This window comes from Bacillus sp. 5RYD7K, from assembly GCF_059831465.1.
In genome coordinates this window covers 1755931-1812509 of record NZ_CP191200.1, presented here as the reverse complement: position 1 = coordinate 1812509, position 56579 = coordinate 1755931, and the positions used below count along the sequence as shown (strand labels likewise).

Here is a 56579-nt window from a genome sequence, read left to right as displayed (position 1 = left end):
TTATTTTCATCATCAAGCTTGTATGAAATAATTCCGCTGTCTTTGCTGTATACCTCGTTCAGCCACGGGGTTGAGACTTTATCGCCCGGTTTGTGGTCTTTATGCGCGACATAGGTTTTATTTTTAGATGTGATAAACACGAAGCCTTTTTCCCCGATTTTGATTCCCTGCATCTGTTTCAGCAGCTGGTCGATCGTAATATCCATGGCTACTACGCCTGTTCCGTCCTGCATCTGCTTTGCCACGGTGACAACCATGCTGCCGTCGCTTGCCGCGGTGTAAGGATCGGTGACAACGAGCGTGCCGCCGGCCTTTACAGCGTCTTTATACCATGTGCGTGTTCTCGGATCGTAATCAGCCGGAGTATTTTCCTTCGGCGCCTGTGTGTAGCTGCCGTCTTCCGTTCCTCCGTAAATGCGGGCTACGTCCTTATGAATAGATGTGTATTGCCCGAACTTTTCTTCAAGAGCAGACATGTTTTTCTTTGAGAATGATGACCCTTTTAACGTTTCACTGAAAAATTCAATCGCCTTTGCTTTTGCGCCGATATCATTTGTAATGGTTGTGTTAAAAGATTCGATGTTGTTTTTCGCGTTGCCTGAAATCTGATCATCCAGCGAATTGCTCGCCGTATGGTATGAACTGAATTCTAACACGAGAATCGGTATGATTAAGATCACGATAAATGAAATGATTAATTTACGTGAAATCGATGCCTTTGTGCACCAATTAATGAATTTTTTCATATTAAGCTGCTCCCTCATGTGTGATACCTTATATATCGGCTCAGTCTCCACATTTTGTTAACCTTTCCTCCTTTTTTATGACTTGATTTTCATTTCCCAAGCTTCCTGCATATCTTATAAAAAAAAGATAGGGGGCGCGCAGATGATTATCATTTCCGGCCAAGTGCTTCGGCCCCAGGACATTGCGAACTGGCAGACGGAAGAAAGCCTTGTTCCGTATCTAAATGAACTGACCCATTCTCCCGTACAATTTGATTACGGATCGATTGCTGAACTGATGTTTGAAGCACGGCTGCGGCGCCATATTGTGGAAGCCGCAAGAGAACTGAACGGATCAGGCGCAAAATTTGCAACGTTCGCCAAAACATACGGAAATACGGCTTATTGGAGACTGACGCCGGAAGGAGCCTTGGAGCTGAAGTACAGAATTCCCGCTTCAAAAGCGATTCGGGATATTGTTGAAAACGGGGCGTTTTATGCATTTGAATGCGCGACGGCCATTGTCGTGATTTATTATCTGGCCGTTTTAAAGACAATCGGTGAAGAGCGGTTTGACCGCCGTTTCCCGGATATTACTTTGTATGACTGGCACTATGAGCATCTGCCGATCTACACGGAAACCGGCAGCCACTTTTTAAGGGGAGATTGTTTATATTTTAAAAACCCTGATTTTAATCCTGCAAAGGCCCAGTGGCGGGGAGAAAATGTCATTGTGATGGGGAATGACCAATTTTTCGCCCACGGTCTCGGGATTCTGACCGCTGAACAGATTATCCAGAAATTGAATTCTTTAAGAAAAAGAGATGCCGTGAAGTCGGCTTATCTGCTTTCTCAGGCGACAAGGCTTGATGCGCCTGCGCTATATCGGATGATGCATTAAAACAATCCCATCGTCTGTCAATGTGACGATGGGATGTGAAATGCTTTTCTTTTTCGGTAAAAAGCCGTCGTGCCGAGCGCTTGGTTTGCCGCCCATTCAAACTTCTCTAAATCATGGCGGGTGACGGCTCTGTCCCGTCTGCTCCATTTAATGGCCCGGACAAAGTAATACCCTTTAATCGGCGCCATGGTGACTTTGGAATGCGGAAAATCTTCAAAGACAAACTCAATATTTCCTCTTTTTTTATAGGACATTTGAAGAATCTTCATCTTCCATCACCTCACAGCATCTTGATTATGATCGGCACAAGCGGTCCAAAACAGCTTTCACATCTGTCGGCCCTTCAAGTTTCGGGGCGGACTGGCCCGCCCATAAAGACATATACTCCGCATCTCCCGATTGAGCTGCATGCCCGCGCATCGGCTTTGTGAGCGTATTATGCAGCGGATAAGGCAGCGTTTTTCCCTCGTCAGCTTCATATGTTTTCATGAACTGATTCACGATTCCGCGCGCCTGTTTTCCCGAAAACAAGGTGGTCAGCCGTGTGTCGGCTCCTTTTGATTCGGCAATGGCTTTTTGATATGCCGGTGAAGCGCTGCTTTCTTCACAAAGGAGAAACGGCGTGCCGACTTGAACGCCGTCCGCACCTAAACATCGGGCCGCCTGCACCCCGCGGCGGTCAAAAATGCCGCCTGCCGCAATGACCGGGATATTCAGCGCGTCTTTTGCCTGCGGAATGAGCGCCATAAGACCGAGAGCCGGTTCTCCTTTAACCGGCAGAAACGATCCGCGATGTCCCCCGGCTTCTATTCCTTGAAGGATTACGGCGTCCATTCCCCGCTCTTCAAAAGCCTTCGCCTCCTCCGGCGTTGTCGCCGTGCCGAACAGGAAGCATCCGTTTTTCTTCAGCTTTTCCGCCGTTTCTTCCGGCGGCAGGCCGAAGGTGAATGAGCACGCTTTGACCCCGTAACGGATCAGAAGCTCCGCTTTTTCTTCAAAATCGTTCCACTCTTCTTTCAGATTGGAGAACGGCTTGGCGTCTTTTGCCCTCGGGATGCGCGCTTTCCATTGTTCAACCAGTTCCTCCTCAGGCATCTGCCTTTCTTCCGGGACGAACAGATTCACTTGAAAGGAGCGCTCGGTCAGGTCTTTCATCTCGATAAGCTGTTTTTCAAGCGCCGGCGGGCTGACGTATCCTGAAGCGAGGCTTCCGAGCGCCCCTTCATTTGATACCGCCGCAGCCAGGCGCGGCGTGACAAGCCCTCCGGCCATCGGCGCCTGAATGACTGGCTTTGTTAATGATAAGGCGTCCATCCACTCACTCATTTGCGGATGCCTCCGTTTCAGCGTGGATTTTGATATAACATGTTCTGTTTCTCGGACCGTCAAATTCGCAAAAATAAATGCCCTGCCACGTTCCGAGGATCAGGCGCCCGCCTTCTATGATGACATGCTGGGATGCGCCCGTTGTACTCGCCTTCATATGTGCCGCCGTATTTCCCTCCATATGCCGGTCCAGTTCGTGCTCCCACGGATACACTTCGTCAAACCTGCGGAGCATATCCCTTTTTACATCCGGGTCGGCATTTTCATTGATGGTAATGCCGGCGGTAGTATGGGGACAGTATATGAGCGCCAAACCGTTTTTCACGCCGGTTTCGCGGAGAAACGCTTCCGCTTCATGTGTGATGTCGATCATTTCATCCCGTCTGTTTGTTTGAATCTGCAATTGTTTCAGCATATGAATGCCTCCTCTCTTTTTTTCTTCTTTCCCATATTCGTTTCTGTATTTGTCTTTTCCTGTCGGATCGCGATGATAAACGCAGATCATAAAAAACTTCAGCCCCAAAACTGAAGTTTTTCACCATATATATACGCGGGCCTCATAAGGCTTTAAAAGGAAGGATGTCACATGCCGATGCGGCGGTGTTTCCATGTTTGCGAGCACGAGCGTATCGGCGTCAAGCGGATAACCGGGGTGCCTGTATAATGCGGGAGTTTTAGACAGATTGGTGATGATCAGGGCGGTTTCCGTTCCGTTTTTTCTTAGGTAGGCATAAATCTGCCGGTCTTTTGGAAGCAGCAATTCATAAGTTCCGCTGATCAATACGTCATGTTCTTTCCTGAGGGCGATCAGCCGTTTGTAGAAATGGTATACGGATGTTTCATCCTTCATTTGCGATGCAGCATTCAGCCATGTGTGATTCGAATTCACCCCGAGCCACGGAGAAACATCAGAAAACCCGCCGTTCGCCGTCCCGCTCCATTGCATCGGTGTCCGTGAATGATCCCGGCCCTTCTTCCAGATCGTCTTCATCACTTTTTCATGCGGAACGCCGCGGGACGTCTCTTTTTCATACAGCTGTTTGATTATGACGTCGTCGTAATCTTCAATGGATGGGAACGAAACATTGGTCATGCCGAGCTCCTGTCCCTGGTAAATAAACGGCGTGCCTTTCATCAGCATATACATCGCGGCAAGTGCCTTAGCGCTTTCTGTCAAAAACCGTTCGTCACCCCATACCGAAACGGATCGGGGCTGGTCGTGATTTTCCATAAATAACGCATTCCAGCCTTTTCCCTCAAGGCTGTTCTGCCAGTCGGACAAAACGCGCTTAAGCGCCGGGATGCAAATGCTTTGATCATCATCCGTATCCCAAAGGCCGAGGTGTTCAAATTGAAAAATCATATGGAAGACGCCGGTTTCTTCACCGGCCCAATCAGCCGCCTCCCAAGCCGCCACTCCGTTCGCCTCGCCGACCGTCATGATCGGATAATGTGAAAATGTTTCCCGCTTCAGCTCTTTTAAGAGATCCACGATGCCTTCTGTATTCATATGATACGGGAAGGACGGGACATACGGGAGACCGTCCGGATTCGGCATGTCAGGGAGCCCTTCTTTTTTCTTGATGTGAGAAATGGCATCCACCCGGAAGCCGTCAATGCCTTTATCAAGCCACCAGCGGATCATCTCATAAACGGACTGCCTCATCGTTTCGTTTTCCCAATTTAAATCAGGCTGTTTTTTATCAAACAGGTGAAGGTAATACTGGTTTGTCTTTTGATCATATTCCCACGCCGATCCGCCGAAAATGCTTTCCCAATTGTTCGGCTCTTTGCCGTTTTTTCCGTCTCTCCAGATGTACCAGTCCCGTTTTTCGGAATCTTTCGCTGAGCGCGATTCGATAAACCAAGGATGTTCATCACTCGTATGGTTGACGACGAGGTCTATAATCAGCTTCATGCCGAGTGCATGGATATCCGCGAGGAGCCGGTCAAAATCCTCCATCGTCCCGAATTCTTCAGCAATTTGTTTGTAATTTCGAATATCGTAGCCGTTGTCGGCGCCCGGCGAGTCAAAAACGGGGCAAAGCCAGATCACATCAGCCCCCAACTCTTTTATGTAATGAAGCTTTGCTCTGATGCCGTTTATGTCGCCGATTCCGTCCCCGTTCGAATCCATAAAGCTGCGGGGATAAATTTGATAGACGGACGCCGTTTTCCACCAATCCGTTTTCATACCGTCCACTCCTTTCTCTACAGCATATGAAGGAGCGGGATGAAGAAGCATTTTTTTCGCAAAAAAAGCCTCATTGCAAAAGCAGGAGGCTCAGAAATCGGTTTTTTTAATTTCAACAAAGCGGATATGGTGGTCTTCTGCTTCAAGCACCTTGAATTCGCACCCTTCAGCATGAAACACATCACCGTTTTTCAGCTCCATTTTTTGTGTGAGGAGCCAGCCCGCAATCGTGTCTATGTCTTCATTTTCGATCGCGATATCAAGAAGATCATTCACCTCTTCTATCAGCGCTTTTCCGTCCATCACATAATGATGCTCGCCTTTTTTGACGATGTGGGGCATTTCGTCCTGGTCATATTCATCCCGGATTTCGCCGACGATTTCCTCCAATATGTCTTCGACGGTCACAAGTCCCGCCGTACCGCCGTATTCGTCAACAAGAATCGCCATATGAATCCGCTCCTTCTGCATGCGGATCAACAGCTCCTGGACAGGGATGCTTTCAATGACTCTGATGACCGGACGCATCATTTCTTTTAACTCGATGGAACGGCCGAGAAAATATGCTTTAAATAAATCCTTGTTGTTAATAATGCCGAGAATGTGGTCTTTATCTTCCTTAATGACCGGATATCGCGTATACCGCTCGTTGATGATCAGATGAATGGCTTCATCAACTGACTGCTCGAGCGAGATGGCGGCGATTTCGGTGCGCGGCACCATGATTTCTCTGGCGACACGGTTATCGAATTCAAATATTTTGTTGACGTAACGGAATTCGGATTGATTGATTTGACCTTTTTTATAGCTTTCAGACAAAATCAGCCGCAATTCCTCTTCACTGACCACGACTTCATGTTCTTTCACCGAATGAAATCCGAACAGCTTGACCAAAAATCCGGCTGAGCCGTTTAACAGCTTGATAAACGGATACATCACTTTATAAAAGAGAATGAGCGGTTTCGCCGTCCACAGACTGACGGCTTCAGCTTTTTGAATGGATATCGTTTTCGGCGCAAGCTCGCCGATGACGACGTGCAGATACGTAACAGCGATAAACGCCGCAATAAACGTGACGACGTGCGTAATGGATGACGGCATTCCGATCAGACTGAAAACAGGATGAAGAAGCCGCTGAATCGTCGGTTCGCCCAGCCAGCCGAGTCCGAGCGCCGTAATCGTAATGCCGAGCTGGCACGCTGATAAATACTCGTCGAGATTTGTAATCACCCTGTGCGCCGCAAGCGCCCGGCTGTCTCCGGTTTCAACCAGCTCCGCAATTTTTGAACCGCGGATTTTGACAATCGCAAATTCCGCAGCGACAAAGATGGCCGTTAATCCGATTAACAGCAAAATGAGAATCAGTTTTAATATAAGCAAAAAAACCCCTACCGCAAACGGTAAGGGGCCACCTCCTTCGTGTTAATTCTCATCACGACCATTTAAGAAAATCATCACAAAACGAAGCAGCTCGAATAAGGAAACGAGCGCCGCAGCCACATACGTCAGCGCAGCGGCGTTCAGCACTTTATTCACGCCGTGTTCTTCACTGTTGCGAATGAATCCTTCCGACACGATAATCCGCTTCGCCCTCGCGCTGGCATTAAACTCGACAGGCAGTGTGACAAGCTGGAAAAAAACAGCGGCAGAAAACAAAATAATGCCGAGCCCGATTAAATTCAAGCTGCCAAGGAGCATTCCGCCCAAGAAAAGCAGAGGGGCGACTCCGGAGGCAAAATTGACGACCGGAAAAATTTTGTGCCTCAGTACAAGCGCGCCGTATGATTCCTGGTGCTGCAAAGCATGTCCGACTTCATGGGAAGCGACGGAAATGGCGGAAATGGAGCGGCCGTAATATACCGGCTCAGATAAACGCACCACCCGCTCCGTCGGGTCGTAATGGTCTGTTAAAGTGCCTCTTACCGGTTCTACCGGCACATCATATAAACCGTTTATATCAAGAATCCGTCTTGCCGTTTCCGCCCCGGTCCGCTGACTGGAAGCTTCCACGTCTGAGTATTTCTGAAAATTACTTTTCACTTTAAATTGTGCCCAAAACGACAATCCCAATGCAGCAATTGTTAAAAAGACAAACAGCATATTATCCTCTTCCTTTTTCTCTTATATCGTACGATCTGCTTATATATTATTTTAATGATTGTCCGCTTTCCTGTACAGAAATCCGCTTCTTTTTTCTGACAGGAATCAATCCTCCGAGCAAAATCAGAACACATCCGGCCATTGCGGTATAAAACGGAAACGTGCCGACAGTCCCTTTTGCGAAAGCGAGCCATGAAAAGCTGCCGGACATATGGTCATATCCATTTAAATCGAAAATAAGCAATACGGCCGCTGAAGCGAGCAGCTGCCCTCCGGCCAGCGCCGCCAGCAGTTTTTGAATGACTGTCATCTGACTCACCCTTTTTCGGTCCGCTTTCTTTATCATATGAAAAAATGAAGGTGAATATGTTTTCGCTGATTTTTGAAAGACATCAAACGAACTGGGACATACTGTATAAAAAAGGTACAGGTGTGATCCATCATGAAAGTGACAAATGGCGAAAAAGAACAGCTGAGCAATGCGATAGACAGAATGAATGAGGGGCTTGACGCCTTCATCCAGCTCTATAATGAATCGGAAAACGACGAGCCTCTCATTCAGTTTGAGGATGAGACGGCCGATTTAATCAGACAGGCGCGTGACTCATACGGGCAGGAACAGCTGAATGAAAAATTAAACACCATTATTAAGCAGATTTTGTCCATCTCTTTCTCGAAAGAGGAGCCGGCCGAATGAAATCAAACCGTATCTTTATTTCCTGGCTGAGATGGCCGTTATATATCCGGATCGGACTGATCATTATCGCCTTGATCTTATTGTTCGGCCAATTGATTTACATGCTTGAACCGAAGCAATTCACGTCTGTGTTTGAAGGGGTTTGGTGGGCGGTTATTACGGTAGCCACGGTCGGTTACGGCGATTATGTTCCGCAGACGCCGCTCGGGCAGATTGCCGGCATGGTGCTTGTATTAAGCGGAGCGAGTTTTGTGACCGCCTATTTCGCCACGCTTTCTTCAGCCGTGTTCAGCAAACAGCACCGTTATATCGAAGGGAAGGTCGCCTTTAAAGGCAAGGGGCACGTCATTCTTATCGGGTGGAATGAGAAGTCGTATATGCTGCTGAAAGAACTGCAGCACATCGCACCGTCAAAAACTGTCGTCCTGATTGATGATTCATTAAGAGAAGGGCCGCTTATTGAAAATGTCCATTTCATCCGCGGACATGCCGCTGATGACAGCACACTCAATAAAGCGAATATTACGGAAGCCGATACCGTCATTCTGACAGCAGACCAGCAGAAAAATGAATCCGAAGCTGATATGCTGTCGGTATTAACGCTTCTCGCCATCAAAGGGCTGCATCCGTCCGTTTATTGTATCGTGGAAATTTTAACAGAACGGTATGTCAAAAACGCCGAACGCGCAGGAGCCAATAAGATCCTGTGCACATCACGCCTGTCGAGCCGGGTGATGTTTGAGCATTACCGGGTCAAGATGCAGCTTGCCAAGCCGCAGACGCTGTCCGATTTGACGCTGGAGAAAAAGGTTCGCATCATTCCCGTCCCCGAGGAATTACAGGGCTCCTCTTATCATGATTGTGCGCGCTATTATCTCAAACGGAATACAACGATTATCGGCATACAAAAAGAAGAGGGGCCGATGCTGACCCCTCCCCTGTCATACCAGGTGCTCAGTACTGATCTTTTTTTGGCGCTTTAATGCAGCAGGACATCTTCCAGCTCTTTCACGAGCGAGATGCCGATATCTATATATGAGCGGTCAATTGCCGCATCCCGGCGTTTCGGCTCGGAGAATTGGTTGAATAATGATTCAAAAACTCCGCCGCCTGCTGCATCATCCGTTTCCTGCTGATAGACGTGCCTCAGCAAAAAGGGTGTGCCGATTGTAACGGCCGTTCCCCGTTCATCAAGGCGTCCTTTATTTGCTTCAACAGGGATACGGAGAAACAAATAGCCGTCCTGATCGGAAATTTTGTAATCAAAGAATCCCCGGTCATATTCCCAGCCGCCTCCGATGGTATAACCGATCGGTTTCAGCACCTGTTCCAATTCGCGGAGTAAAAAAGACTGTCCTTCAAGTGAAGATGGTATGCTGATCATGTACATACGCTCCTTTTAGTCTTTAGCGTCCCCGGTCTGCGATATCTTCATACGGCTTCCGCAAAGAATCAGGAGCAGCAGACAGACGCTGAAAAGAGGTAACGGCGCATTCAATCAGAACATACGTCACAATTGCGGAGAGAGCGGCATCCGGTGAAATGAGGAAAACGGCTGCATACAGACAGCACTTCGTAATGAGCGAATACATCCGGCCCATCTTCAGTTTCAGCCGGACCATATCCGTAAACAAGCCGAGGGGAAGAGCGAAAAAAATGATCGTTTGTAAGAGGGAAGCAGAGGACGGGTTCAGCGCAAAAAAGACAATAGCAGCGGAACAGAAGGAAATGACGGTATGCTTACATAAGAGCCGTGTCAATTCATCATCACACCTTTCATGGTTTAAAAAAGGCTGACCCGTCATGCGGGCCAGCCATTCTTTTTATTTCTCAAGGCGTTTTTCAAGCTCTGCTTTTTTCTCTTCAAAGCCCGGTTTGCCGAGAAGCGCGAACATGTTCACCTTGTAGGCTTCAACACCCGGCTGATCAAACGGGTTGACTCCGAGCAGATAACCGCTCATTGCCACCGCTTTTTCAAAGAAATAGACGAGATATCCAAATGTATATGCGTTAAGCTCCGGAATGTTGACGATTAAGTTCGGCACTTTTCCGTCTGTATGGGCCAGCATCGTACCTTGGAACGCTTTTTTATTGACGAAATCGACCGTTTTGCCGGCTAAGTAGTTTAAGCCGTCGAGATCATTTTCCGCTTCTTCAATTGTCAGCTCATGCTTCGGTTTTTCTACGTTTAATACAGTTTCAAACAGATCCCGTCTGCCTTCCTGCACGTATTGGCCGAGAGAGTGAAGGTCTGTTGAGAAGTTAGCGGAGGAAGGATAAATTCCTTTCTCGTCTTTTCCTTCACTTTCACCGAAGAGCTGCTTCCACCATTCTGCAAAGTACTGCAGGGCTGGCTCGTAGTTAATGAGCATTTCAATGGTTCTGCCTTTATTGTACAGAACGTTGCGGACGACGGCGTATTGGTAAGCCGCATTCTCTTCTAATTCCGAGCTGGAAAAGTCTTTGCTTGCATCAAGCGCGCCCTTCATCATTTCGTCGATATCAGCCCCGCTTACCGCAATCGGCAGAAGACCCACAGCAGTCAGAACGGAGAAACGTCCGCCGACATCATCAGGAATAACGAATGATTCGAATCCTTCTTCGTTAGAAAGCGTTTTTAGAGCGCCGCGCTCTTTGTCAGTCGTCGCGTAAATCCGCGCTTTCGCTTCTTCTTTTCCGTATTTCTCTTCAAGAAGTTTGCGGAAAATCCGGAAAGCGATGGCAGGTTCCGTCGTCGTTCCTGACTTAGAAATGACATTGATAGAGAAATCAGCGTCTTCCAAAAGATCCATAACGTCTTTCATATAAGTTGAGCTGATATTGTTGCCGATAAAGATGACTTGAGGGTTTTTGCGTTTATCTTTCGGCAGAACATTATAGAAAGAATGGTTGAGCGCTTCAATCGCCGCGCGGGCGCCTAAGTATGAACCGCCGATTCCGACGACGAGAAGCACGTCTGAATCTGATTTGATTTTTTCAGCGCTTTTTTTAATGCGCGCAAATTCTTCTTTATCGTAGTTTTCAGGGAGGTCCACCCAGCCTAAAAAGTCGCTTCCGGCGCCTGTTTTTTCGTGGATATTATGGTGTGCCGTTTTTACGAAATCACGTGCGTATGTAAGTTCATGTTCATTGAAAAAAGGTAACGCTCTTGAGTAATCAAAGCGTACATGCGTCATTTGCTTGTCCCTCCATCACGGTGAATTGTTTTCTCTTCCACTTTATATGAACTCCACCTCTAAATCAAGTCATGAAGAAGGCTTGGCGGATACGGGATTTGCGTTAAAAATGCATTCATTTTTTCTTACAATATCTCGGTTTTGAGATAGGTATTGTACAGAACGTTATATTTGTATGTATGGTGAGAAGGATCACTAATCAAATGACGAAAAATGCAGTAAAGGTGAATGCACGCACGATAAATCAAATATTTCCATTTTTAAAAATAGTGTCTATATTTGGGGTATCATGTTAAGATGAAAATAATTTTAAACTGGGAGGTGATTTTATGACTAAAACCATTGGTCTTATTTGTGGAAGTTTACGAAAAAACTCGTATAATCGAGCAATTGCTCAATCCTTGATTGACTTGGATCATTCAGCGCAATTTCGTTGGATTGAAATAGACGGTCTTCCTTTTTTTAACGAAGATTTAGAAATGGCCGGAGCGCCAGAATCCGTAACCTCCTTTAGAGCAGATATACAAGACGTTGACGGCGTCATCATTGTAAGTCCAGAGTACAATTCCGGAATGCCAGGGGTATTAAAAAATGCATTGGACTGGGCATCGAGACCGCGGACCTCTTCTGTGTTCAACAGAAAACCGGTTGGCCTAATCGGAGCAACCCCCGGAGGGTTCGGTACCGCCTTTGCCCAAATGCAAATGAGAGAAGTACTTGAAGCTATGCAAGTCAATGTGCTGCCCTTTCAAAAAATGCTGATTTCGCAAGTCCATGAGAAAATGGAATCCACTCAAAACATACTTACGGATGAACAAACAAACCGTTATCTTCAACGCTATTTACAACAGTTCATCCATTGGATTGATTATGCTCCGGTTCCCATTCCAGATGAATAAAAGGATCATAACCCTCACTAAAAGTCACCTCAGAAGCTTTCTATCTATACAACATATTCTTAAATTGTTTACAAAAAATACAAGAGCTGGATTTACCTTTGACAAACTTACTTGACTCATTTAAGGAGGATAATAAAATGTCTGATCTTTATTCCCGTCTTTCAAAAGATGATGCTGCTGTTCTTTTGGTAGATCATCAAACCGGCCTTATTTCCGGTCTGGTACGTGACTATGGTGTTGATGAATTTAAGAACAATGTATTGGCTCTTGGCGATACGGCTAAATTCTTTGATTTACCGGTTATTTTAACAACGAGTTTCGAAAACGGACCTAATGGCCCACTCATGCAGGAATTGACGGATCTCTTTCCTGATGCACCAAAAATAGCCCGTCCCGGACAAATTAATGCATGGGATAACGAAGACTTTGTGAAAGCCATTGAAGCAACTGGGAAAAAACAGCTTATTATCGCAGGTGTAGTTACAGATGTCTGCGTTGCGTTTCCTGCACTTTCCGCAATCAAGGCAGGTTACGAAGTGTTTGTTGTGACAGATGCTTCGGGAACATTCAGTAAGCAAGTAGCAGATGCATCATTAACCCGTATGGCTCATGGGGGCGCACAGCTTATGAACTGGTTTAGTGTAGCATGCGAGTTGCAACGTGATTGGCGCAACGATGTTGAAGGGTTTGGCGCATTAATTTCCAGTCATCTTCCCGGCTACCAAAACTTAATGGGGAGCTATATGGGGGCGCAGCGAGATCTTAGTACACAAAATGCATAAAAAAGAGCGCTGATTAAATCAGCGCTCTTTTTTATTCTTACTTTTCTTCATATTCATGATTCCATGCGCCGACTCGCTCTTTCAACATACAAAAAAAATAAGGGAGTCAAATCCGCATCATATTCAATACGATACGGATGAAACGGTTTTCCATAGTTGTTTCACTTGCTCCTGATTCACTACGGTTAGATCTGCAGGATGTGATCTTACAGAGACGCCTTCAGGATGGCCAGCACGTCATCTTTGTTCAGTTTTTGGAAATTGCCGAATCCGCCGTGTTCCATTTCTTTTGCAGCGATATCTGCGATCAGCTCAAGCTTGTCTTCGCCGATGTCATAATCCGCAAGACGGGACGGCGCGCCGAGGCTTGACCAGAACGCTGATAACTTATCGATTCCTTCTAAAGCAATTTCTTTATCTGTTTTGCCTTCGGTATCAATGTCAAACATGTTGAGCATGAGGTTTTTAAAACGGTCTACATTTGTATCAAGCGTGTATCTCATCCAGTTCGGGAACAGAATCGCAAGTCCTCCCGCGTGAGGGATGTCATAAACCGCTGATACGGCGTGCTCCATCGTATGGGAAGCCCAATCGCCGAAATAGCCCATTTGCAGCGTACCGTTTAATGCGATCGTACCCGCATATAAAATCGTTTCACGGTGCTTATAGTTCTCAAGGTCTTCCAAAAGTTTCGGCGCTGTCTCAATCACCGTCTGAAGCACCGCAAAACACATTCTGTCCTGAAGCGGCGTGTTTTCAACATTGTGGAAGTATTGTTCAAATACGTGGCTCATCATATCCACCATGCCGTATACGGTTTGATTTTCCGGAACGCTGAATGTATTCTCAGGGTCTAAAATAGAGAAACGCGGATGAGTGACATTGCTGCCCCATACGTATTTTTCATTCGTTTCCCAATTGGTAATAACGGAATCAGGGTTCATTTCAGAGCCTGTCGCCGCAAGCGTCAGCACCGTGCCGAACGGAAGCGCGTCCTGTGCCGTTACTTTTTTGCTGTAAATGTCCCATGCGTCTCCGTCATACTTCGCTCCGGCCGCAATCGCTTTTGTACAGTCGATGACACTTCCGCCGCCGACTGCGAGAAGAAAATCAATTTCATGCTGTCTGCACAGCTCAATTCCTTTTTTCACCGTTGCCAGACGCGGGTTCGGTTCAACGCCCGCAAGCTCATGAACGGCTGCGCCTTCTTCTTTTAAGATGCCTGTTACTTGGTCATACAGGCCGTTTCGCTTAATGCTGCCGCCTCCGTATACAAGCAGCACGTTTTTCCCGTATTGCTTCAGCTCTTTTTTCAATTGGTCGATTTGACCTTTTCCGAAAATCAGTTTCGTCGGATTGTAGTACGTAAAGTTCTCCATTTATCATAACCTCCAAAAAAATCGTAAGGGAATTACTATAACACAGAAAAAAAGGAGCTGCCAATTCGGCCGCCCCCTTTATTCTATTACAATGATGCCTTCAGTATCGCAAGCACATCTTCTTTCTGCAGTGATTTGAACTGTCCGAATGCGCCGTTTGCCATCGCTTTGTCTGCAATCGTATCCAGCTTTTCATCTGAAATATCATAATCAGCGAGTCTGTTCGGAGCGCCGAGGCTCGTCCAGAAAGCAGACAGTTTGCTGATCCCTTCAAGCGCGATCTCTTCATCTGATCTGCCTGCCTCGTCAATGTCAAAAACACGGACGGCAAGCTGCTTAAAGCGGGCCGGATTTTCTTTGAGCACATGTCTCATCCAGTTCGGGAACAGAATCGCCAAACCTCCAGCGTGCGGGATATCGTACACCGCTGACACCGCATGCTCGATGTTGTGTGTAGCCCAATCCCCTCTTGCGCCCATTGACAGCATTCCGTTTAATGCGATGGTGCCTGTATATAAAATTGTCTCACGAAGCTCATAGTTCTCCAGATCATTGATCAGCTTCGGCGCTGTTTCAATCACCGTGCGCAGAAGTGATTCACACATCCGGTCCTGATACGGCGTGTTTGACGTGTGGTGGAAATATTGTTCAAACACATGACTCATCATATCGACCATGCCGTAAATGGTGTGGTCTTTCGGAACGGTAAATGTGTTTACCGGATCAAGAATAGAGAACTTAGGATAAACGAGCGGGCTTCCCCATCCGTATTTCTCCTGTGTTTCCCAGTTTGTGATCACTGATCCGGCGTTCATTTCTGAACCGGTCGCCGCAAGTGTCAGCACTGTTCCGAACGGCAGCGCTTCTTTCGGCTGGTGTTTTTTCGTGACGATATCCCACGCATCACCATCATATTTAGCGCCCGCCGCGATGGCTTTCGTGCAATCAATGACACTTCCGCCGCCGACGGCCAATAAGAAATCGATGCTGTGTTCTTTACAGAGCGCAACACCTTTGTTCACTGTTGAGACACGCGGATTCGGCTCTACGCCTGCCAATTCATGCACCGTAACTCCGGCTTTTTTCAGCAGCCCGGTTACTTGATCGTAAAGACCGCTGCGCTTAATGCTGCCGCCTCCGTATACGAGCAGCACGTTTTTTCCGTACGGCTTGATTTCTTCTGGAAGCTTTTCAACCTCTCCCTTTCCGAAAATCAATTTTGTCGGATTCCAATATGTAAAGTTTTGCATGACATCTCCTCCTTTGGATTTATATTATGCAGAAAGTTGACGTTCAATGTAAAGCAATCCGCTTTTTTGACGGCACATCACACGGTTTCAAGACAGCGGGGTCCCGGGAAAGTCACTGGTACAGCATGAGACAGTGTGTGTTTTTACATGGCGGAGAATGAAACATGCATAGTTTCTTTGCTTTGTCACAATCTATAACTGTTTCACGAATTCATAGAGGAGGTTGTTTACATGAGTGTTATTCAGCGTATCTGTCTCGTTTTAACAATTATCGGCGCGATTAACTGGGGACTGATCGGATTTTTCCAATTTGATTTAGTAGCAGCCATCTTCGGCGGCCAAGGATCAGCTCTGTCGCGGATTATTTACGGCCTTGTCGGCATCGCCGGTCTCATCAATCTCGGCCTGCTGTTTAAGCCGAACGAAGAAACATCCCGCGAGGAAGCGGCAAATCCAGAAGTCAGATAAACATAAAAAAAGCACCGAACATACATATCCGGTGCTTTTTTTGATGCTTATTTTTTGATAAGGTCTTTGCGGTTGGACTGTTCGATCCACTCTTCAAGCTTATCTTTCAGTGTGTTGAAACCTTGCGGAGCAGATGCTTCTTCAGAAACTTGAGCCGCTTTCGGTTTTCTTGGCTTGCTTTCTTTTCTTTCAGGCGCTGCTTGAGTCGCACGGATAGAAAGGCTGATTTTGCCTTTTTCTTCGTCAACTGCAAGAACTTTTACTTGTACTTCGTCACCGATAGAAAGGTGCTCGTTAATGTCTTTTACGAAACCGTGAGTGACTTCAGAAATGTGAACAAGTCCTTGAGTTTCTTCATCTAATGCAACAAACGCACCATACGCTTGTAATCCTGTTACTTTACCAGTGTAAACACTGCCCACTTCAAATTTTGCTGCCATTCATAACAACTCCTAAGTTAAATTAAATACAGTTTATACGCAATTTAAAATTATATCATACAAGTTTGTTTTTCGCAAAGGGAACTTTTTTGTATGATAATGTTTAAGCACAGAAAAAGGTGGGTATACTATGATTACGAAGGCTTTCTAGTATTCCCCCCCTTTTATTTGGATGCGAACCGGGTTCGTATCTTTTTTTATGCCCTTTTTTCAACAAACCGTTTGATTCTGACGAGCGCTTCCTGAATCTGCTCAATAGATGTTGCATAGGAACATCTGATATACCCTTCGCCGCTCGGGCCGAATACATTCCCCGGAACGACGGCTACTTTTTCTTCAAGAAGCAGCTGTTCCGCGAATTCTTCTGAACTCATGCCTGTCGATTGAATGGAAGGAAAAGCGTAAAACGCTCCGCCCGGATGGTGGCAGCCGAGTCCGATTTCGTTCAATGTTTCCACAATCAGATTTCGGCGTCTCCGGTAGCTTTTTTTCATTCGTTCGACGTCTTCCTGACCGTTTTTCAGACCTTCAAGCGCGGCGTACTGCGCCATAGAAGGCGCGCACATCATTGCGTGCTGATGAATTTTGAGCATGGCATCCCTGATTACGGGAGGCGCCGCCGTAAATCCGAGTCTCCATCCCGTCATGGCAAATGCTTTGGAGAACCCTGAAATCAGAATCGTCCGCTCCTTCATGCCGCCGATGGCCCCCATGCTCGTGAATGGCTCATCATACGTCAGCTCGGCATAAATTTCATCGGCAAGCACGATCAAGTCATGTTTTTCAGCGAAGGCAGCGATCGATTCAAGTTCTTCTTTCGAATAGACGGAACCGGTCGGATTTGACGGCGAGCAAAGAAGCAGCGCTTTCGTTTTGTCCGTCAGGGCCGCTTCAAAATCGGCCGGGGATGCTTTGAAACCTTTTGCAGCGACAGTCTGAATCGGCACCGGCTTCGCCCCCGTCAGCGTCACGAGTGATTCATATGCGACAAAACACGGTTCGGGAATTAACATTTCCTCTCCGGGATTCATAATGGCACGGACAGCGAGATCAAGCGCCTGGCTTGCCCCTACCGTAACAATCAGTTCACTGTCAGGCGAATAATTCAGGCCGAACCGCTGATCTAAATAGCGGCTGATCTCTTCTCTCAATTCATAAAGACCCGCATTTGCGGTATAAGCCGTGTAGCCCTGTTCTAAAGAAAGAATACTCGCTTCCCTCACGTTCCATGCCGTCACAAAGTCAGGCTCCCCCACTCCCAGTGAAATGACGCCTTCCATCGTAGCGGCCAGATCAAAGAATTTGCGGATGCCTGACGGTTTAATCTGCTGCACATAATCCGATAAATAAGAAGTCTTCGTTTCCATTTACGGAGACACCACGATTCTTTTGTCATCGTCTCCGCTTTCAAAGACTTTGCCGTCATGCTTATATTTTTTCAGGATGAAGTGCGTTGTCGTGGAAACGACAGACTCAAGGGTGGACAGTTTTTCAGAAACGAAGCTCGCCACGTCTGACATCGTATTGCCGCGGATGACGACAGATAAGTCATACACCCCTGACATCAGGTACACTGATTCAACTTCCTGGAATCTGTATATCCGTTCAGCGACTTCATCAAAGCCGACATTTCGTTTCGGAGTGACTTTTACGTCAATCATCGCCGTGACGCCTTCCAGCCCGTCGACTTTGCGCCAGTCGATCATCGCCGCATAATCAATGATGACTTTTTCCTTTTCAAGCTTTTCAATGATGCTTTTGACTTCTTCGGCGGGAATGTTCGCCATTTTCGCGATCGTTTCCGCATCAACGCGGCTGTTTTCGTCTAAAATTTCTAATATTTCTGTTTCTTTTTCGGTCAGCTTCATACGTTTCACACCTTTTCATTATCAAAAATCTTCATGACATTATATCACGATTTTCGACAAATGCTAAGAAAAACCCGCAAGAAACCAAAGCTAAAATCTGACAATTAAAAAGCCATTACATTACAACACAGAAAGGATGGAGAAGACGATCATGGAAGCTGTTTCACCGATTAAACGGGCCGCGATACACGGAGTTGAGCTGTATTACGAGCATTATGAGAACCCCGGCAGACAGACGCTCGTCTGCGTACACGGTTTTTTATCTTCGGCATTCAGCTTCAGAAAACTGATTCCGCTGCTCAGAAACCATTATGATATTATCGCCGTTGACCTGCCTCCTTTCGGACAATCGGAAAAGTCACGGACGTTCGTATACACTTATGCAAACCTCGCCAAGCTTCTGATCGGACTTCTGGAAAAACTCAATATCAGCCGGGCCGCGCTCGTCGGTCATTCGATGGGCGGCCAGATTTCCTTATCCGCGTCTCTGCTTAAACCCGAGCTTTTTACTAAAATCGTCCTGCTGTGCAGCTCGGGGTATTTAAAACGCTCGCATCCGTCGATTATAGTCGGAACGCATATCCCTTGTTTTGACCTGTATCTTAAGTATTGGCTTTCAAAAGACGGCGTGCTGAAAAACCTGTTAAATGTCGTGCACGACCGGACGCTTATCGACCAGGAAATGATTGACGGTTATGAAAAACCATTTACAGACCGCCAGATTTTCAAAGCGATGACAAGGTTCATCAGACACAGGGAGGGCGATTTGGACTCCGAGGATTTGAAGAAAATACAAAACCCCGCTCTTTTAATATGGGGGGAGGAAGACCGGGTCGTGCCGGTTTCAGTCGGAAAACGGCTTCATCACGACCTGCCGGATTCTATTTTATATTCGCTTAAAGATACGGGGCACCTCGTCCCCGAAGAGCGTCCTGAGTTTGTTTCAGAGCGGATTTTTGAATTTGTCCAATAAAAAAACCGGCGTTTCCGCCGGTTTTAAGGGGTGCAGGAGCTGCTTTCTTTTATGAGCAGAAGCTGCCCGGCGGCCTTTTGGCAGTCTTCGATCGGAAGCTTTTGTTCAAATGAAACTTCAAAGATGTCCTGTATGGCTTCTGCCAGCTTGCCGGCGCGGTCTTCACGATATACGGCCTGAACGATATCGACGGCTTCTGTCTCATAAAATTCTTCTCCATATTTAAACGGGTCCCACTTGGCAATGATTTTCATCATTTCCATGGCCGCTTGGCTTTCTTCCATTTTCATCACCGCTTATAATAAAGTTTGCAAATCTATTTTATCATAGATACGATGTGAAAAATAATGATACAACAGGAGTGACATACATGAACTTTGACCTTCGAGAAAACCGCTTTGGCACTCAATCGGTGAAATGGGACAAGGCGGAAGCGCTATTCGGCGTATCGGACGCACTTCCGATGTGGGTGGCCGATATGGATTTTCGCGCTCCCGAAGCAGTCACAGACGCATTAAAAGCCCGTCTTGACCATGGCATATTCGGTTATACGTCTCCTGATGAGAACACAAAAAAAGCCGTCGCTTCATGGCTTGATACACGGCACGGCTACCGGCCCGATCCCGCAAGCATCACGTTCAGCCCCGGAGTTGTGACGGCGCTCAGCATGGCCGTTCAGGCCTTTACCGAGCCGGGAGATCAGGTGTTGATCCAGTCACCGGTATATACGCCTTTTTATCAGATGATCAAAGAAAACAAACGGCAGGTTTTACATAATCCTTTACGGGAAGAAAACGGAATCTACCGCATGGATTTTGAGGACCTTGAGAAAAAGCTGAGCGATTCCGGGGTTAAGCTGATGATTCTCTGTAATCCGCACAATCCGTCCGGCAGAGCATGGAGCCGGGATGAGCTTTTGAAGCTCGGATCGCTGTGCGCCGCCCATAACGTCACCGTCGTTTCTGACGAGATTCACTCCGACTTGATGCTGTACGGAAAACCGCATACGCCTTTTGCTTCTCTGTCTGAGGATTTTGCGCGGATTTCTGTTACTTGTGTCGCGCCGAGCAAGACGTTTAATATTGCCGGCATTCAGGCATCAGCCATTATCATTCCCGATCGGTATAAGCGGGCGAAATTCTCCGCGGCATTGCATCGGAACGGGATCTCCAATCTCAACACATTTGCGGTTGCTGCAATCGAAGCGGCTTATACAAAGGGAGGCCCTTGGCTTGACGCGCTGATTCCTTACATAGAGGGGAATATGAAATTAGCTGAGGACTTTTTTAAAAAAGAATTGCCGAAAGTCCGCATGATGAAGCCTGATGCTTCCTATTTGATCTGGATGGATTTCAGCGAATACGGATTTTCAGACGCCGAGCTCAAAGAAAGAATGCTCAAAAAAGGGAAAATCATTTTAGAGCCGGGAACGAAATACGGACCTGGCGGCGAAGGATTTATGAGACTCAATGTCGGCTGTTCAGCCGCAGCTGTAAAAGAAGGGCTTGAGAGAATCAAAGCAGCGCTTGCTTCATAATGTAAAGAACGCCTTTATCAGAAGAGATAAGGGCGTTCTCTTTAGAGAAATATATACTTTTTTTGGCGGTAAAGATGTTATAATAGGTTCATATTTACATAAGAAAGGATTTCGCATAAATGGAGATTGTAAAGGATTATCTGCTTCACTTCTCTTTTCTTTTATTTCCTATTTTTCTCTATCAAGTCTTCTGGCTCAGCAAGTCCGATTTGCTTGTGCCGAGAGCGAACCGCCTGCTGGTCGCCGTATTTGCAGCGGCATCTTCATTATTATGTACGGCTTTTCCCATCCAGGAGCTTCATTCCGTCCGTTACGGATTGCAGCTGATTCCCATTATCGTCTGCCTGCTTTATTCCGGAACTGCCGCGGGACTTGCCGCAGGAGCAGCGTCTGTTTTGTTTCAGCTCATATGGTTTGAACCTTCCGCTCTTTTTTTCTTATCCTTAATTCCTTTTTTATTCATCATCTCTATCCAGCTCCAAACGAAATGGCCCTTTTTTTCAAAGCGGAAGAAACTGATTTTCGCTCTTCTCATCGGCTGTACTGAAGCCGCCTTATTAACCGCAACTGTCTTCATCTATTCCGTGACCAATATTTTCAACTTTCAAAATCTATCTTCCGTTTATTTTGAGGCGGGAGTATCCGTTTTTTTTCAGGTCAGCGCTCTTTTGCTGTGCATTTATTTGATTGAAATCATTGATGAGAATGCGTCCATGCGGGCAAGGCTGATTCATTCAGAAAAAATGGCTGTCGTCAGCGAGCTTGCGGCAAGCGTCGCACACGAAGTCCGCAATCCGCTCACGGTCGTCAGAGGTTTCGTGCAGCTGCTGTTCAGCGGCGATCAGCTTCAGGATAAATCACACGCCGGGTATCAGAAGCTTGTGCTGTCCGAACTTGACCGGGCTCAGACGATCATAACGAATTATCTCGATATGGCGAAGCAGGATGACTATGAAAAAGAAAGGTTTGATATTTCTCTGCTTGTGAAGGAAACAGGTTCCTTAATGGAGTCATACGCCAATTTTAAATCGGTGACCGTTACTGTTCGAAGCGAGCCGGATTTATATGTGTTCGGGGATGTAAAAAAACTGAAACAAGCCTTCATTAATCTGATTAAAAACAGTATTGAAGCCGTGCCTTCTGAAAACGGCCGAATCGAGGTCTCCGTCCAAAAACAGGAACAGATGATTCTCATTCAGATTACGGATAATGGGATCGGCATGTCCGACGAAGAACTTCAAAAACTCGGCAAGCCGTATTATACGCTGAAGACTAACGGCACTGGGCTCGGGCTTACTGTGACATTCTCCATTATTCAGCATCATGAAGGCTCCGTCTATTTCACCAGCGGAGAGCACTCGGGCACCACGGCCTCTGTCAGGCTTCCGGCAGCTGTTCTCTAGCCAATCGCGTTGATCTTATATAGAATAAACAGAGAGGTGAACGCAATGAATTCATTTGAAATCGGCACAATCGTAAAAGGGTTTTATAAAACAGGAGTATACATAGGGGAAGTGACAGACGTCAGACCCAATCACTATTTAGTAAAAATTAAAGCCGTTCTGACGCATCCCGCTCAAGGAGATCTTCATCATCCGAAGCAGGCGGATGTTCCGTTTTTTCATGAAAGAAGAGCGCTCGCATTCGGAGAACAGACAAACATACCGCATCATATGGTCAAACCGTTTGAAGGCGAAGTTCCTGATTATACGGCTTCCTTACAAGCGGCGGCTGCCAGGCTGAAAGATCAGCTCACAGCGGACGGATCAGAATGGGCGGAACGTTCGCTCGCCAACTTGGCCGCGTTAGAGCGCGACTATTTTAAAAGACGATGACCCAGTCGGCATGATTGGGTTTTTTTATGTGGCCCGGCGAAACAGTTCAGTCAGATCGACGCGATCGCCGATCGTCGGAGGTTTCGGTTTTTCAAGGTATTGTTTATCCCGTTCGACAAGCTTGAATAATTTATAAGTCGTCTGCGCATCATCAAGCGCTTTATGATGTGTGCCCGTCCCTTTATCGCCATACTCTTCAGCCGCTTTCCAAAGCCCGGTCAGTGTTCTGTCCCCGAAAAAGTTTTTATATTCAAGGGACAAATCCCGGAGTTCTCCTTTAAATGGAAAGGGGATGTGGTTAAACATGCAATTTTGCTTTAACACTTTCATATCCATATTGCCCCAGGTGACGATCGTGCAGTTTTTATCAGGGTCAAGCTCATTTAATTTGCGGATGAATTCATTAAACGTGATTCCGCCGTCCACGTCTTTTTGGGTGATGTTCAGAAAGGTTTTGCATCGTTTTGTCAGCTTCGGGAATTTTTTCGGTTTGATATAACTCGAAAACGTTTCAGTCACTTCATCATTCACTGTCTTGACAATCCCCGCTTCAATAATTTCGGGAAAGAAATTTTGCGGGCTGTATTTTCCGTCAGGCATCGTAAATTCAAAATCAATAATGAGCAGACTGCGCTGATCCACTTTTTTTACACCTGCCTTTCCTCCGATCAAAAATGATATTTTATGATAGTATATCAGTTTCCCCTCTGAAACTTTCTTCATTTTCTAAAAATAATGAATTTTCCTATATCCGCATCGAAAATACAAATACCGGATTCATTCCTATATACTTATAATTAGACACACGAAAAGTAAAGAAGGTGATGTTATTTCTGTCCGTAAGAAGAACTTCGTCGTCATTTGGATTACAAATTTCTTTATTTCCGCCAGCATGACTATGATTGTTCCGTTTCTTTCGTTATATATCGAAACGATCAGCCCCCATTCGGGCGGGTATGTGCAGAGATGGAGCGGTTATGTGTTCGGCGTCACGTTTTTAATGGCGTTTGTGATTTCCCCGTTTTGGGGGAGATTCGGCGATAAGCGCGGCTACAAAAAAATTCTCTTGATTACAGGAACCGGCATTGCCGTCAGCATTTTATTGATGGGGTTTGTGACATCGGTTTATCAGCTGTTTGTCCTCCGGCTGCTTATGGGCCTTGTCACGGGCTTTGTTCCGACATCACTGGCGATGATTTCGGCGCAGACACCGAAAGAGACTGCCGGGAAAACACTCGGCACGCTGCAGATGGGTCAGGTGTCAGGCACTTTATTCGGACCGATGCTGGGCGGGCTGCTGGCTGACAGCTTCGGGTTTACGTATACGTTTTTTATTACGTCTTTTGTCATTTTCGCATCTGTGCTTCTCGTTTTATTTCAGGTTAATGAGCAGCCGCTCGGCGAGAAACAAAGCAAGCGGAAAACCTACTCCAGAAAACAGGTGCTCTCTTATATTTTTCACCAGCCCGCGCTTTGGGCGATGATGGTGCTTACTATGATCGTGCAGACCGGCAATTTCAGTATTCAGCCGCTGCTCGCTTTATATGTCAATGAGCTGCACGGGCCTGTTAATTTAGCTTTTTTCTCCGGAATGGCGTTTTCAGCGACCGGACTCGGAAGCTTACTGCTTGCCCGGAAATGGGGAGACCTCGGCGACCGCTTCGGCCACAGCCGGATCTTAATCGTGCTTTTGATTGCCTCAGCGGTGTTTTTTATTCCGCAGGCGCTCGCCTCCTCCCTTTCCATCCTTTTAGTCTTCAGATTTCTGTTCGGGATGGTCATGGGCGGGACGCTGCCTTGTATTACGGCAGCGATCCGCGTCAGGGCGCCGGGCAGCATTCAGGGGGAGGTGCTCGGCTATAACGTCAGCTTTCGTTTTCTCGGAAACGTCATCGGCCCTCTGCTCGGCGGTGCGGTTTCGAGCGGTTTTTCCATTTCGGCCGCTTTCTACGTCACCGCTTTTCTCTTTTTGGCAGGCGCGGGGCTTTTATGGCTGGCCGGACATTTGGAAAAAGATACAGCGTCTGATGCGGGCTGACCGATCAGCAATTACGATTTCTTCTAAATTTAACCTTCTCGTATTCTTAAAAGAATGATACGATATGGCTAGAAATCAGGAGAAAAGAGAGTGACCATGGTACGTAAAATAATCGGATGGATTTTGCTGCTCGGCATTATCCCGTTGTTTGCATTTACAGTTATTGCTTCCGGCAAAGAGGTAAAACAAATCAAGCCTTTTGATCAGGTGCTCGATAAACATATTGATTTAAAAGCGATCAACCTGGTTCAAAACAGTTACATGTATGACAGGGACGGAAGCCTTGTTTCTGAGATTGTCAGCGATCATGAGAATCGCGTGATCGTGCCCTTTAATAAAATACCGAATGAGGTAAAACAGCTGTTTTTAACCTCTGAAGACCGTCATTTTTATGAGCATAAAGGGTTTGACTTTATGGGGATGGTCAGAGCGGCCGCCTCCAATTTCAAAGATCATAAAATTGACCAGGGCGCCAGCACCATTACCCAGCAGCTGGCGAGAAATGTGTATTTAAGCCATGAACGCACCTTCAGCCGAAAACTGACGGAGCTGGCCTATTCCTATCAGCTTGAGAAAAAATACAGCAAAGATGAGATTTTGGAAGGCTACTTAAATACGATTTATTTCAATAACGGTGTATACGGTGTCGGTTCGGCGGCACAATTTTATTTCAGCAAGCCGCTGAAATCTCTCACCTTAGGAGAAATGGCCTTTATCTGCGCCATCCCTAATAACCCTACATTATATGATCCTCTCAAGCATTTTGACTATACGAAAAAACGACAAGTCAGATTGCTTAACGGATTAAAAAAAGCGGGTGTCATATCCGGAAAACAGCTGAAAAAAGCCGAAAAGGAAAAGATCAAGCTTGATATAAACGAAAAAACAAACAAATATCCTGACTATGTTTCCTATGTAAATGATGAATTCACACAGCTTGTTTCATCATCTGAAGGCTATGACAAACGCCTTGAAAAAGCTTCCGGTAAGGCGAAACAAAAAATACAGAGTGAGCTTTCCGATAGAGTCGGCACATTGTTAAAAGACGGTGTGAAGATTTATACGGCGCTGAATCCGTATATGCAAAATCAGGTCGTCGCCCAAGTGAATCAAAATCTGCCGTATGCAGGCGTTCAGGGCGGAGCGGCCGTGATTAATCATCAGACGCATCAGATTATCGCGCTTTCAGGCGGGAAAGATTATCATAAATATGATTTCAACCGCGCCTATCAGGCATACAGACAGCCAGGTTCATCAATTAAGCCGCTGCTTGATTACGGGCCTTACATTGAAAAGACCGGCGCAACGCCGCACAGCAAGATTGACGCGAGCAAATTCTGCAGTTCGGATTACTGTCCGCAGAACTATAATAACCGCACGTACGGCACGGTTACGCTGGAAACGGCGTTTAAATACTCGTACAATACACCGGCCATCAGAATCATGGACCGCGTGGGCGTCAATAAGGCGTTCAGCTACCTTGAACCGTTTCATTTCGCGAAGCTGGTCAGCGCGGATTACCGTCTGCCTGCGGCGCTTGGCGGTTTTACAAACGGCATGACGCCGCTTGAAATGACCAATGCGTACACCACGTTCGGAAACAACGGCGTTTATACGCCGAGTCACGCGATTACGAAAGTGACTGATTTAAAAGGAAAAACGATATTAAAATGGAAAGATGAGCCGACGCAGGTATTCAGCGTGCGGACCAACATGCAGATCAAAGAAATGATGAAAGCCGTCGTGAAAAGCGGAACAGGGAAAAAAGCGAACTTTAAAGCTCCGTACGTCGGCGGAAAATCAGGGACGTCAAATGACTATCACGATATGTGGTTTGTCGGCCTGACGGATGCTTATACGATGGGGGTATGGGTCGGCAAGGATACACCGTCAAGCGTCGAATATCTGCATGACGCAAGCCCTCAGCTTTCGATCTGGAAAAACACGCTGCAGGCAGCTTATTAAAGATAATGGAGGGGATCCGACTTGAAACCAGCTCAGCTTCCGGACCGCGTGCTTTTGTTTGACGGTGTCTGCAACTTATGCAGCGGCGCCGTTCAATTCATCATTAAACGTGATCCGGCCGGCCTGATCTCATTTGCATCATTGCAATCAGATACCGCCCGGGAGCTTTTGGCATCAGAAGGACTTCCGACAGAACAATTTGACAGCATGATTTTTATCGAAAACGGGCGGATCTACAAAAAATCCGCAGCCGTATTAAAGGCTGCCCGGCATCTCTCCGGGGCCTGGCGGCTGTCAGCGGTTTTTTTCGCAGTGCCCCGCCCTCTCAGGGACAGAGCTTATTCTTTCATCGCCCGGCGCCGTTATAAATGGTTCGGAAAAAAGGAAGCATGCATGCTCCCCTCCCCTGAGATCAAAAACCGATTTCTATCCTAATAAAAATGGCTAGCTTACACAGGTAAGCTAGCCATTATGCTATTATAAAGCTTGATAAAGATGTACAAAATACCGATAACAAAAGTAAACCAAAACAGAATCTCAAGCAATATGAAACCGATCAGCGAAACGACCGAGAGCGTTGAATAGATTCTGTACACCATGAAGATCAAATAAACGAGCGTGACAACGGCAAAAAACGCCGCAATCCAGAAACCGTTCTGCACAAGCGCAAAGGAAAGAATTCCGCCGCCTACATAAATTAAAGAGCCTAATCTGATTTTTTTCAGGTTTTCCCCTTCAGGGTCATTTGTGAAAAACAATAGAGACAGCTCTGTCACTGTGTTTGCAATCAGCTTCAAAGCCGAAAAAAGCATAAAATACACAAGGGCGAACGCTGCAAAAAGCGCCAGTCTGATCCCTTTCTCAGAGAAATAATCCAGCATTCCCTGATACATGCCGAGCGTCTGAAGCATCTTCATGACATAAAGCGAGGTAGAAATGGATAATGACGAACTAAAAAGCAGAATCGCAACGAGCGGAAAATAACCCGTCCAATAAGTATTTTTCATATAAAAAGTCCCTTTCTGTAATCTACTTCACTTATTATGGAGGACTTAAAACACATTGACAAGATAAAAAATTCCATTTTTCCTCACTTTTACGAAATAAGAGCCCGATCTTCACAAACCGGCTTTTTCGGAGTAAAGTAGAACGCGGGAATGATAAACGTAAGGAAGGCTGTCATGAAAAAAACTTTAAAATTGCAAACCCGATTAACGATATTCGTCTGTATTGTCGTTCTTATCGCACTTTGTATCACCTTTTTCACCATCAGCGTCCAGACCGCAGACCGCGTGAAAGAAGAAGAACGGACAACCGCCCTGCGCACCGCAAAGCTGGTCGCGGAAACACCGAGTGTCGCGCAGGCACTGCAAACAAGAAAAGGGCTGAAAGAGCTCCGGCACTATACACTGGATGTCCAGCATACGACAGGAACCGAATTTGTCGTGGTGATGGATATGAACAGCATCCGTCTCACCCATCCCGACGCAAATAAAATCGGTAAGAAATTCACCGGCGGAGACGAGCAGCCGGCGATGCACGGCCATATCAAAACAAGCACATCAGCGGGAACGCTCGGGAAATCCATGAGAGCCTTCGTTCCGATCTACGGAAAAGATAAAAAACAAGTGGGCGTCGTTTCGGTCGGAATTTCGCTTAACAAAATACAGGATGTCGTCAGCCACAGTTTGAGACCGCTTTATTTCATTATCTGCGTAAGTATTTTTGTCGGTGTCATAGGAGCCGTTATTGTCGCCCGCACCGTTAAAAACATTATGTACGGTCTTGAGCCTTATGAAATTGCCACTTTGCTGGAAGAGCGGAGCGCCATGCTCGAATCCACGAAGGAAGGCATCCTCGCGGTTGACGCGCGGGGAAAAATTAAGCTTGCCAATGCCGAAGCGAAACGCCTCTTTATTAAAATGGGTATTCCGACTAATCCGGTCGATCAAGATGTGAACGATATTCTTCCGAAAAGCCGGCTGAAGCAGGTGATTGAAACGAAAAAACCGCTTCAGGACAGGGATATCCGCATTAACGGACTTGAGCTTGTTTTTAATGAAGTTCCGATTCATCTGAAAGGACAAACCGTCGGAGCGATCGCCACTTTCAGGGACAAAACGGAGGTCAAACATTTAGCAGAACAGCTGTCCGGTGTTAAAATGTATGCAAACGCATTAAGAGCACAGTCCCATGAATTCATGAATAAGCTTCATGTCATTTTAGGACTTGTCCAGTTAAAAGAATATGATGATCTCGGCACTTATATTAAGGATATCGCCATTCAGCAGAAGACGGAAACAAGCGAGATTATCAGCGACGTCAAAAGTCCGGTTCTTGCAGGGTTTCTACTAGGAAAACAAAGCTATATACGCGAACAGGGCGCTGACCTGGACATTCAGCTCGGCAGCATGATTCCGAATGCGGCGGATCCCGCCGTCATCCATGAGCTCATTACGATTATCGGAAATCTGCTGAACAATGCGCTTGACGCGGTGGCGCAGATGCCGAAAAAAAACATTACGTGTTCGATGCGGTTTCAGGACCGACTGCTTGATATAGAAATTACGGACACCGGGGCCGGGATGTCCGCCGAAGACCAAACCCGTATTTTTGAACAAGGCTATTCCACGAAAGGGACAAACCGGGGATTCGGTCTCTATTTTACCCAGCAGGCAACAGAAAATTTAAAAGGCCACATGATTGTGACAAGTGAAAAGAATGAAGGAACGACTTTCAGTCTTCGCATTCCGTATGAACCGAAGGAGGAAAATGATGATTAATGTACTCATAGTTGAAGACGACCCCATGGTGGGTGAATTAAATAAACGCTATCTCAGCCAGATTGAAGGCTTTCAGCTGAAAGGGATCGCTTCATCCTTTCAAAGCGCGCTGCACGTGTTAGGCGAGCATCATATCGACCTCATCCTCCTTGACATTTATATGCCGGGAAAAAACGGTCTTGAGCTTTTAACGGAAATCCGCAAACAAAATGAATCGGTCGATGTCATCGTCATTTCAGCCGCAAGCGAGCTGGATGTCATCAAAAAAACACTTCGGTACGGCGCCGTCGATTATTTAATCAAACCATTTGAGTTTGACCGCTTTCAAACCGCCCTTTCCGACTACAGACGCAAGCAGAAGGTTTATCAATCACACAGAAGCATGACACAGAAAGAATTAGATGCGGAGCTTTTTCAAAAGAAAGTAGCGGCGGAAAAGGTTCACCTTCCGAAAGGACTGACAAAAAGCACGCTTAAACTCATCTGGGCGAGCATCGAATCTTTCGGCGACAGCTCTTTTACTACGGAAGACCTCGCCAAGCATACTGAAATCTCGCAAGTCTCCATCCGGAAATACCTTAAATTTCTTGAAGACATTCAAGTGCTGAACGTAGAAATGGCGTACGGCACGATCGGCAGACCCGTCTTTCAATACCATATCAACACCGGCAATGTCAGCACCATAAAACAATATTTATAATGTCAAAAAGCGCCGTTCCGCCGTGAACGGTGCTTTTTACTGTCATATCCCCTGACAAAAGGCTTGAGATTCCGTTTTGATATGCTATATAAGAATAATGACCCGACGGAGCCGCCGGTGATTTATCCAAATGAGGAAGTAGATTCATAATATTGATATTTTTTAAAAATAAGCAAATTTCTATTTATTTATGCCGGGTAAAATGATAAATTATGATTGGTTAGCTGATCTTTTCAGATATGACATAAGTCCCGGACTAACATGAGAGAGCCGCTCGAAGCGGGAAAAAGAGAGACGTCTCCTCACTATTATCAGAAAGTTTTTTCGATTCTGTATCCTTCCGGCGGCTCAAGTCTGAAAAAAACGGCATCATCCATATTTTACAGGGGGGTTATATCTTTGAAAAAACGCAAAATCGGAATGGCGGTTGCGCTCATTGCAGCGGCCGGAACCCTATTAAGCGCATGCGGTTCGAGTGACAAAGCAAACGGCTCCGGCAGCAAAAACTTTACCGTCGGCATGGTCACGGATATCGGCGGAGTCGATGACAAATCATTTAACCAGTCCGCCTGGGAAGGCATTCAGGCATTCGGAAAAGACAAGGGTCTTACAAAAGGCAAAAGCGGGTTTGACTATCTCCAATCAAAATCAGATGCAGATTACACAACGAATTTAAATAAATTAGCACGGGAACACTTTGACCTGATTTACGGCGTCGGGTACCTGATGCAGGATTCCATCAGCGAAATCGCCGATCAGCGCAAAGACACAAATTTTGCGATTATTGACGCCGTTGTCAAAAAAGACAACGTGGCAAGCCTTACATTTAAAGAGCAGGAAGGTTCATTCCTCTCGGGAGTAGCGGCTGCGTTATCGAGCAAAACGGGAAAAGTCGGATTTGTGGGCGGAATGGAGTCTGAATTGATCAAAAAATTCGAAATCGGCTTCCGCGCCGGTGTACAAGCCGCAAATCCGAAAGCGTCCGTCGAAGTGAAATATGCGGGCGGATTTGACAAAGCCGATGTCGGCAAAGCGACGGCTGAAAGCATGTACAAATCAGGCGTTGACGTCATTTATCACGCGGCCGGCGCAACGGGTACGGGCGTCTTCACGGAAGCCAAAAACCTTAAAAAAGAAGATCCGAAACGCAACGTATGGGTCATCGGCGTTGATAAAGACCAGTATGCGGAAGGTCAAGTTGAAGGCACAAAAGACAATGTCACGCTCACATCAATGGTCAAAAAAGTGGATACAGCCGTGAAGGACTTAACGAAAAAAGCAAGTGACGGCAAATTCCCGGGCGGCAAAACATTAACTTACGGATTGGCACAGGATGCAGTCGGCATCTCGGATCACAAGGAAAACCTTTCTGACGATGTCATCAAAGCAACAGACGATTGGAAGAAGAAAATCGCGGACGGACTCGAGATCCCTTCAACTGAAAAAGAATTGAAATCCTTCAAGGCTGAGTAAGAATCAGGGGATAAGGAGACTTTCGTGCTTATCCCCTCTCTTTTTTAGAAAGAGCGGTGAAGGAAAAGCTGCATCTCTTGCAGCTTTTCTTTTGCCAAGCTTTTTCATCAAAGCATCTCTGAAAAGGAGCGTCAAATCGGTGGATTATATCATTGAAATGCTTAATATACGCAAAGAGTTTCCCGGAATCGTTGCCAATGATGACGTCACGCTTCAAGTGAAAAAAGGCGAAATACACGCCCTGCTCGGGGAAAACGGCGCGGGGAAGTCGACACTCATGAACGTTTTATTCGGCCTGTACCAGCCGGAAAAAGGCGAAATCCGGGTGCGGGGTGAACGTATTCACATCAACAGTCCGAACAAAGCCAACGATCTCGGCATCGGAATGGTGCACCAGCATTTTATGCTTGTGGATACCTTTACCGTCTCAGAAAATATTATTCTCGGAAAAGAGCCGAAAAAATTAGGACGGATTGACAGACAGCGCGCCGACCGGGACGTACGCGATATTTCCGACCGTTACGGTCTGAAGATTGATCCTGAAGCTAAAGTTGCCGATATTTCTGTCGGTATGCAGCAGCGGGCGGAAATATTAAAGACCCTCTACCGGGGCGCGGACATTCTCATTTTTGACGAGCCGACCGCGGTGCTGACCCCGCACGAAATTCAAGAACTGATTCAGATTATGAAAAACCTGGTCAATGAAGGAAAATCCATTATCCTCATCACCCACAAATTAAAAGAAATCATGGAAGTCTGCGACCGTGTCACCATCATCCGGAAAGGAAAAGGCATTACAACACTCGATGTCGCACATACGGATCAGGATGAACTGGCAAGCCTTATGGTCGGACGCGCAGTTTCATTCAAGACGGATAAACAGCCGGCTGAACCGAAACAGGAAGTGCTTTCGCTTTCTGATGTAACGGTGAAAGACGCGCGCGGCGTTGAGGCGGTCAAACAGCTCTCCCTCTCTGTCAGAGCCGGTGAAATCGTCGGCATTGCGGGCGTTGACGGCAACGGCCAATCTGAATTAATCGAAGCCATTACAGGCCTCAGAAAAACACATGCCGGCACGATCACGTTAAACGGCAAACAGCTGCAAAACATGCCGCCGCGGAAAGTCACTGAAGCAGGAATCGGGCATATCCCCCAGGACAGGCATAAACATGGACTCGTTCTTGATTTTCCGATCGGAGAAAATATCGTGCTGCAAAGTTATTATCAAAAGCCCTACTCTTCTTTCGGCATATTAAATAAACACGCGATTTATGACAAAGCGCGAAGCCTGATTGAAGAATACGACGTCAGAACGCCTGATGAATATACACCCGCGCGCGCACTCTCGGGAGGAAATCAGCAAAAGGCCATTATCGGCCGGGAAGTGGACAGAAATCCCGATCTATTAATTGCCGCCCAGCCGACGCGGGGGCTCGATGTCGGCGCGATTGAATTCGTCCATAAAAAGCTCATTGAGCAGCGTGACGCCGGTAAAGCTGTGCTGCTGTTGTCTTTTGAGCTTGATGAAATCATGAATCTCAGCGATCGCATCGCCGTCATCTTTGAAGGCAGCATCATCGCAAACGTCAATCCGCCGGAAACAGACGAGCAGGAGCTTGGTCTTTTAATGGCGGGAAGTAAGCAAATGGAGGCAGGGAACATACATGATTAATCGACTTTCTCATCTCGCTGTGCCGTTGATTGCCATCATTCTTGGTCTGGCTGCGGGTGCGGTCATCATGCTTGCCAGCGGCTACAATGTGGCAAGCGGGTATTCCGCTCTTTGGAACGGCATTTTCGGTGAAATGTATTATCTCGGGGAAACGATCCGGCAGATTACGCCTTATATTTTATCCGGATTGGCCGTGGCGTTCGCATTTCGGACCGGCCTGTTCAATATCGGTGTTGAAGGACAGCTCCTTGTCGGCTGGACGGCCGCGGTTTGGGTCGGGACTTCCTTTGACGCTCCCGCTTACATCCACCTCCCGCTTTCGTTATTGGCGGCTGCTGCCGCGGGAGGCATTTGGGGGCTGATTCCCGGATTTTTAAAAGCCCGTTTTTTTGTTCACGAAGTGATTGTCACGATCATGATGAATTATATCGCTCTTCATTTAACCAATTACCTCATATCCGATGTCATGACGGACCACAGGGACAAAACAGACAAAATTCATGAAAGCGCGTCGCTCCGCTCGCCGTTTTTAGAGCAGCTGACAGACTACTCCCGCCTTCATTGGGGGATACTGATCGCTCTGTTTGCGGCAGTCTTCATGTGGTTTATCATTCATAAAACAAAAAGCGGATTTGAATTCCGGGCTGTCGGCTTTAATCAGCACGCGGCACAATACGCTGGAATGAGCGTCAGAAAAAATATGATGTATGCCATGATGATTTCCGGCGCCTTTGCGGGGCTTGCCGGCGCGATGGAAGGACTCGGAACCTTTCAATACGCGGCGGTTAAAGGCGCATTTACCGGAGTCGGCTTCGACGGCATCGCGGTTGCGCTTCTAGGGGGCAGCACGGCAATCGGCGTGGTTCTTGCGGCCTGTCTTCTCGGCGGCCTTAAAGTCGGCGCCTTAAATATGCCGATTGAATCCGGTGTGCCTTCTGAAGTCGTTGACATCGTCATCGCCATTATTATTTTGTTTGTGGCATCAAGCTACGCCATCCGGCTCATCCTTGATAAATTGAAGAAAAAGGGGGCGAAGTAAGTGGACTTCCTCCAGATTTTATCCATTATTGTCCCGGCCACACTCGTTTATGCGGCTCCGCTTATTTTGACCGCTCTCGGCGGCGTGTTTTCTGAAAGATCGGGGGTTGTCAATATCGGTCTGGAAGGCCTGATGATTATCGGCGCCTTTACAAGCGTCATGTTCAACTTATTTTTCGGACGTGAGCTCGGCGCCGCTGCCCCGTGGCTCGCCCTGGCTGCGGCTATGATTGCCGGCGGGCTGTTCTCGCTGATTCACGCGGCTGCCGCGGTTTCTTTCCGAGCCGATCAGACGGTAACCGGGGTGGCGATCAATATGCTCGCGTTAGGAGCGACGCTGTTTATCGTTAAGCTGATATACGGCAAGGCGCAGACTGATAAAATCCCGGAGCCCTTTTACAAAACGAACATTCCGGGGTTAAGCGATATTCCGGTTTTAGGAAAGATCTTCTTTTCTGACGTATATTATACTTCGATTTTAGCCATCGTATTGGCCTTTGTTTCTTGGTTTATTTTATTCAAAACACCGTTCGGCCTTCGCATCCATTCTGTCGGGGAACACCCGATGGCGGCAGATACGATGGGAATCAACGTGTTCGCCATGCGCTATATCGGCGTCATGATCAGCGGGCTGTTCGGCGGGCTCGGCGGCGGTGTATATGCTTCTACAATCGCGCTTGATTTCACGCACTCCACCATTTCCGGACAAGGCTTTATCGCTCTTGCCGCGCTTGTTTTCGGCAAATGGCATCCGATCGGCGCGCTCGGGGCTGCGCTGTTCTTCGGGTTTGCGCAGAGTTTGAGCATTATCGGCTCGCTTTTGCCCCTGTTCAAAGATATTCCGAATGTATACATGCTGATGGCTCCTTACATTCTGACCATTCTCGCGCTTGCCGGCTTCATCGGCCGCGCAGATGCGCCTAAAGCCAACGGCATCCCTTATATTAAAGGAAAACGCTGATCATCATACAAAAAGAGTTCCGCGCCCTGATGCCGGAACTCTTTTCATCTATTGACGATTCTGATATATTCACGCGGCTGAAACGGCTTTTGCATTGATTCAGCCGCACTCAGCTTGTCGTGCGCGTATTCTGTCCCGAGAAAAAAATACTCCCATTCATCTGCCTCCGTCTCCTGCCTCCCTTTGCAGAAATCGTCCGCTATGAATGTTCCTGCGATAATAGAACAAAATATTCCAATACAGGCTGCCGCCTTTCTTTTCATCTGACCAGCTCCTTTTGTAAAGCTTGATCTGAAAGCTAAATGTATATACAAAGATCCGGATATTTGATAAATTTATTTTAGGTTCAAAAGACCACAAAAACATAGAGAGGAATACATTATGCCATAGCAGGGTAAAAAAAAGTGCGATATAATTTGTACTGGGTCCTATGACCGTGAATTGATTTTTCACTCTTACATAAAGCAGTTGCTTGATGAAAAACAAGCAAAGGAGGTCTTCTGTTGCAGCTGTTACATTTCGCGATTTTAGCGCCTTTTTTATTTGCATTTATCGTTCCCTTTCTTTATAAACGGGTAAAACAAGTCCATACAGGCTGGTTTGTGCTGATATTGCCCGTTGTGCTGTTTGTTTACTTTTTCAGCAAGCTCCCGCTGACAATGGCGGGAGAAACCGTCCGGTATGCGGCCGAATGGATTCCTTCCCTCGGTATTAACTATACCGTTTATATTGACGGACTCGGGCTGTTATTCGCTTTATTGATTACGGGCATCGGCTCTTTGGTGACGCTTTACAGTATTTTTTACTTATCGAAGGACAAAGAAAAGCTCGGCCCATTTTACGTGTACCTGCTGATGTTTATGGGCGCGATGCTCGGCGTTGTGCTCGTCGATAACGTCATTGTGCTTTATATGTTCTGGGAGCTGACAAGCCTGTCATCCTTCTTATTAATCGGGTATTGGCATAAGCGGGAGAAATCACGCTACGGTGCGGAAAAATCACTGCTGATTACCGTCGGCGGCGGACTGTGCATGCTCGGCGGCTTTATCCTGCTGTATCTGATGACGGACTCATTCAGTATCAGGGAAATGGTCAATCAGGTGCATATTATCGCCGGCCATCCGTTCTTTATTCCGGCAATGGTTCTCCTGTTATTGGGGGCCTTTACGAAATCAGCGCAGTTTCCGTTTTACATCTGGCTTCCTGATGCCATGGAAGCCCCGACTCCTGTCAGTGCCTATCTGCACTCGGCAACAATGGTGAAAGCGGGCATTTATCTGATTGCCAGATTCAGTCCGGTTTTTGCATTTTCACCTGTCTGGTTTTGGACGGTTGCCTCAGTCGGTCTGATCACGATGGTATGGGCTTCCTTCAACGCGATTAAACAAACCGATTTAAAAGCGATTCTGGCTTTTTCCACAGTCAGCCAGCTCGGTATGATTGTATCGATGCTCGGCGCAGGAGCCGCCGCGCTTCACTTTCAGCATTCGGAGTATTTCACGGCCGCTGTGACCGCGGCTGTGTTTCACTTAATTAACCATGCTACTTTTAAAGGAAGTTTATTTATGGCGGTCGGCATTATCGACCATGAAACGGGAACGAGGGATATCCGCAGGCTCGGCGGACTGATAGCGCTCATGCCGATAACGTTTACCGTTTCATTGATCGGAACGTTTTCCATGGCCGGCCTCCCTCCTTTTAACGGCTTCTTAAGTAAAGAAATGTTCTTTACAAGTATGCTGCGGATTGCTCATGCAGATATTTTCAGTCTGGATACGTGGGGCGTGCTGTTCCCCGTTCTCGCATGGATCGGCAGCGTCTTCACGTTTATCTACAGCATGAAGCTGTTTTTCAGAACGTTCAGTGGCGCGCGCAAAACGGATCAGCTTGAAAAGGCGCCGCATGAAGCTCCGCTCGGCATGCTGATTTCGCCGGTGATTCTTGCCGCTTGCGCCGTCAGTCTGTTTTTCGCACCGAATGTTTTGTCCTACAGCCTGATTGAACCGGCGATGAATTCCATTTATCCGGCTCTGTTAACCGGCGGAGATACATTCCATGTCCACATTTCCCAATGGCACGGTGTGACGGCTGAAGTGCTGATGACCGTCGGCATTATCATTGTCGGCACGATCGGTTACGTGTCTCTGTCTAAATGGGAGCGGGTATACGGTCTGTTTCCGAAAAAACTGACGCTGAACCGGCTTTACAATGCGGTGACGGGCAGTATGGAAAAAAGATCTTACCGGCTGACGTCATCTTATATGACCGGATTTTTGCGGGATTATCTGCTGTATATTTTTGCGGCGTTTATCATTCTCATCGGAGCGGCGTTCGTGATGAAAGGCGGCTTTTCCATCACAACAAAAGGAATGGCTGAGATCGGTCTGTATGAAATCGTGCTGTCGCTCGTTATGGTGAGCGCAACGATTGCGACTGTATTCGCCAAATCGCGGCTGACGGCCATTATCTCACTCGGAGTTGTCGGGTATACGCTCGCTCTGTTTTTCGTGATTTTTAGAGCGCCCGATCTGGCGCTTACGCAGCTTGTCATTGAGACGATATCCGTCGCCTTGTTTCTTCTTTGTTTTTATCATCTGCCGAAAATGCGGCGGAAAAAGAAGACCAGAACATTCCGGCTGACGAATTTTATCATTTCTCTCGGTGTCGGCGTCATCGTGACAATGCTCGGAATCGCGTCTTCCAGCGAAAAAACACAAGACAGTATCGCCTCTTTTTTCACGGCTTACAGCCATAAGCTTGGCGGAGGCAATAATATCGTCAACGTCATCCTCGTTGATTTCAGGGGATTTGACACGATGTTTGAAATCACGGTGCTGTCGATTGCCGCACTCGGCATTTACGGCATGATCAGAACGAAAGTAAAAGAGGAGGGAGAAGAGCGTTGAGACAGCAAAAAACAAACGACATTATCCTTCAGACGGCAACGAAACTTGTATCTTTTATCATTCTGCTTTTCTCTTTCTATTTATTTTTATCGGGGCATAACGCTCCAGGCGGAGGATTTGTCGGCGGGCTGATTACATCTTCGGCCATTGTGCTTTTGCTTTTGGCCTTTGATTTAAAAACCGTCAAGTCGATTTTGCCCGTCAATTTTATTTATGTAGCGGGCGCGGGTCTGCTTATCGCGATTGCAACGGGTGCAGGTTCGTTCTTATTCGGAGCGCCCTTTCTCACCCATACATTCGGCCATTTTCAGCTCCCGGTGCTCGGGAATACGGAGCTTGCGACGGCCACTTTGTTTGATTTAGGTGTGTATCTCGTTGTTGTCGGCGTGACGATGACCATTATTCAAACGATTGGAGAGGAAGAATAGTGGAAATCTTAATGTCTGTCATTGCCGGTATTTTGTTTATGGCGGCAACCTACCTGCTGCTTTCTAAAAGTCTTTTGCGCGTGATTATCGGCACCGCGCTTTTAAGCCACGGCGTCCATTTGCTGCTTCTGACCATGGGCGGACTGAAAAAAGGCGCCCCTCCCATACTGGGCGGAAAAAGCACATCGTTTGTCGATCCGCTGCCGCAGGCACTCATACTGACGGCGATCGTTATTTCGTTCGGCGTCACGTCCTTCTTGCTTGTGATGGCGTTTCGCGCCTATCAGGAACTGAAAACGGACGATATGGATCGAATGAGGGGAAATGATCAACATGAATAACTTTGTGATATTGCCTATTCTGGTGCCGCTGCTTTGCGCAGTGCTGCTGATTTTTATGAACAAGCACGTGATGCTGATGCGGATATTCAGCACTGCCGCTTCCTGTGTCTCCATCGCCATCAGCGCCGTTCTCGTTCAAACGGTTTTTACACACGGAATTCAGACACTGACACTCGGCGGATGGAAAGCGCCGTACGGCATTGTGCTCGCCGCTGACCAGCTCGCCGCACTGCTTGTTTTGACAACCGCCATAATCGGGCTGCTCGTCATCCTGTACTCCTTCCGCTCTATCGGAGAAAAACGGGAGCGCGCTTTCTATTATTCAGGTGTGCAGTTTCTTCTGGCGGGTGTTAGCGGAGCGTTTTTGACGGGTGACCTGTTCAACATGTACGTCTTTTTTGAGCTTCTGCTTATCGCATCCTACATGCTGATCGTGCTTGGCGGAACGAAAATTCAATTAAGAGAATCATTGAAGTATATCGTGTTTAACATTGTGTCATCCGCGTTTTTTGTCATCGGTGTCGGTTACTTATATGCGGTGACGGGGACGCTGAATATGGCTGATTTAAGCGTGAAAATCAGCCAATCGGGCCAGACCGGGCTGATAAGTGTCATCGGCGTCCTGTTTCTCGTCGTTTTCGGTTTAAAGGGCGGGATATTCCCGCTGTATTTCTGGATGCCGGGCTCTTATTACGCCCCGCCGGCTGCGATTTCGGCCTTATTCGGATCTCTTTTGACGAAAGTCGGCCTGTACGCCATTTTGAGAGTATTCACCCTGATTTTCATTCACGATGCAGGCTTTACCCACCAATTGATGATGTGGCTTGCGATGCTGACGGTATTATTCGGCGTAATCGGGTCTATCGCCTTTTCGGATGTCATGAAAATCGTCATCTATAATATTATTACAGCCGTCGGCGTGATTTTATTCGGCATCGCCATGAACACCCCGGCCTCCATTCAAGGAGCGGTTTATTACTTGATTCACGATATGCTGATAAAAGGAGCGCTGTTTATGCTGGCGGGAACGCTTATCACGCTGACCGGCACGGCCAGTCTGCATAAAATGAGCGGCCTGATCACCCGTTATCCCGTTTTGGGCTGGATGTTCTTTATCTCCGCCATATCTTTGGCCGGCATCCCGCCGTTCAGCGGATTTGTGGGCAAGCTGAAGATTGCTGAAGGCGGTTTTGATCAGGGGGAAACATTGTTTTCCGTATTGATTCTCTTGTCGAGCCTGCTTGTGCTGTATTCCGTGCTGAAGGTTTTTACGACGGCTTTTTGGGGAGAAGAAAAAGAAATCCCGGGCGCGGGCGGACGGTCCGCAAAAGGGCTTCTTTATCCGGCAGCCGCTTTTCTCCTTTTGTCGCTTCTGTTCGGGCTCGGAACCGAATGGGTTTCACCGTATGTCAATCAGACGGCTGAGAATCTGCTGAATCCGGAAAAATACATTGAAGCTGTTTTGAAGGAGTAGATGGCATGGCTTTGCAACTATTATTAAATGTTCTTCTCGCTGTTTGCTGGATGTTTCTCACAAACAGCCTCAGCGCGGCGGGATTTGTTACCGGATTTATCGCGGGCTTGGCGGCGCTGTTTTTTTTCCGGCGCTTCTTCTCGCGGCCGTTTTACATTTGGAAAATATGGTCGGTCATCAGACTGATGCTGATCTTTATAAAAGAATTATATCTGGCCAATGTCAGCGTGCTGAAAACCGTTATTTCGCCGAAGATGAACATCCGCCCGGGCATTTTCGCGTTTAAGACGGAACTGACGGAGGATTGGGAGATCACACTGCTCTCGCTGTTAATCACTCTGACACCGGGTACGCTTGTGATGGATATCTCCGATGACCGGTCGATTCTCTATATACACGCCATGGACATTGAGGATGCGGAGAAAGCGATTCATGACATCCGCGTCTCTTTTGAGAAAGCCATTCAGGAGGTGAGCCGCTGATGTTTACGTTTATTCTGCAATTATCACTCGGCATTATGGCGGTTTCGACTCTTCTGTACGTCATTCGAGTCATTAAAGGGCCTACAATACCGGACCGGGTCGTCGCGCTTGATGGGATCGGCATCAATCTGATTGCCATGACCGCGCTCGTATCCATCCTCTTAAGAACAACGGCCTTTTTGGACATCATTCTGCTGCTCGGCATTTTATCATTTATCGGCACGATTGCCTTCGCTAAGTTTTTGGAGAAAGGAGAGATTATCGAAAATGATCGAAATCGTTAAATGGGCCGTCGCCGTTTGTATTCTGATGGGATCGCTGATCTGCCTGGTCGCGTCTTTCGGCACACTCAGACTTCCTGACATGTATACACGCGCCCACGCCTCTTCAAAAGGCTCGACACTCGGCGTTAATTTGATATTGCTCGGGGTGTTAGGTTACTTGTGGATGGTGACCGGAGAAATTTCCATAAAAATACTGCTCGGCATCATTTTTATCCTGCTGACGGCGCCGGTCGGGGCGCACCTCATATGCAGAGCCGCGTATAACTCGGGAACGGCGCTTGATAAACGAAGCGTTCAGGATGATTATAAAGGGATCAGAAACTTTGTGATCAAACGAAAAGAAGATTCATATTTGTAAAAACAAACAGCCGGACGATTCAGGGTTCCGGCTGTTTGTTTATTTTGTTATAACAGCCAGCGTGCAGCGGGACACACAGATCAGTCTTTCTCTTTCATCGAAAATGTTAATCCCGTACACAATGGTTGTCCTGCCCGTGTGAACGGGTTCCGCAATCGCCGTGACCGTACCGCCCTCTTTCACGGATTTTAAATGATTGGCATTAATCTCAAGCCCGACACACGCCTGTTTCGACTGGTCGATAAAATGCTGGGCGCCGATGCTTGCAACAGTCTCCGCCAGCGCTGCGGAGGCGCCTCCGTGCAGATATCCGAAAGGCTGCACCGTCCTCTTATCCACCGGCATAACCGCGACGCATCTCTCCGCCGTGTTTTCAGTGATTTCAATGCCGAGTGCGCCGAGCAATGTATGATTCAGATTCATAGATCATTCTCCTTTCAAAGTTTATAGTACATTATCTGACTTGGCGATCAGCACCGCTTCAGTGCGGGAGCCGACATTCAGCTTATTAAAAATGGATGTCAGGCTGTATTCAATCGACCGCTTGCTTAAGTGAAGCGCATCGGCGATTTCCTGATTGGTCAAACCTTTTTCGACCTCTTGGAGAATATGGCGCTCTCTCGGAGTTAACCGATCCTGCTCACTTTGAGGGGAAGAAGACGTTTTTGTTTTTTGCTGGGTCATCAGCTGTTTGAAATAGGAGAAATCAACTAAAATCTGTCCGTTGAGCACGTGATATATGTATTGCATGATTTTCTCTTTAGATTCGGTTTTGCTGATGGCGCCATGCAGGCCCGCGCGGATGGATTCTTCAAAATAATCTTCAACTTCATAGCCTGTGTAGACAATGATTTTACAGAGAGGATTCTCTTTTAAGATTTTCTTGGAAAGCTCTATGCCGCTGAGGTCATCACCCAGATTTAAATCCATTAATATGAGATCGTAAGCTGAAAAATCATGCCGGAGAACGAACTGTTCACTGGCATCGGGACTGAGGCAATCGACAGAAAGATTCGTGTCCGTTTCCAGAATCGTCTTAGTGCCCTCCATGACAGCCGGATGATCATCAATCACTAGTATCTTTTTCATGGTTTCCTCCCTTTTACTCATTCATTTCCATTTTATTAAAAAGACTTGGCTTCTGCCAAGTCGATTTGGTGATAAATTGGTTACAATTCCATTTCAATATCCGCTTTAAAACCATTTCCTTCACTTGTGTCGATTTTCATCCGGCCGTCAAGCGCCCGGACGCGCTCCTTAATGCCCGAAAGCCCCATGCTCATCGACTGTCCGCCGCCTTCTTCCTGATTGCACCCGACCCCGTCATCTTCATAATGCAGAATCACTTTATTTTGAATGCTGATCAGCATAATCAGCACCTCATTGGCCTGTGAATGCTTCATGGCATTCGAAAGAAATTCCTGAATGATGCGGTACAAATTCAGCTGCGTATCCAAATCCAGCGCCGCCGTAAACCGTCCCGTATTCAGACGGATATGAAACGGCGCACGCTCCTGCTGCTGCGCGGCAAGCTTGGATACCGCCTTGACCAGACCCAAATCATACAGCAGCTGAGGCCGAAGCTCATGGCACGTCTCCCGGGTCATCAAAATGACATCCGACATCTGCTCATTCATCTGATGAAGCTTGTCCTGCACCTCTAACTGGCAAGGCTCTTCTCTTTTAAAATCAGCCAGAAACAGCTCACACTGACGCTTCAAAGAAATCAAATCCTGCAGCACCGAATCATGCAGATCACGGGCCAGATCCGACCGCTGCTTTTCCTCGATCGTAAACATCAGCTTTTTGAGCCAGACCGGGTTTGTCTCCTGTTTCTTTAAATCTTCGAGATGATTCATCAGTTCTTCGATTTTCATCACGTTTTCTATTGAAACATTAACGTAAAAAGATAATGTTTTTAACCAAGAAATTTCTTCACGTGATAAGCGGGGCGTATTCATTTTAGACAAACAGAGAACAACGAATGATCTATCTCCCCGTTCTCCTACTTTCATTACGAAACCTTGATTAAACTCCGTTATTTTTCCTATCTCAACAGTAACACTATTTAAAAGCACTTGATAATCATCTATCAAACTTGAGTCTCTTTCGTCAAATGCCTTTACATTTCCGTCATACGTGACTTCAAATATATACACTTTACTCGTAAGAGTTACTTCGAGAATGGTGGTTTTTAACTCTCCAAAAACCTGATTTAAAGATGATGAGTTTCTGATTAATTGGGTAAACTTATAAATGCTGTCTTGGTAATTGAATCTTTCTGAGACCCTTTTTAATTTAAACCGGAAATCGAGTATTTCTTTATAATAAAAAACAGCTAACATTAAAATGTATATTAAAAATGTCAGTTTGAGATTGTAAAAATTTTCTTCCGGCTCACGTAATAACTCTATTGTCGTAACCAGAATTATAGTTGGAGTTAAAGCTAAAAAGCCGTAATATTTTAACTTACTTAAGATAAAATCAACGTTATATATTTTATTCGACATGAATTGATATACAAGTGAAAAAGGTATTAGCAGCATAAATGATGCTGTTAAGAAAGAAGAGACATAATAATCATTAAAAAATACATATGGTATAAGATACAGACATAAAAAAGGCGAAAATGCCAATATATTTATTACTACAAGCACTTTTATAATATGTGCCTGATCAGTATCTTTGTTTCTTCTCAAAATAACAATAAAATAATATGCTACAATTAAAAAAAGAAGAAAAAACGAAATCAAATTAAATTTTGGAATAAAATCACCAAAAAATAATCGTGACCGAAATAATTCAAATAATATATTTACAGTTGGAAATAAATACAAAACAAAAACTTTTTTGCTGAAAAGCACTGTACCTAATTCTTTAAAGTAATGATAAAGAAACAGAAGATAATTTAATGGTACAGTTATTAATGTTAACAACATGATACATCTGCTGAGCAGATCGCCTTTTGCCGACCCTCCAGCACTAATATATGCAATTGAAGCAGACAAGAGAAATACAATTAGTACCAAAGCAGATTTTAAGTTTTTTTCTTCATTTATTTTGATGATGAAGAAACAGCAAAATAAACATACTACATAAAAAATTATCGGTATTAAGTAAGTACTGAAGTTCCTGTCATTAAATAAATTGAGCTTAATCTCAATATCATGACCGTTTCTATCAACTACCATAGAGTTTACATTTTTCAGCTTATTCATTTGAATATTAATTGACTTTACATTTTGGTGATTAATATTCTTTACTATATCTCCCTTTTGCACTCCGGCGTAATATGCCATTGTAAAATCTTCTACATCTTTTATTTTAATTTCGCCCTGTTTATTTTCAGAAATTGTGGCGCCGACTAAGAGATTATTTGTGCTTATATAAGTCAGATAAATGACATATACCAATGTAAACAGAATTAAGACAACTGAAATCTTATTGTACTTGGACTTCATTTATATCAGCCTCAATATTTCCAGTCACCGCCGAAGGAAATAACATCTATACCCTTAAACGCATTTATAACACAATCTGTTTGATCCTGGCTAACTCCAATCAGACTAGCATTGCCTTCAATCACTTTATTTAAAACTTCTGGATTTTTGGTTAAGTATCCTACAATTTCCTGCATTATTTTTCATCCTCCTCTAAATTAACAATCGCATTTAATAAAGTTTGCGATTTATTTCTTTCTATTTCCAATTCAAATATCTTACTTTTTATTTTCTTTAACGACAAATGTTTCAAAACCAATAAATATTGAGTTACACCTGCTTCAATTAATTTCTTTTTTATGTCTCGAGTCTTTAAGGTTTTGAATAGCTCTGGGTTCTCATACCACTGTAAGATTTCTTCAGAAGCTTTATTGAATCTCTTTTTTAAATATAAATAAGCAAGTGTATTTTTGCGTTGAACAAAATCATTATTCAAGTAAAACAAACCTTGATAATCATTATCAATCTGGGATATTATTCCGAGTTCATACGAATATGATTGAACGATTGGATTTAAATTTCCTGTAGCCAGCATCGCTCCCATAACGCAAGGCATTGCAGTTAAAGAGCCGGATTTATTCTTAATCATTTCCAAGCACTCTTCTTCAGTTTGCGGTGCATTCAAAATATCATCTTGCTGGCCCTCAATTGAATTCAAAGCAAAGTTTAAAATTTGCTTAAGAAAATACGGGTTTTCACTAACCTGATTCATAACCTGTATACTTAATGTATAGAGAGCTGTTACAGTATTCAGCGTAATGGGGAGACCTGTTTTCATCCATTCCATTTTCAGATTATCATTATCTTCTAAATCATCATAAATGTCGTATGACAGGACTAATAATTCTAAACCTACGGCTAAGTTTAAAATCGCCTCTGTGTCTCTGCCATTGAACGCCTTGTAATGTTGATATGCCAATTCAGCAAACCCAAATGAATCTTTTGATGCAATAAATTTCAGAAGGTACATTTTCAAGTTAGTATTGCATATATTGTGCTCCACAATTTCCTTCATCTTCTCTTTAATCGTTTCGGCATCTAAACACATTTGCTCAATAATTGTCTTCACCCTCCCATTCTATTTTACTAAATGCAGGTGATGAAAGACAGCAGGTTTTTCGTTTTTTAACAATCGTATAATACTTTATCCATGAAATGGGTGAAAAATGCACAAAAAAAAGACTTGTTTCCAAGTCTTTTTAAGAAATTTTCATTGCATATGAGAATTTATCGAGCTGATCAATGCTTTTGTTAATGTTTCGTAAAGAGTCGGTTGTTTCTCTGATATCATTTTCAAGTCGGAATAATAATTGCTTTACTTCTTCTAATTTCTTTTCCACCGTTTCCACACTCCTTTTTTTGAAAGATCAATGAATTGTGTATGGTGAACGAGTCCTAGGTATTTGATCTGTTACTAATAGTGTAAACGTTTTTGCGGGATTTTTCACCGAAAAGTATGTGTAAAAGTATCTGCGTGACACCGCAAACCTCGATAATCCTATAGTCCCGAACAGAGCGTTTAGCGAACAGGACTATATAACTACGATAAAGGCAGACGTTTGGGATGAAGCAGATCAATTTTGTGGTTCTGCTGTTTTTTTAACGGTTTTCCGACAAACCGACAAGGACTATAGTCCCCGTCGTCGCAATTTCAAAACAGAATGGGCGAACAGCGTCGCATATCCACCGACAAACACCGAAAAGACCGCAACCCCCGCATTGTGGTCTTTTTGCATGTCATAACTCGTTATCACGCGGCCTATACTCATATATAACGAATGTTATTTCAGAAGGAGGCCGCCGCATGCATTATGTGTATCTATGCTGCCCTGTTTTCGCCGCTCCGTACCGCCATCCTGCGCCTAGCCCCCAGGCTTCCGCAAATATTTTGACAACGTCCGCAAAAGACGCTGCGGGCATGCTGGAGGATGCCCGTCTGCTTCTTGCGCGGCTGTCGGCGTCAAAAGAGCTTGCGCGCCGCATCCTCACCGCAGCGGAATCATCTGACGCCGCAGCGGTCAAGCGGCTCATTAAGCAGACCGGCATCAAAAATGACTTTGACGTGACATTTAATCCCGACGGCATCCGCGTCAGTCTGATCAGGGAGCAAAGCCGGTTCATCATCGCCCTCAGGTGGTCAGCTTAAAGCATCAATCCACGATAAGCTGCCGGCACCATTCGATTGCCTGCAAGTAACATTCATACGCTGCTTCTTTGTCCAGTTCTTTTCCCCATTCGTCACAGTCCCAGTTGTTGCATTCAATGGCTTTGACGAGCCCGAGCATCTTATAATAATCGTTTTCATAACCGAGCAGCGCCTGTCCGACTTCATCAATTAAAGGCAGTTCTTTGACGATATCCTCCAGCTCCCTGTGGAGAAGCGTATCGATAAGTGAAAACATGCCGATCAGCATGTAGGAAGCGGGCTGCAGTCTTCCGGTTCTTTTCGCAAGCAGTTCGCACAGCTTGGCCCTGATTAAGGAAATCTTAATGATTTCTTTTTGGCTTGAGTGGCTTTTCGCCGTTAAATCTCTGAATGAAAGGATGTAAATCAAGCGCTTAATCTCATTCAGCCCAAGCATCATGATAGCCTGCCGGATGCTGTCTATCTTTTTTTTCAGCCTTGTCTGCGATCCGTTTAAAAAACGCAGAATCTGATACGATAATGTAACGTCCCGTTCTATGTATTCCGTCACGCGCTCTATATTGGGCTGGTCTTGGTTTAATTCGTTTAAAAGCTGGTAGTAAGAATGAAAATGAAACGTCAGATCATTCCCGCTGATGACACGCGGTTCACTGAAAAAATATCCTTGAAACAGGTGAAAGCCGTCTATGGCCGCCTGTTTGTAATCTTTTCTTGTCTCCACTTTTTCCGCTAAATAAATCAGGCTTTTGCAGCTGTACGTCTGAATGATTTTTTTGCGTTCCAGACGCGAGGATTGCAAAAAGTCGATTTTTAAAATATCAATATATTTCATCAGCTGTTCCAATAATTCTTCATTTGCCGGATTGATGGCGTAAAAATCATCAAGTGCTAATGTATATCCTAGTTTCTTCAGCTGTCTGCATCTTGAGATCAGAGCCGGAGTGATCGGTATGTCCTCAAGAATTTCGATAATGAGCTGGTCAGGATCAAAGGAGGTAGGGAGATCTGAAAACATCAGGCTTTCTGTAAAATTCACAAAGCAGCGTTTTCCCTCAGTCAGCTTTTCGATTCCGATGTTGATAAAGCTGTTAATAATGAGATCAGTCGTAGCTTTATCTCCGTCTGCGGCCGAATAACGGTTCTCTTCGCTCTCCCGGTAAAGAAGTTCATAAGCAACAACCTGTTCATTCCTGTTGAAGATAGGCTGTCTCGCAACAAACACCTTCATTCATTTACCCCCTTAGATGCGGCCTTCGAACATAAGTATATCAAATAATTTGACGAAATTTGTCTAAATGTGAAAAATATTATCGCAAACAAAAAGCCTTTCCAGAGAAAGGAAAGGCTGCTTTGTCTTCTATTCAAGCTCCCGTTTCAGCTTGCTTTTGATCTCATGAATCCGCTGCATCTTGTTGCTCCAGCAGTCTTCGCTTAAATCAACCGGATATTCTTCCGGCTTGCTGATCCGTTTGTATTCCTCCCACAGAAGTTTGAGGTTATCCTGCACGTATTGCTGGATGTCGGTAATTTCGGGATTATCATAGCATAAAACGCCGTTTTCAAAAATCGGCTCATGCAGATCTTTCGCATAGAAATCAGTGACGAATTTGCTGACGAACGTGTGAACGGGATGGAACATTTTTAACCGTTTCTGGTCATTTACCCGCTCGTCATAAAGAGCGATATAATCCCCTTCCGAGTGGTGGTTCAGCTTGTTGATAATCCGGTATACTTTCTTTCTTCCCGGCGTTGTCACTTTTTCAGGGTTTGACGAAATCTTGATGGTGTCGGTCAGTTTGCCGTCCTCTTCAATGGCGACAAGCTTGTAAACCGCGCCGAGGGCCGGCTGATCGTATGCGGTAATCAGCTTTGTGCCGACTCCCCATGTATCGATTTTCGCTCCCTGCGATTTCAGATTTAATATCGTGTGCTCATCAAGGTCGCTTGAAGCAATAACCTTCGCGTCTTTGAAACCCGCTTCATCAAGCATTTCTCGCGCTTTTTTTGACAGGTACGCCAAGTCCCCGCTGTCTAAGCGGATGCCGATGAAGTTGATCCGGTCGCCGAATTCTTTCGCGACTTTAATCGCATTCGGCATGCCTGAACGGATCGTATCGTACGTATCGACGAGGAACACGCAGTCTCTGTGCGTCTCCGCATATTTCTTAAAAGCCGTGTACTCATCGCGGTACGCTTGCACGAGTGCATGAGCGTGCGTGCCGGATACCGGTATATTAAAACGCTTGCCAGCTCTTACATTACTCGTTGCGCTGAAGCCGCCGATCAGAGCCGCTCTCGCTCCCCACATAGCCGCATCCATTTCATGGGCGCGCCGCGTTCCGAATTCAAGGGCGTCTTCATCACCGACTACGCCTTTAATGCGGGCCGCTTTCGTGGCGATTAATGTTTGGTAATTCACAATGTTAAGCAGAGCCGTCTCAATCAGCTGCGCTTCAATGAGGGGCGCTTCGACCCGCATAATCGGTTCATTGTTAAAGACGAGCTCTCCTTCTTTCATGCTGTAAAGAGATCCGGTAAATGACAGATCCCGCAAATAATCAATGAAATCATCAGCATAGTGCAATTCCGTTTTTAAATAGTTCAGATCGCTGTCGGTAAACTTGAAGTTCTCCAAGTATTCGATTGCTTTTTCTAAGCCCGCAAATACCGCATAGCCGTTTTCAAAAGGAAGCTTTCTGAAAAAAAGCTCAAAAATCGCTTTTTTCTCATGAATGCCGTCTCTCCAGTACGTTTCGGCCATATTAATTTGATAAAGATCTGTATGTAAAGACAAACTGTCGTCTTTAAAACCATGCTCCACCAAAATTGTTTTCCCCTTCCTTACTCTGCCACTTGCGCTCCGATGCTGTTCTTAAAATGGGACAGCGCCCATTCATGCCCTTCCGGATTAAAGCTTGCCACAGCGTTTTGATGAATGACGATCTGAAAGCCCTTGTTGTACGCGTCAACCGCCGTGTGAAGAACGCAGATGTCGGTGCACAGGCCCGCAAGATGCAGTTCAGTGATCTGCCGTTCCCGCAGTTTCAGCTCTAAATCCGTTCCAGCAAAAGCAGAATATCTCGATTTTTCCATGTAGCTTACGTTTTTTGCGTGTTTATGTTTCTTATAAAGAGGCGAGAGCTTTCCGTACAGCTCTTTGCCCTCCGTGCCGTTGATATTATGCGGAGGAAACAGGCGTGTTTCCGGATGAAAGTCATCGTCTGCATCATGTGAATCTACCGCAAAGACAACGTAATCACCATTTTCTATAAATGCTTGCGTCAAACTGACAATCTTATCCTCAATTTGCCTTGCGGGTTCTCCGCAGGTTAAGGCTCCGTTCTCTGCTGCAAAATCATTCGTATAATCTATGCAAATAAATGCTTTTTTCATAGCCGGCCTCCCCGCCATTCATATGAAAACCATTATATCCTATCTCCACCTGTAAGTGAATTGGCAATATAAAATGACACTTGCTCTACTAAGATTTCAGGAGTGAGCGCTTGAAAATGTCATCCTGAACGTAAATGCCGTCAAGGTTCACGGCATAATCGGCGGCAAATACCAGGCCGAGCGGCGTTTCGAATTGAAGATCCGAGATCACGGAGCTTCGGACACCTTCCAGTGCGGCAAGCTTCATATAAGGTGAATAAGCATGATATGGGAGCCTTCCGTTTATATAGAGCACCGCGTCTTTTCGTTTTTTCAGCGCCTGTTTCACTTCTTCATACGGCTTCTTTTGCAGCACCTGCCCCTTCGTCAGGGCAATGATGACCCGTTCACGCAGCGAGCCTAAAAATAAATGCCGTTCATCCGGTTTCGTCTGCAGAGGGCCGTACATACCCTGCTGTAAATAAAGGTCAACCGTTTTGTCGCTCATCGGCCTTCCCTCCTCAGCTTGTTTTACAATTATCGCCCCGGACGGGACGCGGTAAACCGTCTTCGTTACATTTCAGCGACCCAATGGGAGATCTTGCCCGCGAGCTCTCCGGCGGGCTCTTCATCCATCAGCTTGCTGAATGATTGTAAAAGCCGCTGCGCCAGCGCCTTTTTCTCTTCCTCATAGGAAATGATCGTGCTCCACTCAAGTTCGGGAACGGCTACGAGGGTATGCTGTTCTTTTTTATTTTCATGCAGATACACATCACCGATCATTCCGGACTGAACGGTAATATTCGCTTTTCTGATTTTCATAAAAATTCCCCTTTTATAAAAGACTGATTCTATTATACTACAAAAAAGCGACAGCCTCCTAAAGGAGGCTGTCACGCGTTAAACCAATCAGGTTCGTCAAACAGATCAATATCTTCAAAGCGCGTTTTGCTGAATTTATTAGTGACTTTGACAAAATCTCCGGAATGAAACGCCCCTGACCCCGCGCCTGAGTGGTCAACAGCTTTGGGAGAAATGGCGAACACGTCACCGAAGCTCGCCGCAGCGTCTCCGGCTAAGCTCATAATATAAATCGGTCCCACAATTGCAGGCATACCCACACCTCCGCTTTTCTTTACAGCAGTTTATGCGCTGCGTCTGGAGTTGTGCCCGTTTTTATTTCGGCTTGCGGCTGTCTTCGTGCTTCGATCGCTGACGAAGTTTGATAAGCCGGACGATATTTAAGACGAATGCTTTTAAGACCGCGTAAACCGGCACGGCCAGAATCATTGCGAGAATGCCTCCGAAACTGCCCGCTCCGATAAGCAGAAGAATAATGGTCAGCGGGTGGGTATTGAGCCGCTTCCCGATAACAAGCGGAGAAAGCAGGTTTCCGTCAAGCTGCTGGACGACAACGACAACAATCACGGCAAACAGCGCCTTAGCCGGAGAATCCATAAATGCGATAATGACCGCCGGCGCCGCCCCGAGAAACGGTCCCAGGTACGGAATGATATTGGTGACGGCGATCACCATCCCGAGAATTAACGCATACGGCAGACCGATGATCCAATATCCGATAAAGCATGCCGTTCCGACAAAGAGACAAATCAGCAGCTGGCCTTGGAAATATGCGGCCAATGTGACGTATAAGTCGTTAAATATTTTCCGGCCCTCCGCCCGGTAGGAAGAAGGCAGAATTTTAACCGCCAAAAGCGGAAAACGCCGGCCGTCCTTCAGCATATAAAACAGAATGAACGGAACGGTGATCACGACAAGCGTAATATTCGTAACGACGCCGAACACGGCCGACAGGCTTGCGGTAATATTTTGCGGAAGGCTTTGTAAAAATCCCGTCAGAGACTGCCGGATTTTTTCTATCGAGACATAATCCTGCGTCATCATCCACGTGAACCATTTGGAATGGGATAATTGTGTAATCAAGCTTTGAATCTGATTAATGTAATCAGGGAAATTGTTAATCAGCCCTGTGACCTGAGAAGCCACGATCGGTCCGATGGCGGTGAACATAAAGGCGATCAGGCCGATGAAAACGAGATAAATGAGCAGGATCGCCAATGTCCGGGGGATTTTTTTCTCAAGCAGGCGCACGATCGGATTAAAAATGAAAAACAAAATGCCCGAGATCAAAATCGGGAAAAACAGAGTGGTGATGAAACCGAAAAACGGCTGAAAAATAAACGAGACTTTCGTTGATACGTAAATAATGAGCAAAACGAGCAAAATTTGCAGCGTCCAAAAATGGACCTTTGATTTCAACAAGCGGTTTCCTCCTATTGTCATGTGAACTTGTACTGTGATTGTACCAAAAAAAGCCGCCGTGCATCTATGTATCTCAAAAAAGAAGACGCACCGGGGTTCTGTAAGGGCCGCCTCCGGTCTGCGCCTTATACGGGCTGTTACACCCGTTCGGTATAATCAGGCATGACAGAAACCACATGGCGGTTCCTGATATATAATATGCGGTCATGGGTTTCTTCAATGGCGATATGATCCGGAGCGGCATCAATCAGCCGTCCCCTGACAATCCGTCTGACGGTTTGAATGATAAACCTTGAGCCGATAAGCTTATGGATGGTCTGATAAACGTAAGGATCTACTAACGAGACGAGTTGCGGGCTTCCTTGATGGGCCATTTTCGCTGATCCCCTTTACTATGTTTTCCTTCAGCATATGCAGCGGACAAAGGTTTTGACACAGTACGTCTATCGGAGCGGAAAAGGTGTTAGTGAGATTGCGGGGTTATGTAAAGCGGAAAAGGCCGCATGAGTGGCCTAGACTGAGCTTCTTATGGGATATTGGGCTTGGTCAATTAACTGATCAAGCTTTTGGATTTGTTTGAGCGCGGCCGTGTGATCCATTTGGCGGTAATGATGATGTCCGCCAGGTTCTTCATCGAGTTCGTCCGCTTGTTTCACGATTTGCTGGAGCGTATTCTTGTCCAGTTCGCCTTCAGGCAGATAGGAATCGGTGTGAAGCAGAATCGCCAGCGCAATGTCTTTCGCCGCTTTCGGTTCTTCACCGAGCCGGATGAGCAGCTTATGCGCCCGTTCCGCGCCTTTTATGGCATGGATATCGTTTCTTCTGTACTTTTCATAATCCCATTTGCCGTCTGTGTACCATTCGTAATGGCCGACATCATGCAGTAAAGCCGCTTTCGCCGCAAGATCGGGGCTGACACCCGCTTTTACGGCAAGACGGTATGCATGAAACGCGCAGGCAATCGCATGGGCGACACCGGAGCGCTGTAAATACTTTTGTGCGATTGGATGGGTGAAGACATCCATTAACGTTACATTTCTCATGGAAACCCCTCCTTAATTATATTTTTAGAATCCTAACATAAATCGAGAAGAAACTCAATTCATCTGATACATTTCTTATACCCCTTACTTGGTGTTTCATTCATGATATGCCGCCGGGCGCCGAAGTGATTGTACAAACAAAAAAAGAGCAGCGTGAAAGCTGCTCTACAAAAAATCTTTAATATCGTATATCCGTCCGTTTTCCGGCTCACCCGCGATCAGTGAGTGAATGACGCCGGCGATGTATTCCGGGCTTCTGAGGTTTTTCGTTTCTTTCAGATTGCGGAACCGCTCGATGTCATGGAAATCTTCTTTTGACGAAGAACGGATGACGGCCTGCATGTCTGTATCCATCACTCCCGGCGAGAATGATATCATGCGGACCGGCAGCTCTTCATCTTCCTGTTCGAATCCGAATGTTCTCGTAAACATATCAAGCCCCGCTTTGGAGCTGCAATACGCGCTCCATCCTTTATAGGGATTTTTCGCCGCGCCAGATGTGATGTTGACAATTGTTTTGCTGCCGCTGAACGCTTCGAAACGCTTTGTGAACATTTGGCTGAGCAAAACGGGCGCCGTCAGATTAAGGGTATAGTGGCGGTTCAATTCTTCCGCGGAAGCCTCTTTCGCCCGCTTGATCGGTTCCACCATTCCGGCATTATTGATCAGTGTGACGGCGGAATACCGCTTCTTCTCAGCTTGTTCAAGAATCGCCTTCATCTGCCGCTCTGTATCTGCCAGATCGGTTAAATCAACACTGTATTCTGTCAGTCCCTCACGCTTTTCCCCGCTTATCGTTCTTGAAAGCGCGGCGACTTCGGCTCCTTCTTGCAGCGCCTGTTCCGTCAGCGCCCGTCCCAATCCTTTTGACGCGCCTGTTATAAGAAAAAACTGCATGAAACTCCTCCTTTTTTTCTTATTTTACGGGCTGTCTTCCCGCAAACACAAGCGATCCGTTTACCGCTTTGCCTTATCCTGCGCCGTCACCTTCGGAATCAGATAGATCATTGCGGCGATGCCGAGGAGGATCAAGACGGCATAAATGACAGGCAGCAGAAAGGAAGTCTTTTTCTCATCCGTTTCCATGTCTGCTGAGGTATGCCGCACCGCAGGCTCGGCAAATGTGATACCCAGTTTTTTCGATTGCGCTTTGATCGTATTCGGCTCCGTTTCTGACGATGTAAACAAATTTGATATCAGTTTTTCATCCGGGTTTTCTGCCGGCTGATCGAACGTGATATCCTTCTGCTCTTTCGGAAGCGCCGTTTTTTCCTCGGAGTAGGCATCGTCATGAAGATAATCCGTGCGAATTTCAATGTCTTTCTTTTCATATTCATTCGGCTTGACATCAGTATTGTCCTCATTCGCGGCTGCGGCTTGCGGGAGGAAAAGGAAAAAGGAGAGAGCAAGCAGCAAAACGCCTTTTTCCACGATTGTGTTACGCCTCATAAGACTGATCACTTTCCTCCGTTTTTTCCGCAAGCAGCCGAATGATGAGCGGAAGCGCCGCCGCAATCAGCGTAATGATCGCAAGAACCGTTATCCCCATCGCAAACAGATGGCCCGTTCCGTATTGAATATCGATATACACTTTCGATACCGGGCTGTCAAAGCTGAAGTTCGGCATAATCAGGTCGATCAAAGGCGCCACATAAAAGAGAATGAGCGCTGATGAAGCGATCCACCCGGTGATTGAGCCAAAGACAAAGGCTGCCCGGATGAAAGCTGAACTCGCCGCAAGCAGGAGAATCGTAAAGACTGACCATTTAATCGTCTGATCGTCCGGAAGTGAGTAGATATTCAGACCGAACAGACTGATCATCAGCCCGACCATTATGTTTAAAATCCCAAAGAGCGCGCCTTTGACAAGAAGCGGCGCCTGCTGATAATACGAGCTGAAATAGCCGATCAGAAGACTGCTGATCAGAACGATTACCAAAATGACGACCGGCGGAACATTCTGAGCCCGGTCTTCCGGCACCTCTCCGCTGATTTTAAGCGGATTGGCGAGATAATCGTAAACATATCCGTTTTCCTGTCCGTCAACGAGCGCGTTCCCTAAAATGCCGTACACGTCATTTCTGATCAATTTCGTGGAATCGACGTTTTTGCCCCAGTTGCTGTTCAGGGTGTCCGCTTTATGCTGGACGTCATTTACGCTTTGCTGCATATTGTCGGTATAGCTGATGATGCCGGACTGGCGTTCTGACAGATGGCCCATCGTGTCAGACATTTGCAGCACTTCGCGGCCGACGGTATCCTGAGCGCCGAGCGCCATCGTTCCGGTTAATCCGTCTCCGCTGAATGCGGCCGCTTCCTGCACAGCGCCTTCAGCCAGCTGATCGGATGCTTTCGCCGCGCTGTCTGAAATGCTGGCGAGCTCATTGAGCACTCCGGCTTGTTCATCTCTGATATACGAGCTGTAGTTATCCGAGAATTCGGTCATGCCTTTAATGAAATTGCTGATGTCTTCATCTGTCTGCATTTTGTTGTTTTTCAGGTTTTCCCAGCTTGCCGTTTCTTCCGGTTTGATGGCGAGAACGGTTTGGACTTCGCCTTGCTGGGCTTTCAGCACCCTGTTTTTCACATCAGGCAGCGGGCCTGCGTCAAGAGAGTGATAGAGTGTTGCCTCATACAAAGATAAATCATTATAGTAACTCATTAAATCGGATATCTCTTTTGTATTGATGTCAGCGGCAAACATCTGTTCAAGAGCAGATTTGCGGCCGCTATCCAATGACGGATAGTTCAGAATGTTCTGTTCTGTTTTTACAATCATTCT

Annotated in this window: 65 protein-coding genes (2 of these 65 only partly in view); 27 read left to right on the top strand and 38 right to left on the bottom strand. The window is 46.3% G+C overall.

Annotated features, from left to right (window positions below; genetic code table 11):
• On the bottom strand, window positions 1-746 hold the 5' portion of the coding sequence (locus tag ACQE26_RS09025; RefSeq protein ID WP_438420471.1) for a methyl-accepting chemotaxis protein. 1240 nt of this gene lie to the left of the window's left edge; only the first 746 of its 1986 coding nucleotides appear in the window; the start codon lies at window positions 744-746; its stop codon lies beyond the left edge, outside the window.
• A 142-nt stretch (window positions 747-888) separates the two neighbouring features.
• On the opposite strand from ACQE26_RS09025, the gene ACQE26_RS09020 reads away from it, so the two are divergent.
• Window positions 889-1626, top strand: coding sequence for a protein-glutamine gamma-glutamyltransferase (locus ACQE26_RS09020; protein WP_500471321.1), 738 nt, complete (start codon window positions 889-891; stop codon window positions 1624-1626).
• Window positions 1627-1643: 17 nt separating this feature from the next.
• Here ACQE26_RS09020 and ACQE26_RS09015 read toward each other — a convergent pair whose 3' ends face one another.
• The 7 genes from ACQE26_RS09015 to ACQE26_RS08985 all read right to left on the bottom strand — a co-directional run bounded on the left by ACQE26_RS09015 (window position 1644) and on the right by ACQE26_RS08985 (window position 7556).
• Window positions 1644-1895: a protein YuzH gene (locus tag ACQE26_RS09015; RefSeq protein ID WP_500471320.1), complete on the bottom strand. Its 252-nt coding sequence runs from the start codon at window positions 1893-1895 to the stop codon at window positions 1644-1646.
• Between the two features lie 25 nt (window positions 1896-1920).
• Window positions 1921-2952: an NAD(P)H-dependent flavin oxidoreductase gene (locus ACQE26_RS09010; protein WP_500471318.1), complete on the bottom strand. Its 1032-nt coding sequence runs from the start codon at window positions 2950-2952 to the stop codon at window positions 1921-1923.
• Entirely contained in the window at window positions 2945-3367 is a 423-nt protein-coding gene (locus ACQE26_RS09005) for a secondary thiamine-phosphate synthase enzyme YjbQ (RefSeq protein WP_060964449.1), read from the bottom strand. Before ACQE26_RS09005 ends, ACQE26_RS09010 begins: the two co-directional genes overlap by 8 nt.
• Before the next feature lie 120 nt (window positions 3368-3487).
• On the bottom strand, window positions 3488-5146 hold the full coding sequence (locus ACQE26_RS09000) for a glycoside hydrolase family 13 protein (protein ID WP_500471317.1): 1659 nt from the start codon (window positions 5144-5146) through the stop codon (window positions 3488-3490).
• A gap of 90 nt (window positions 5147-5236) precedes the next feature.
• Entirely contained in the window at window positions 5237-6526 is a 1290-nt protein-coding gene (locus ACQE26_RS08995; protein WP_500471316.1) for a hemolysin family protein, read from the bottom strand.
• Window positions 6527-6568: 42 nt separating this feature from the next.
• Window positions 6569-7246: a zinc metallopeptidase gene (locus ACQE26_RS08990; RefSeq protein WP_007408641.1), complete on the bottom strand. Its 678-nt coding sequence runs from the start codon at window positions 7244-7246 to the stop codon at window positions 6569-6571.
• A gap of 46 nt (window positions 7247-7292) precedes the next feature.
• Window positions 7293-7556, bottom strand: coding sequence for a YuzI family membrane protein (locus tag ACQE26_RS08985; RefSeq protein ID WP_438420478.1), 264 nt, complete (start codon window positions 7554-7556; stop codon window positions 7293-7295).
• A gap of 132 nt (window positions 7557-7688) precedes the next feature.
• Here ACQE26_RS08985 and ACQE26_RS08980 point away from each other — a divergent pair, with 132 nt between their 5' ends.
• The gene (locus ACQE26_RS08980; RefSeq protein ID WP_438420479.1) at window positions 7689-7943 is read left to right on the top strand and encodes a protein mistic; all 255 of its coding nucleotides are present in this window, start codon (window positions 7689-7691) and stop codon (window positions 7941-7943) included.
• Window positions 7940-8926, top strand: a complete 987-nt coding sequence (gene kbfO, locus ACQE26_RS08975) for a potassium channel protein KbfO (protein WP_500471314.1) — start codon at window positions 7940-7942, stop codon at window positions 8924-8926. The genes ACQE26_RS08980 and kbfO overlap by 4 nt, the downstream gene beginning before the upstream one ends.
• On the opposite strand, the gene ACQE26_RS08970 is transcribed toward kbfO, so the two are convergent.
• From ACQE26_RS08970 to ACQE26_RS08960, 3 genes are read right to left on the bottom strand one after another with little or no spacing between them, the layout of a single operon-like run.
• Window positions 8923-9327: a YugN-like family protein gene (locus tag ACQE26_RS08970; protein WP_016938149.1), complete on the bottom strand. Its 405-nt coding sequence runs from the start codon at window positions 9325-9327 to the stop codon at window positions 8923-8925. The two genes, kbfO and ACQE26_RS08970, sit on opposite strands and share 4 nt — an antisense overlap.
• Before the next feature lie 22 nt (window positions 9328-9349).
• Complete coding sequence (locus tag ACQE26_RS08965) at window positions 9350-9748, bottom strand: transporter (protein ID WP_500471312.1); 399 nt, start codon at window positions 9746-9748, stop codon at window positions 9350-9352.
• Between the two features lie 18 nt (window positions 9749-9766).
• Window positions 9767-11119 carry a glucose-6-phosphate isomerase gene (locus ACQE26_RS08960; RefSeq protein WP_014472188.1) on the bottom strand — a complete coding sequence of 451 codons (1353 nt, stop codon included), beginning with the start codon at window positions 11117-11119 and terminating at the stop codon, window positions 9767-9769.
• A gap of 329 nt (window positions 11120-11448) precedes the next feature.
• Here ACQE26_RS08960 and ACQE26_RS08955 point away from each other — a divergent pair, with 329 nt between their 5' ends.
• On the top strand, window positions 11449-12018 hold the full coding sequence (locus tag ACQE26_RS08955; RefSeq protein WP_500471310.1) for an NADPH-dependent FMN reductase: 570 nt from the start codon (window positions 11449-11451) through the stop codon (window positions 12016-12018).
• A gap of 137 nt (window positions 12019-12155) precedes the next feature.
• Complete coding sequence (ycaC, locus tag ACQE26_RS08950; RefSeq protein ID WP_016938145.1) at window positions 12156-12800, top strand: isochorismate family cysteine hydrolase YcaC; 645 nt, start codon at window positions 12156-12158, stop codon at window positions 12798-12800.
• A gap of 206 nt (window positions 12801-13006) precedes the next feature.
• Here ycaC and ACQE26_RS08945 read toward each other — a convergent pair whose 3' ends face one another.
• Both ACQE26_RS08945 and ACQE26_RS08940 read right to left on the bottom strand, forming a co-directional pair.
• Window positions 13007-14179 (bottom strand): iron-containing alcohol dehydrogenase, encoded by a 1173-nt coding sequence (locus tag ACQE26_RS08945; protein WP_060964442.1) that lies wholly within the window; start codon window positions 14177-14179, stop codon window positions 13007-13009.
• Window positions 14180-14265: 86 nt separating this feature from the next.
• Entirely contained in the window at window positions 14266-15429 is a 1164-nt protein-coding gene (locus ACQE26_RS08940) for an iron-containing alcohol dehydrogenase (protein ID WP_060964441.1), read from the bottom strand.
• A gap of 231 nt (window positions 15430-15660) precedes the next feature.
• On the opposite strand from ACQE26_RS08940, the gene ACQE26_RS08935 reads away from it, so the two are divergent.
• Window positions 15661-15897: a DUF378 domain-containing protein gene (locus ACQE26_RS08935; RefSeq protein WP_003152104.1), complete on the top strand. Its 237-nt coding sequence runs from the start codon at window positions 15661-15663 to the stop codon at window positions 15895-15897.
• Window positions 15898-15944: 47 nt separating this feature from the next.
• Here the strand turns inward: ACQE26_RS08935 and yugI are convergent, their stop codons facing one another.
• From yugI to ACQE26_RS08920, 3 genes are all read right to left on the bottom strand, one after another.
• Entirely contained in the window at window positions 15945-16337 is a 393-nt protein-coding gene (gene yugI, locus ACQE26_RS08930) for a S1 domain-containing post-transcriptional regulator GSP13 (protein WP_013353366.1), read from the bottom strand.
• A gap of 197 nt (window positions 16338-16534) precedes the next feature.
• On the bottom strand, window positions 16535-17704 hold the full coding sequence (locus ACQE26_RS08925; RefSeq protein ID WP_060964440.1) for an aminotransferase: 1170 nt from the start codon (window positions 17702-17704) through the stop codon (window positions 16535-16537).
• Window positions 17705-18205: an Lrp/AsnC family transcriptional regulator gene (locus ACQE26_RS08920; protein ID WP_003152098.1), complete on the bottom strand. Its 501-nt coding sequence runs from the start codon at window positions 18203-18205 to the stop codon at window positions 17705-17707.
• Window positions 18206-18356: 151 nt separating this feature from the next.
• Here ACQE26_RS08920 and ACQE26_RS08915 point away from each other — a divergent pair, with 151 nt between their 5' ends.
• Window positions 18357-19178 carry an alpha/beta fold hydrolase gene (locus ACQE26_RS08915; protein WP_045925832.1) on the top strand — a complete coding sequence of 274 codons (822 nt, stop codon included), beginning with the start codon at window positions 18357-18359 and terminating at the stop codon, window positions 19176-19178.
• 23 nt (window positions 19179-19201) lie between these two features.
• Here ACQE26_RS08915 and ACQE26_RS08910 read toward each other — a convergent pair whose 3' ends face one another.
• Window positions 19202-19462, bottom strand: coding sequence for a DUF1871 family protein (locus tag ACQE26_RS08910; RefSeq protein ID WP_500471309.1), 261 nt, complete (start codon window positions 19460-19462; stop codon window positions 19202-19204).
• An 86-nt stretch (window positions 19463-19548) separates the two neighbouring features.
• Here ACQE26_RS08910 and ACQE26_RS08905 point away from each other — a divergent pair, with 86 nt between their 5' ends.
• From ACQE26_RS08905 to kapB, 3 genes are all read left to right on the top strand, one after another.
• Window positions 19549-20715, top strand: coding sequence for a MalY/PatB family protein (locus tag ACQE26_RS08905; protein WP_500471308.1), 1167 nt, complete (start codon window positions 19549-19551; stop codon window positions 20713-20715).
• A gap of 119 nt (window positions 20716-20834) precedes the next feature.
• Window positions 20835-22118, top strand: a complete 1284-nt coding sequence (locus ACQE26_RS08900; protein ID WP_500471306.1) for an ATP-binding protein — start codon at window positions 20835-20837, stop codon at window positions 22116-22118.
• A gap of 45 nt (window positions 22119-22163) precedes the next feature.
• The gene (kapB, locus tag ACQE26_RS08895) at window positions 22164-22550 is read left to right on the top strand and encodes a kinase-associated lipoprotein KapB (RefSeq protein WP_500471305.1); all 387 of its coding nucleotides are present in this window, start codon (window positions 22164-22166) and stop codon (window positions 22548-22550) included.
• A 24-nt stretch (window positions 22551-22574) separates the two neighbouring features.
• Here kapB and kapD read toward each other — a convergent pair whose 3' ends face one another.
• Window positions 22575-23192 carry a 3'-5' exonuclease KapD gene (gene kapD, locus ACQE26_RS08890; RefSeq protein WP_029575323.1) on the bottom strand — a complete coding sequence of 206 codons (618 nt, stop codon included), beginning with the start codon at window positions 23190-23192 and terminating at the stop codon, window positions 22575-22577.
• 151 nt (window positions 23193-23343) lie between these two features.
• Between kapD and ACQE26_RS08885 the strand changes: the two genes are divergently transcribed.
• From ACQE26_RS08885 to ACQE26_RS08875, 3 genes are all read left to right on the top strand, one after another.
• Window positions 23344-24588, top strand: a complete 1245-nt coding sequence (locus tag ACQE26_RS08885) for a multidrug efflux MFS transporter (RefSeq protein ID WP_500471481.1) — start codon at window positions 23344-23346, stop codon at window positions 24586-24588.
• A 90-nt stretch (window positions 24589-24678) separates the two neighbouring features.
• A complete protein-coding gene (locus tag ACQE26_RS08880; RefSeq protein ID WP_101605400.1) occupies window positions 24679-26553 on the top strand; it encodes a transglycosylase domain-containing protein in 1875 nt (624 codons plus the stop codon).
• Window positions 26554-26574: 21 nt separating this feature from the next.
• The gene (locus ACQE26_RS08875) at window positions 26575-26988 is read left to right on the top strand and encodes a thiol-disulfide oxidoreductase DCC family protein (RefSeq protein ID WP_016938133.1); all 414 of its coding nucleotides are present in this window, start codon (window positions 26575-26577) and stop codon (window positions 26986-26988) included.
• A gap of 14 nt (window positions 26989-27002) precedes the next feature.
• Here ACQE26_RS08875 and ACQE26_RS08870 read toward each other — a convergent pair whose 3' ends face one another.
• A complete protein-coding gene (locus ACQE26_RS08870; RefSeq protein ID WP_045925838.1) occupies window positions 27003-27560 on the bottom strand; it encodes a YufK family protein in 558 nt (185 codons plus the stop codon).
• Between the two features lie 174 nt (window positions 27561-27734).
• Between ACQE26_RS08870 and malK the strand changes: the two genes are divergently transcribed.
• The 6 genes from malK to nupQ all read left to right on the top strand — a co-directional run bounded on the left by malK (window position 27735) and on the right by nupQ (window position 35180).
• Complete coding sequence (malK, locus tag ACQE26_RS08865; protein WP_047476995.1) at window positions 27735-29336, top strand: malate sensor histidine kinase MalK; 1602 nt, start codon at window positions 27735-27737, stop codon at window positions 29334-29336.
• Window positions 29329-30036: a two-component system response regulator MaeM gene (gene maeM / locus ACQE26_RS08860; protein WP_060964433.1), complete on the top strand. Its 708-nt coding sequence runs from the start codon at window positions 29329-29331 to the stop codon at window positions 30034-30036. Before malK ends, maeM begins: the two co-directional genes overlap by 8 nt.
• Window positions 30037-30435: 399 nt before the next feature.
• Window positions 30436-31509, top strand: coding sequence for a BMP family lipoprotein (locus ACQE26_RS08855; RefSeq protein WP_500471303.1), 1074 nt, complete (start codon window positions 30436-30438; stop codon window positions 31507-31509).
• 139 nt (window positions 31510-31648) lie between these two features.
• The gene (locus ACQE26_RS08850; protein WP_500471302.1) at window positions 31649-33181 is read left to right on the top strand and encodes an ABC transporter ATP-binding protein; all 1533 of its coding nucleotides are present in this window, start codon (window positions 31649-31651) and stop codon (window positions 33179-33181) included.
• Window positions 33174-34220: an ABC transporter permease gene (locus ACQE26_RS08845; protein WP_047476991.1), complete on the top strand. Its 1047-nt coding sequence runs from the start codon at window positions 33174-33176 to the stop codon at window positions 34218-34220. Before ACQE26_RS08850 ends, ACQE26_RS08845 begins: the two co-directional genes overlap by 8 nt.
• Window positions 34221-35180 carry a guanosine ABC transporter permease NupQ gene (gene nupQ, locus ACQE26_RS08840; protein ID WP_500471301.1) on the top strand — a complete coding sequence of 320 codons (960 nt, stop codon included), beginning with the start codon at window positions 34221-34223 and terminating at the stop codon, window positions 35178-35180. It begins immediately after the preceding gene.
• 44 nt (window positions 35181-35224) lie between these two features.
• Here the strand turns inward: nupQ and ACQE26_RS08835 are convergent, their stop codons facing one another.
• Window positions 35225-35443, bottom strand: coding sequence for a hypothetical protein (locus tag ACQE26_RS08835; RefSeq protein ID WP_500471300.1), 219 nt, complete (start codon window positions 35441-35443; stop codon window positions 35225-35227).
• A gap of 240 nt (window positions 35444-35683) precedes the next feature.
• Here ACQE26_RS08835 and ACQE26_RS08830 point away from each other — a divergent pair, with 240 nt between their 5' ends.
• The 7 genes from ACQE26_RS08830 to mnhG are packed head-to-tail and all read left to right on the top strand — an operon-like array spanning window position 35684 to window position 41453.
• A complete protein-coding gene (locus tag ACQE26_RS08830) occupies window positions 35684-38086 on the top strand; it encodes a Na+/H+ antiporter subunit A (RefSeq protein WP_500471299.1) in 2403 nt (800 codons plus the stop codon).
• Window positions 38083-38514, top strand: a complete 432-nt coding sequence (locus ACQE26_RS08825; protein ID WP_500471298.1) for a Na(+)/H(+) antiporter subunit B — start codon at window positions 38083-38085, stop codon at window positions 38512-38514. Before ACQE26_RS08830 ends, ACQE26_RS08825 begins: the two co-directional genes overlap by 4 nt.
• Window positions 38514-38855, top strand: coding sequence for a Na(+)/H(+) antiporter subunit C (locus ACQE26_RS08820; protein WP_003152063.1), 342 nt, complete (start codon window positions 38514-38516; stop codon window positions 38853-38855). Before ACQE26_RS08825 ends, ACQE26_RS08820 begins: the two co-directional genes overlap by 1 nt.
• A complete protein-coding gene (locus ACQE26_RS08815; RefSeq protein ID WP_500471296.1) occupies window positions 38848-40329 on the top strand; it encodes a Na+/H+ antiporter subunit D in 1482 nt (493 codons plus the stop codon). The genes ACQE26_RS08820 and ACQE26_RS08815 overlap by 8 nt, the downstream gene beginning before the upstream one ends.
• Window positions 40330-40334: 5 nt before the next feature.
• Complete coding sequence (locus ACQE26_RS08810; protein WP_060964425.1) at window positions 40335-40811, top strand: Na+/H+ antiporter subunit E; 477 nt, start codon at window positions 40335-40337, stop codon at window positions 40809-40811.
• Window positions 40811-41095, top strand: a complete 285-nt coding sequence (locus ACQE26_RS08805; protein ID WP_016938120.1) for a Na(+)/H(+) antiporter subunit F1 — start codon at window positions 40811-40813, stop codon at window positions 41093-41095. The genes ACQE26_RS08810 and ACQE26_RS08805 overlap by 1 nt, the downstream gene beginning before the upstream one ends.
• Entirely contained in the window at window positions 41079-41453 is a 375-nt protein-coding gene (gene mnhG, locus ACQE26_RS08800) for a monovalent cation/H(+) antiporter subunit G (RefSeq protein WP_500471295.1), read from the top strand. Before ACQE26_RS08805 ends, mnhG begins: the two co-directional genes overlap by 17 nt.
• A gap of 39 nt (window positions 41454-41492) precedes the next feature.
• Here mnhG and ACQE26_RS08795 read toward each other — a convergent pair whose 3' ends face one another.
• The 6 genes from ACQE26_RS08795 to degQ all read right to left on the bottom strand — a co-directional run bounded on the left by ACQE26_RS08795 (window position 41493) and on the right by degQ (window position 46293).
• Window positions 41493-41876: a hotdog fold thioesterase gene (locus ACQE26_RS08795; RefSeq protein ID WP_016938118.1), complete on the bottom strand. Its 384-nt coding sequence runs from the start codon at window positions 41874-41876 to the stop codon at window positions 41493-41495.
• A gap of 21 nt (window positions 41877-41897) precedes the next feature.
• The gene (comA, locus tag ACQE26_RS08790) at window positions 41898-42542 is read right to left on the bottom strand and encodes a two-component system response regulator ComA (RefSeq protein ID WP_016938117.1); all 645 of its coding nucleotides are present in this window, start codon (window positions 42540-42542) and stop codon (window positions 41898-41900) included.
• Between the two features lie 80 nt (window positions 42543-42622).
• On the bottom strand, window positions 42623-44914 hold the full coding sequence (locus tag ACQE26_RS08785) for a histidine kinase (protein WP_500471293.1): 2292 nt from the start codon (window positions 44912-44914) through the stop codon (window positions 42623-42625).
• Between the two features lie 11 nt (window positions 44915-44925).
• Window positions 44926-45090 (bottom strand): competence pheromone ComX, encoded by a 165-nt coding sequence (gene comX, locus ACQE26_RS08780; protein ID WP_007613432.1) that lies wholly within the window; start codon window positions 45088-45090, stop codon window positions 44926-44928.
• Complete coding sequence (locus ACQE26_RS08775; RefSeq protein ID WP_500471480.1) at window positions 45090-46001, bottom strand: polyprenyl synthetase family protein; 912 nt, start codon at window positions 45999-46001, stop codon at window positions 45090-45092. Before ACQE26_RS08775 ends, comX begins: the two co-directional genes overlap by 1 nt.
• Window positions 46002-46152: 151 nt before the next feature.
• Window positions 46153-46293 (bottom strand): degradation enzyme regulation protein DegQ, encoded by a 141-nt coding sequence (gene degQ / locus ACQE26_RS08770; RefSeq protein ID WP_013353398.1) that lies wholly within the window; start codon window positions 46291-46293, stop codon window positions 46153-46155.
• Between the two features lie 464 nt (window positions 46294-46757).
• Here degQ and ACQE26_RS08765 point away from each other — a divergent pair, with 464 nt between their 5' ends.
• Window positions 46758-47099, top strand: coding sequence for a YuzC family spore coat inner layer protein (locus tag ACQE26_RS08765; protein WP_489201816.1), 342 nt, complete (start codon window positions 46758-46760; stop codon window positions 47097-47099).
• Window positions 47100-47103: 4 nt separating this feature from the next.
• Here the strand turns inward: ACQE26_RS08765 and pdeH are convergent, their stop codons facing one another.
• The 12 genes from pdeH to esaA all read right to left on the bottom strand — a co-directional run.
• The gene (gene pdeH / locus ACQE26_RS08760) at window positions 47104-48327 is read right to left on the bottom strand and encodes a cyclic di-GMP phosphodiesterase (RefSeq protein ID WP_500471291.1); all 1224 of its coding nucleotides are present in this window, start codon (window positions 48325-48327) and stop codon (window positions 47104-47106) included.
• A gap of 129 nt (window positions 48328-48456) precedes the next feature.
• Entirely contained in the window at window positions 48457-49923 is a 1467-nt protein-coding gene (locus ACQE26_RS08755) for a nicotinate phosphoribosyltransferase (RefSeq protein WP_095241408.1), read from the bottom strand.
• Window positions 49924-49940: 17 nt separating this feature from the next.
• A complete protein-coding gene (locus tag ACQE26_RS08750) occupies window positions 49941-50492 on the bottom strand; it encodes a cysteine hydrolase family protein (protein WP_500471290.1) in 552 nt (183 codons plus the stop codon).
• An 88-nt stretch (window positions 50493-50580) separates the two neighbouring features.
• Window positions 50581-50979 (bottom strand): YueI family protein, encoded by a 399-nt coding sequence (locus tag ACQE26_RS08745; RefSeq protein ID WP_500471289.1) that lies wholly within the window; start codon window positions 50977-50979, stop codon window positions 50581-50583.
• A 65-nt stretch (window positions 50980-51044) separates the two neighbouring features.
• Entirely contained in the window at window positions 51045-51293 is a 249-nt protein-coding gene (locus ACQE26_RS08740) for a YueH family protein (protein ID WP_049627269.1), read from the bottom strand.
• 71 nt (window positions 51294-51364) lie between these two features.
• Window positions 51365-51586, bottom strand: coding sequence for a spore germination protein (locus ACQE26_RS08735; RefSeq protein WP_016938109.1), 222 nt, complete (start codon window positions 51584-51586; stop codon window positions 51365-51367).
• A gap of 61 nt (window positions 51587-51647) precedes the next feature.
• The gene (locus ACQE26_RS08730) at window positions 51648-52754 is read right to left on the bottom strand and encodes an AI-2E family transporter (RefSeq protein WP_045925850.1); all 1107 of its coding nucleotides are present in this window, start codon (window positions 52752-52754) and stop codon (window positions 51648-51650) included.
• A gap of 137 nt (window positions 52755-52891) precedes the next feature.
• Window positions 52892-53128, bottom strand: coding sequence for a DUF2642 domain-containing protein (locus tag ACQE26_RS08725; RefSeq protein ID WP_500471287.1), 237 nt, complete (start codon window positions 53126-53128; stop codon window positions 52892-52894).
• A 138-nt stretch (window positions 53129-53266) separates the two neighbouring features.
• Window positions 53267-53797 carry an HD domain-containing protein gene (locus tag ACQE26_RS08720; protein WP_007613450.1) on the bottom strand — a complete coding sequence of 177 codons (531 nt, stop codon included), beginning with the start codon at window positions 53795-53797 and terminating at the stop codon, window positions 53267-53269.
• A gap of 165 nt (window positions 53798-53962) precedes the next feature.
• A complete protein-coding gene (locus ACQE26_RS08715; protein ID WP_500471286.1) occupies window positions 53963-54694 on the bottom strand; it encodes a (S)-benzoin forming benzil reductase in 732 nt (243 codons plus the stop codon).
• Between the two features lie 60 nt (window positions 54695-54754).
• Window positions 54755-55228, bottom strand: a complete 474-nt coding sequence (essA, locus tag ACQE26_RS08710; protein ID WP_500471479.1) for a type VII secretion protein EssA — start codon at window positions 55226-55228, stop codon at window positions 54755-54757.
• Window positions 55229-55235: 7 nt separating this feature from the next.
• Window positions 55236-56579, bottom strand: partial view of a type VII secretion protein EsaA gene (gene esaA / locus ACQE26_RS08705; RefSeq protein ID WP_500471285.1) — the 3' portion only. The gene runs 1782 nt beyond the window's last position; only the last 1344 of its 3126 coding nucleotides appear in the window; its start codon lies off the right edge, out of view; it ends in the stop codon at window positions 55236-55238.

Excerpts from the sequence above, each read along its gene's own strand:
- ACQE26_RS09020 (WP_500471321.1), top strand. The coding sequence starts at position 889 with ATGATTATCATTTCCGGCCAAGTGCTTCGGCCCCAGGACATTGCGAAC.
- ACQE26_RS09015 (WP_500471320.1), bottom strand. The coding sequence starts at position 1,895 with ATGAAGATTCTTCAAATGTCCTATAAAAAAAGAGGAAATATTGAGTTT.
- ACQE26_RS09010 (WP_500471318.1), bottom strand. The coding sequence starts at position 2,952 with ATGAGTGAGTGGATGGACGCCTTATCATTAACAAAGCCAGTCATTCAG.
- ACQE26_RS09005 (WP_060964449.1), bottom strand. The coding sequence starts at position 3,367 with ATGCTGAAACAATTGCAGATTCAAACAAACAGACGGGATGAAATGATC.
- ACQE26_RS09000 (WP_500471317.1), bottom strand. The coding sequence starts at position 5,146 with ATGAAAACGGATTGGTGGAAAACGGCGTCCGTCTATCAAATTTATCCC.
- ACQE26_RS08990 (WP_007408641.1), bottom strand. The coding sequence starts at position 7,246 with ATGCTGTTTGTCTTTTTAACAATTGCTGCATTGGGATTGTCGTTTTGG.
- ACQE26_RS08985 (WP_438420478.1), bottom strand. The coding sequence starts at position 7,556 with ATGACAGTCATTCAAAAACTGCTGGCGGCGCTGGCCGGAGGGCAGCTG.
- ACQE26_RS08980 (WP_438420479.1), top strand. The coding sequence starts at position 7,689 with ATGAAAGTGACAAATGGCGAAAAAGAACAGCTGAGCAATGCGATAGAC.
- kbfO (WP_500471314.1), top strand. The coding sequence starts at position 7,940 with ATGAAATCAAACCGTATCTTTATTTCCTGGCTGAGATGGCCGTTATAT.
- ACQE26_RS08970 (WP_016938149.1), bottom strand. The coding sequence starts at position 9,327 with ATGATCAGCATACCATCTTCACTTGAAGGACAGTCTTTTTTACTCCGC.
- ACQE26_RS08965 (WP_500471312.1), bottom strand. The coding sequence starts at position 9,748 with ATGACGGGTCAGCCTTTTTTAAACCATGAAAGGTGTGATGATGAATTG.
- ACQE26_RS08960 (WP_014472188.1), bottom strand. The coding sequence starts at position 11,119 with ATGACGCATGTACGCTTTGATTACTCAAGAGCGTTACCTTTTTTCAAT.
- ACQE26_RS08955 (WP_500471310.1), top strand. The coding sequence starts at position 11,449 with ATGACTAAAACCATTGGTCTTATTTGTGGAAGTTTACGAAAAAACTCG.
- ycaC (WP_016938145.1), top strand. The coding sequence starts at position 12,156 with ATGTCTGATCTTTATTCCCGTCTTTCAAAAGATGATGCTGCTGTTCTT.
- ACQE26_RS08945 (WP_060964442.1), bottom strand. The coding sequence starts at position 14,179 with ATGGAGAACTTTACGTACTACAATCCGACGAAACTGATTTTCGGAAAA.
- ACQE26_RS08940 (WP_060964441.1), bottom strand. The coding sequence starts at position 15,429 with ATGCAAAACTTTACATATTGGAATCCGACAAAATTGATTTTCGGAAAG.
- ACQE26_RS08935 (WP_003152104.1), top strand. The coding sequence starts at position 15,661 with ATGAGTGTTATTCAGCGTATCTGTCTCGTTTTAACAATTATCGGCGCG.
- yugI (WP_013353366.1), bottom strand. The coding sequence starts at position 16,337 with ATGGCAGCAAAATTTGAAGTGGGCAGTGTTTACACTGGTAAAGTAACA.
- ACQE26_RS08925 (WP_060964440.1), bottom strand. The coding sequence starts at position 17,704 with ATGGAAACGAAGACTTCTTATTTATCGGATTATGTGCAGCAGATTAAA.
- ACQE26_RS08920 (WP_003152098.1), bottom strand. The coding sequence starts at position 18,205 with ATGAAGCTGACCGAAAAAGAAACAGAAATATTAGAAATTTTAGACGAA.
- ACQE26_RS08915 (WP_045925832.1), top strand. The coding sequence starts at position 18,357 with ATGGAAGCTGTTTCACCGATTAAACGGGCCGCGATACACGGAGTTGAG.
- ACQE26_RS08910 (WP_500471309.1), bottom strand. The coding sequence starts at position 19,462 with ATGGAAGAAAGCCAAGCGGCCATGGAAATGATGAAAATCATTGCCAAG.
- ACQE26_RS08905 (WP_500471308.1), top strand. The coding sequence starts at position 19,549 with ATGAACTTTGACCTTCGAGAAAACCGCTTTGGCACTCAATCGGTGAAA.
- ACQE26_RS08900 (WP_500471306.1), top strand. The coding sequence starts at position 20,835 with ATGGAGATTGTAAAGGATTATCTGCTTCACTTCTCTTTTCTTTTATTT.
- kapB (WP_500471305.1), top strand. The coding sequence starts at position 22,164 with ATGAATTCATTTGAAATCGGCACAATCGTAAAAGGGTTTTATAAAACA.
- ACQE26_RS08870 (WP_045925838.1), bottom strand. The coding sequence starts at position 27,560 with ATGAAAAATACTTATTGGACGGGTTATTTTCCGCTCGTTGCGATTCTG.
- malK (WP_047476995.1), top strand. The coding sequence starts at position 27,735 with ATGAAAAAAACTTTAAAATTGCAAACCCGATTAACGATATTCGTCTGT.
- maeM (WP_060964433.1), top strand. The coding sequence starts at position 29,329 with ATGATTAATGTACTCATAGTTGAAGACGACCCCATGGTGGGTGAATTA.
- ACQE26_RS08845 (WP_047476991.1), top strand. The coding sequence starts at position 33,174 with ATGATTAATCGACTTTCTCATCTCGCTGTGCCGTTGATTGCCATCATT.
- ACQE26_RS08835 (WP_500471300.1), bottom strand. The coding sequence starts at position 35,443 with ATGAAAAGAAAGGCGGCAGCCTGTATTGGAATATTTTGTTCTATTATC.
- ACQE26_RS08815 (WP_500471296.1), top strand. The coding sequence starts at position 38,848 with ATGAATAACTTTGTGATATTGCCTATTCTGGTGCCGCTGCTTTGCGCA.
- ACQE26_RS08810 (WP_060964425.1), top strand. The coding sequence starts at position 40,335 with ATGGCTTTGCAACTATTATTAAATGTTCTTCTCGCTGTTTGCTGGATG.
- ACQE26_RS08805 (WP_016938120.1), top strand. The coding sequence starts at position 40,811 with ATGTTTACGTTTATTCTGCAATTATCACTCGGCATTATGGCGGTTTCG.
- mnhG (WP_500471295.1), top strand. The coding sequence starts at position 41,079 with ATGATCGAAATCGTTAAATGGGCCGTCGCCGTTTGTATTCTGATGGGA.
- ACQE26_RS08795 (WP_016938118.1), bottom strand. The coding sequence starts at position 41,876 with ATGAATCTGAATCATACATTGCTCGGCGCACTCGGCATTGAAATCACT.
- comA (WP_016938117.1), bottom strand. The coding sequence starts at position 42,542 with ATGAAAAAGATACTAGTGATTGATGATCATCCGGCTGTCATGGAGGGC.
- ACQE26_RS08785 (WP_500471293.1), bottom strand. The coding sequence starts at position 44,914 with ATGAAGTCCAAGTACAATAAGATTTCAGTTGTCTTAATTCTGTTTACA.
- comX (WP_007613432.1), bottom strand. The coding sequence starts at position 45,090 with ATGCAGGAAATTGTAGGATACTTAACCAAAAATCCAGAAGTTTTAAAT.
- ACQE26_RS08775 (WP_500471480.1), bottom strand. The coding sequence starts at position 46,001 with ATGTGTTTAGATGCCGAAACGATTAAAGAGAAGATGAAGGAAATTGTG.
- ACQE26_RS08765 (WP_489201816.1), top strand. The coding sequence starts at position 46,758 with ATGCATTATGTGTATCTATGCTGCCCTGTTTTCGCCGCTCCGTACCGC.
- pdeH (WP_500471291.1), bottom strand. The coding sequence starts at position 48,327 with ATGAAGGTGTTTGTTGCGAGACAGCCTATCTTCAACAGGAATGAACAG.
- ACQE26_RS08750 (WP_500471290.1), bottom strand. The coding sequence starts at position 50,492 with ATGAAAAAAGCATTTATTTGCATAGATTATACGAATGATTTTGCAGCA.
- ACQE26_RS08745 (WP_500471289.1), bottom strand. The coding sequence starts at position 50,979 with ATGAGCGACAAAACGGTTGACCTTTATTTACAGCAGGGTATGTACGGC.
- ACQE26_RS08740 (WP_049627269.1), bottom strand. The coding sequence starts at position 51,293 with ATGAAAATCAGAAAAGCGAATATTACCGTTCAGTCCGGAATGATCGGT.
- ACQE26_RS08735 (WP_016938109.1), bottom strand. The coding sequence starts at position 51,586 with ATGCCTGCAATTGTGGGACCGATTTATATTATGAGCTTAGCCGGAGAC.
- ACQE26_RS08725 (WP_500471287.1), bottom strand. The coding sequence starts at position 53,128 with ATGGCCCATCAAGGAAGCCCGCAACTCGTCTCGTTAGTAGATCCTTAC.
- ACQE26_RS08720 (WP_007613450.1), bottom strand. The coding sequence starts at position 53,797 with ATGAGAAATGTAACGTTAATGGATGTCTTCACCCATCCAATCGCACAA.
- ACQE26_RS08715 (WP_500471286.1), bottom strand. The coding sequence starts at position 54,694 with ATGCAGTTTTTTCTTATAACAGGCGCGTCAAAAGGATTGGGACGGGCG.